52 protein-coding genes and 1 pseudogene (1 of these 53 running past the window's edge) are annotated in these 57671 nt (G+C 39.4%); 31 read left to right on the top strand and 22 right to left on the bottom strand.

The genetic code is table 11. From position 1 onward, the window contains the following. On the bottom strand, positions 1-399 hold the 5' portion of the coding sequence (locus H6G69_RS18760) for a hypothetical protein (RefSeq protein ID WP_190690573.1). Its footprint begins 93 nt before the window's first position; 399 of the gene's 492 nt are visible here — the first part of the coding sequence; it begins with the start codon at positions 397-399; its stop codon lies off the left edge, out of view. 439 nt (positions 400-838) lie between these two features. On the opposite strand from H6G69_RS18760, the gene H6G69_RS18755 reads away from it, so the two are divergent. Continuing rightward, positions 839-1924 (top strand): tyrosine-type recombinase/integrase, encoded by a 1086-nt coding sequence (locus tag H6G69_RS18755; RefSeq protein ID WP_242072107.1) that lies wholly within the window; start codon positions 839-841, stop codon positions 1922-1924. Between the two features lie 309 nt (positions 1925-2233). On the opposite strand, the gene arfB is transcribed toward H6G69_RS18755, so the two are convergent. Together arfB and H6G69_RS18745 are read right to left on the bottom strand one after the other, a co-directional pair. Further along, positions 2234-2647: an alternative ribosome rescue aminoacyl-tRNA hydrolase ArfB gene (gene arfB / locus H6G69_RS18750; protein ID WP_190690568.1), complete on the bottom strand. Its 414-nt coding sequence runs from the start codon at positions 2645-2647 to the stop codon at positions 2234-2236. Between the two features lie 271 nt (positions 2648-2918). Continuing rightward, the gene (locus H6G69_RS18745) at positions 2919-3191 is read right to left on the bottom strand and encodes a hypothetical protein (protein ID WP_190690565.1); all 273 of its coding nucleotides are present in this window, start codon (positions 3189-3191) and stop codon (positions 2919-2921) included. 284 nt (positions 3192-3475) lie between these two features. Between H6G69_RS18745 and H6G69_RS18740 the strand changes: the two genes are divergently transcribed. Then, positions 3476-4399, top strand: a complete 924-nt coding sequence (locus tag H6G69_RS18740; RefSeq protein ID WP_190690561.1) for a hypothetical protein — start codon at positions 3476-3478, stop codon at positions 4397-4399. Positions 4400-4437: 38 nt separating this feature from the next. Here H6G69_RS18740 and H6G69_RS18735 read toward each other — a convergent pair whose 3' ends face one another. After that, the gene (locus H6G69_RS18735; RefSeq protein ID WP_190690558.1) at positions 4438-4728 is read right to left on the bottom strand and encodes a hypothetical protein; all 291 of its coding nucleotides are present in this window, start codon (positions 4726-4728) and stop codon (positions 4438-4440) included. 106 nt (positions 4729-4834) lie between these two features. Between H6G69_RS18735 and H6G69_RS18730 the strand changes: the two genes are divergently transcribed. The 6 genes from H6G69_RS18730 (at position 4835) to H6G69_RS18705 (ending at position 9871) form a co-directional block, all read left to right on the top strand. Beyond that, the gene (locus H6G69_RS18730; RefSeq protein WP_190690539.1) at positions 4835-5518 is read left to right on the top strand and encodes an SDR family oxidoreductase; all 684 of its coding nucleotides are present in this window, start codon (positions 4835-4837) and stop codon (positions 5516-5518) included. Between the two features lie 119 nt (positions 5519-5637). Continuing rightward, positions 5638-5751 (top strand): hypothetical protein, encoded by a 114-nt coding sequence (locus H6G69_RS34825; RefSeq protein WP_397326949.1) that lies wholly within the window; start codon positions 5638-5640, stop codon positions 5749-5751. Between the two features lie 391 nt (positions 5752-6142). After that, positions 6143-7483, top strand: coding sequence for a transposase (locus H6G69_RS18720; protein WP_190690537.1), 1341 nt, complete (start codon positions 6143-6145; stop codon positions 7481-7483). A 117-nt stretch (positions 7484-7600) separates the two neighbouring features. Then, positions 7601-8233 (top strand): hypothetical protein, encoded by a 633-nt coding sequence (locus H6G69_RS18715; protein WP_242072106.1) that lies wholly within the window; start codon positions 7601-7603, stop codon positions 8231-8233. 240 nt (positions 8234-8473) lie between these two features. Continuing rightward, on the top strand, positions 8474-8935 hold the full coding sequence (locus H6G69_RS18710; RefSeq protein ID WP_190690535.1) for a globin domain-containing protein: 462 nt from the start codon (positions 8474-8476) through the stop codon (positions 8933-8935). Positions 8936-9175: 240 nt separating this feature from the next. Then, a complete protein-coding gene (locus tag H6G69_RS18705) occupies positions 9176-9871 on the top strand; it encodes a Crp/Fnr family transcriptional regulator (RefSeq protein ID WP_190690533.1) in 696 nt (231 codons plus the stop codon). Here H6G69_RS18705 and H6G69_RS18700 read toward each other — a convergent pair. After that, the gene (locus H6G69_RS18700) at positions 9868-10566 is read right to left on the bottom strand and encodes a DJ-1/PfpI family protein (RefSeq protein ID WP_190690532.1); all 699 of its coding nucleotides are present in this window, start codon (positions 10564-10566) and stop codon (positions 9868-9870) included. The two genes, H6G69_RS18705 and H6G69_RS18700, sit on opposite strands and share 4 nt — an antisense overlap. An 87-nt stretch (positions 10567-10653) precedes the next feature. Between H6G69_RS18700 and H6G69_RS18695 the strand changes: the two genes are divergently transcribed. From H6G69_RS18695 to H6G69_RS18685, 3 genes are all read left to right on the top strand, one after another. Then, complete coding sequence (locus H6G69_RS18695; protein WP_190690522.1) at positions 10654-11367, top strand: LuxR C-terminal-related transcriptional regulator; 714 nt, start codon at positions 10654-10656, stop codon at positions 11365-11367. Between the two features lie 495 nt (positions 11368-11862). Continuing rightward, positions 11863-12783: a tetratricopeptide repeat protein gene (locus tag H6G69_RS18690; RefSeq protein WP_190690516.1), complete on the top strand. Its 921-nt coding sequence runs from the start codon at positions 11863-11865 to the stop codon at positions 12781-12783. A 385-nt stretch (positions 12784-13168) separates the two neighbouring features. After that, positions 13169-13537, top strand: coding sequence for an S-layer homology domain-containing protein (locus H6G69_RS18685; protein ID WP_190690658.1), 369 nt, complete (start codon positions 13169-13171; stop codon positions 13535-13537). 329 nt (positions 13538-13866) lie between these two features. On the opposite strand, the gene H6G69_RS18680 is transcribed toward H6G69_RS18685, so the two are convergent. The 7 genes from H6G69_RS18680 to H6G69_RS18650 form a co-directional block, all read right to left on the bottom strand. Next, the gene (locus H6G69_RS18680; RefSeq protein WP_190690512.1) at positions 13867-14349 is read right to left on the bottom strand and encodes a DUF4174 domain-containing protein; all 483 of its coding nucleotides are present in this window, start codon (positions 14347-14349) and stop codon (positions 13867-13869) included. A gap of 450 nt (positions 14350-14799) precedes the next feature. Then, positions 14800-18285, bottom strand: a complete 3486-nt coding sequence (locus tag H6G69_RS18675) for a plasmid replication protein, CyRepA1 family (protein ID WP_190690510.1) — start codon at positions 18283-18285, stop codon at positions 14800-14802. A 644-nt stretch (positions 18286-18929) separates the two neighbouring features. Beyond that, positions 18930-19415, bottom strand: a complete 486-nt coding sequence (locus tag H6G69_RS18670; RefSeq protein ID WP_190690508.1) for a hypothetical protein — start codon at positions 19413-19415, stop codon at positions 18930-18932. Positions 19416-19625: 210 nt separating this feature from the next. Then, a complete protein-coding gene (locus H6G69_RS18665; protein ID WP_190690507.1) occupies positions 19626-19805 on the bottom strand; it encodes a hypothetical protein in 180 nt (59 codons plus the stop codon). Between the two features lie 33 nt (positions 19806-19838). Further along, a complete protein-coding gene (locus tag H6G69_RS18660; RefSeq protein ID WP_190690505.1) occupies positions 19839-20096 on the bottom strand; it encodes a hypothetical protein in 258 nt (85 codons plus the stop codon). 144 nt (positions 20097-20240) lie between these two features. Beyond that, entirely contained in the window at positions 20241-20564 is a 324-nt protein-coding gene (locus H6G69_RS18655) for a hypothetical protein (RefSeq protein WP_190690502.1), read from the bottom strand. 137 nt (positions 20565-20701) lie between these two features. Continuing rightward, positions 20702-20920 carry a ribbon-helix-helix domain-containing protein gene (locus H6G69_RS18650; RefSeq protein ID WP_199336106.1) on the bottom strand — a complete coding sequence of 73 codons (219 nt, stop codon included), beginning with the start codon at positions 20918-20920 and terminating at the stop codon, positions 20702-20704. Between the two features lie 214 nt (positions 20921-21134). Between H6G69_RS18650 and H6G69_RS18645 the strand changes: the two genes are divergently transcribed. From H6G69_RS18645 to H6G69_RS18605, 9 genes are all read left to right on the top strand, one after another. Further along, a complete protein-coding gene (locus H6G69_RS18645; RefSeq protein ID WP_190690499.1) occupies positions 21135-21395 on the top strand; it encodes a hypothetical protein in 261 nt (86 codons plus the stop codon). Next, positions 21396-21623 carry a hypothetical protein gene (locus H6G69_RS18640; RefSeq protein ID WP_190690496.1) on the top strand — a complete coding sequence of 76 codons (228 nt, stop codon included), beginning with the start codon at positions 21396-21398 and terminating at the stop codon, positions 21621-21623. It begins immediately after the preceding gene. A 317-nt stretch (positions 21624-21940) separates the two neighbouring features. After that, on the top strand, positions 21941-22138 hold the full coding sequence (locus tag H6G69_RS18635) for a hypothetical protein (RefSeq protein ID WP_190690495.1): 198 nt from the start codon (positions 21941-21943) through the stop codon (positions 22136-22138). After that, on the top strand, positions 22135-22401 hold the full coding sequence (locus H6G69_RS18630; protein WP_190690492.1) for a hypothetical protein: 267 nt from the start codon (positions 22135-22137) through the stop codon (positions 22399-22401). Before H6G69_RS18635 ends, H6G69_RS18630 begins: the two co-directional genes overlap by 4 nt. A 93-nt stretch (positions 22402-22494) precedes the next feature. After that, positions 22495-23301 carry a hypothetical protein gene (locus tag H6G69_RS18625; protein ID WP_190690490.1) on the top strand — a complete coding sequence of 269 codons (807 nt, stop codon included), beginning with the start codon at positions 22495-22497 and terminating at the stop codon, positions 23299-23301. Then, on the top strand, positions 23298-25574 hold the full coding sequence (locus H6G69_RS18620; RefSeq protein WP_190690482.1) for a hypothetical protein: 2277 nt from the start codon (positions 23298-23300) through the stop codon (positions 25572-25574). The genes H6G69_RS18625 and H6G69_RS18620 overlap by 4 nt, the downstream gene beginning before the upstream one ends. 489 nt (positions 25575-26063) lie before the next feature. Beyond that, the gene (locus tag H6G69_RS18615; RefSeq protein ID WP_190690478.1) at positions 26064-27098 is read left to right on the top strand and encodes a ParM/StbA family protein; all 1035 of its coding nucleotides are present in this window, start codon (positions 26064-26066) and stop codon (positions 27096-27098) included. Beyond that, positions 27095-27328, top strand: a complete 234-nt coding sequence (locus H6G69_RS18610) for a hypothetical protein (protein ID WP_190690476.1) — start codon at positions 27095-27097, stop codon at positions 27326-27328. The genes H6G69_RS18615 and H6G69_RS18610 overlap by 4 nt, the downstream gene beginning before the upstream one ends. Positions 27329-27663: 335 nt before the next feature. Beyond that, complete coding sequence (locus tag H6G69_RS18605) at positions 27664-29538, top strand: protelomerase family protein (RefSeq protein WP_190690461.1); 1875 nt, start codon at positions 27664-27666, stop codon at positions 29536-29538. 12 nt (positions 29539-29550) lie between these two features. On the opposite strand, the gene H6G69_RS18600 is transcribed toward H6G69_RS18605, so the two are convergent. The 4 genes from H6G69_RS18600 to H6G69_RS18585 form a co-directional block, all read right to left on the bottom strand. After that, positions 29551-32625 (bottom strand): S-layer family protein, encoded by a 3075-nt coding sequence (locus H6G69_RS18600; protein WP_190690456.1) that lies wholly within the window; start codon positions 32623-32625, stop codon positions 29551-29553. A 582-nt stretch (positions 32626-33207) separates the two neighbouring features. Then, on the bottom strand, positions 33208-35355 hold the full coding sequence (locus H6G69_RS34695) for a substrate-binding domain-containing protein (RefSeq protein ID WP_190690453.1): 2148 nt from the start codon (positions 35353-35355) through the stop codon (positions 33208-33210). A 26-nt stretch (positions 35356-35381) separates the two neighbouring features. Then, positions 35382-36284 carry a DUF1822 family protein gene (locus tag H6G69_RS18590; protein ID WP_190690450.1) on the bottom strand — a complete coding sequence of 301 codons (903 nt, stop codon included), beginning with the start codon at positions 36282-36284 and terminating at the stop codon, positions 35382-35384. Then, a complete protein-coding gene (locus tag H6G69_RS18585; RefSeq protein ID WP_190690449.1) occupies positions 36281-36958 on the bottom strand; it encodes a hypothetical protein in 678 nt (225 codons plus the stop codon). Before H6G69_RS18585 ends, H6G69_RS18590 begins: the two co-directional genes overlap by 4 nt. Positions 36959-37543: 585 nt before the next feature. On the opposite strand from H6G69_RS18585, the gene H6G69_RS18580 reads away from it, so the two are divergent. Continuing rightward, entirely contained in the window at positions 37544-38257 is a 714-nt protein-coding gene (locus H6G69_RS18580) for a PspA/IM30 family protein (protein WP_190690446.1), read from the top strand. 10 nt (positions 38258-38267) lie between these two features. Then, positions 38268-39149 carry a phosphate ABC transporter substrate-binding protein gene (locus H6G69_RS18575; RefSeq protein ID WP_190690443.1) on the top strand — a complete coding sequence of 294 codons (882 nt, stop codon included), beginning with the start codon at positions 38268-38270 and terminating at the stop codon, positions 39147-39149. A 233-nt stretch (positions 39150-39382) separates the two neighbouring features. Here H6G69_RS18575 and H6G69_RS18570 read toward each other — a convergent pair. From H6G69_RS18570 to H6G69_RS18550, 6 genes and pseudogenes are all read right to left on the bottom strand, one after another. Further along, a pseudogene (locus tag H6G69_RS18570) lies at positions 39383-39649 on the bottom strand (transposase family protein); the annotation flags it as partial. A 743-nt stretch (positions 39650-40392) separates the two neighbouring features. Continuing rightward, positions 40393-40521 carry a hypothetical protein gene (locus tag H6G69_RS34410; RefSeq protein ID WP_277883413.1) on the bottom strand — a complete coding sequence of 43 codons (129 nt, stop codon included), beginning with the start codon at positions 40519-40521 and terminating at the stop codon, positions 40393-40395. 249 nt (positions 40522-40770) lie between these two features. After that, entirely contained in the window at positions 40771-42345 is a 1575-nt protein-coding gene (locus H6G69_RS18565; protein WP_190690440.1) for a TniQ family protein, read from the bottom strand. Further along, on the bottom strand, positions 42335-43474 hold the full coding sequence (locus tag H6G69_RS18560; RefSeq protein WP_190690437.1) for an ATP-binding protein: 1140 nt from the start codon (positions 43472-43474) through the stop codon (positions 42335-42337). Before H6G69_RS18560 ends, H6G69_RS18565 begins: the two co-directional genes overlap by 11 nt. Further along, positions 43468-46050: a Mu transposase C-terminal domain-containing protein gene (locus H6G69_RS18555; protein WP_190690434.1), complete on the bottom strand. Its 2583-nt coding sequence runs from the start codon at positions 46048-46050 to the stop codon at positions 43468-43470. The genes H6G69_RS18560 and H6G69_RS18555 overlap by 7 nt, the downstream gene beginning before the upstream one ends. Positions 46051-46845: 795 nt before the next feature. After that, a complete protein-coding gene (locus H6G69_RS18550) occupies positions 46846-47031 on the bottom strand; it encodes a hypothetical protein (RefSeq protein WP_190690432.1) in 186 nt (61 codons plus the stop codon). A gap of 388 nt (positions 47032-47419) precedes the next feature. Here H6G69_RS18550 and H6G69_RS18545 point away from each other — a divergent pair, with 388 nt between their 5' ends. From H6G69_RS18545 to H6G69_RS18505, 9 genes are all read left to right on the top strand, one after another. Next, the gene (locus tag H6G69_RS18545) at positions 47420-48352 is read left to right on the top strand and encodes a transposase DNA-binding-containing protein (RefSeq protein WP_190690429.1); all 933 of its coding nucleotides are present in this window, start codon (positions 47420-47422) and stop codon (positions 48350-48352) included. Beyond that, positions 48333-48593, top strand: coding sequence for a transposase (locus H6G69_RS18540; RefSeq protein WP_190690426.1), 261 nt, complete (start codon positions 48333-48335; stop codon positions 48591-48593). Before H6G69_RS18545 ends, H6G69_RS18540 begins: the two co-directional genes overlap by 20 nt. Positions 48594-48766: 173 nt before the next feature. Then, complete coding sequence (locus H6G69_RS33540; RefSeq protein WP_199336104.1) at positions 48767-48934, top strand: hypothetical protein; 168 nt, start codon at positions 48767-48769, stop codon at positions 48932-48934. A 170-nt stretch (positions 48935-49104) separates the two neighbouring features. Further along, positions 49105-49350, top strand: coding sequence for a tyrosine-type recombinase/integrase (locus H6G69_RS18530; RefSeq protein WP_397326947.1), 246 nt, complete (start codon positions 49105-49107; stop codon positions 49348-49350). A gap of 197 nt (positions 49351-49547) precedes the next feature. Then, positions 49548-50342, top strand: a complete 795-nt coding sequence (locus H6G69_RS18525; RefSeq protein ID WP_190690408.1) for a hypothetical protein — start codon at positions 49548-49550, stop codon at positions 50340-50342. A 307-nt stretch (positions 50343-50649) separates the two neighbouring features. Then, on the top strand, positions 50650-52461 hold the full coding sequence (locus H6G69_RS18520; protein ID WP_190690405.1) for a hypothetical protein: 1812 nt from the start codon (positions 50650-50652) through the stop codon (positions 52459-52461). A 732-nt stretch (positions 52462-53193) separates the two neighbouring features. Next, positions 53194-54558, top strand: coding sequence for an IS4 family transposase (locus tag H6G69_RS18515; protein ID WP_190690403.1), 1365 nt, complete (start codon positions 53194-53196; stop codon positions 54556-54558). A 616-nt stretch (positions 54559-55174) separates the two neighbouring features. Further along, the gene (gene tnpC / locus H6G69_RS18510; RefSeq protein ID WP_190690399.1) at positions 55175-56647 is read left to right on the top strand and encodes an IS66 family transposase; all 1473 of its coding nucleotides are present in this window, start codon (positions 55175-55177) and stop codon (positions 56645-56647) included. Beyond that, the coding region (locus tag H6G69_RS18505; protein WP_313951444.1) for an IS4 family transposase at positions 56641-57671 on the top strand (1031 nt) is incomplete at its 3' end. The genes tnpC and H6G69_RS18505, both read left to right, overlap by 7 nt.

Below are 57671 nucleotides of genomic sequence, written 5' to 3'. Positions count from 1 at the left end.
AGCACTAAGCGCAGAGTAGTTATTGACAAATACTGCGTTAGTAAAAAATTTACATGAATTTTGAAAAAAGTTGAACATCTTAGTAGTAATTTCTTCTGCCTCTTCTATTGTCATAATTTTTGAAGAATAAGCTAAATCTTTGGTCAAGACAAATGCTGAAATTTTTTGGGCTGCTGCTTGATGAATTTCTTTCCAGTGAGTGCCAAGCCCTACATACCCAATTTGACTAACAAATAAATCCAGAAGTTCTGTTAAACCCTCAAATTCTTCAAGGGTCATATCAGAGATTATTTGTTTTATTTCAAACAAAATATTGCCTCTACTACGTTTTGATAGGATTTCCGCTTTAAATTCTTGAATTTCTGGAGAATCAACACTTTCTAATAGTTTGATGCTCATTTTATTTAAATAAATAATTACGACTTTTTGCCAGCTTCATCTAAAACATTACTCCTAAGTTGATAATTTCCCACAAGAATACTGAAAATGGGTATTCTGTGCGATCGCAGGCGTTGGGGGCGTTAGAAGCAATCGCGGTACTTAGCCTGGCCCAAATCCCAATACCGTTCGGATAAAGAATTTAGTCGTGAGGGCAAGCAAGGGTGCAGGGGAGATAAGGAGGTTGCACAAACTTCTCCCCATCCCCTCCGCTCCGATGCGCCTCTGCTGCCTTAACGAAAAGAACTCTTAACCGAAAGTATTGGCCCAACTCCTGGTCACTTCATCAAAGGAGCAAAAACTTTTGTAGTATATTTAAATACATAATTAAGTTGAAAGCATAACAGAAATTTTATTGTCCCAAAGTGGGACGAGGAGGACAAAAAGGGGGAGAATAGGTTTGATATCGAAAATTACCTTTTTCGCTCTCAATGCTATGGATGATACTTCCTATCCCCATAAGCGTGCATTCAATACAGCAAGCGATGATGCTGGATTTAATGACGCGGTGGAGGTATTAAAAAAATCGTTTGAAGCCCCAATTGAGCGTTATTTTGCGTCAACTCCTGACGAGCAGGATGTCATTGCCTTGATGCTCGCCAATATCCGCGCCGCCAGCACGCGGCGCGAATACCAAAAAGATTTGCGGAAATTTTTCGTGGCGATGACAGGCATTGAGCCAAATGTCGATAGCGTTTTGGAGTTTTTGCACCTGAACGAGAAGCGGGCGGTGGCGGTAGTATTGAAATATAGAGCAAAGCTATTTGCTGCTGGTTTAAAGGAAGCAACGGTTAACCGTCGCTTGAGCAGCATTAAATCTTTGGTGAAGTTTGCCCGTAAGCTAGGTGTATGTAGCTATTCGCTTGAAGATGTAGAGTTGGAGAAGGTAAAAGCCTACCGCGATACCACCGGGGTAGATGCCCAAACAATGAGTGCTGTTATCCAGCTTATTGACCGCTCAACAGTTCAAGGAAAAAGAGATTACGCACTGTTGCGGCTGTTGTGGGAAAATTTACTCCGGCGTAATGAAGTGAGTCAATTAAATATTAAAGACTTCGACCCACACTCTGGCAGATTGCGGATTTTGGGGAAAGGACAAGGCACGAACGATGAATGGGTGAAACTGTCCGCAGCAACAATCAATGCTATCTGTGATTGGTTGCAAGTCCGGGGTTATATTACCGTCTCCTCACCTCTATTTATCTCCCTTGACAATCGTAGTCGGGGGCATCGCCTCACTGGAGACGGCATCCGCAAAATCGTTGTCAATTATTTTGATGAAGCTGACGTGAAAAAACTCATGTCACCACACCGCATCCGCCATAGCAGCGTTACAACACTTTTGGAAGTAACTCAAGGGGACGTGAGAAAGACGCAAAAAGCCAGTCGTCATGCCAAGCTGGATGTATTAATCGTGTACGACGACAATCGCAAAAAAGGTCAAGAAGAGATGACAAATTTATTGGCAGATTTGATTGGTGATTAAGCTTTGAATATGACACTCAGAACATTAACCTTTAAAGGACATCCTATCGAAGCACAAAAATTGATAGTGCGATCACTCATATCGGCACTGCCTTACTATCTGGCTGCAACCGGGTGAGCTTCTACTTAACAGGGCTGGGCATTGAGTACTAGTTTGAAAAGGGCTTGTCAACTTCCCCAAATCAGCAGAAGTAGGATGAGTTAAATCAAGATGTCCAGTGGTGCAATTACTTCACTGCTGGGCATCTGCAATTTCTTAGAGGAAAAAGGAGCGATCGCCCTCAGCACTTTTCTTTGGCAGCATTAGATTTTAATCAATTATCTGCCTTCTCATTGACTTAATTTGACTACGCTTAGTTTTACTGTCAAGACGTTTTTTTTGAGAACTGCGAGTTGGTTTGGTGGGTTTGCGTATTTCGGGCAATACAACTGCGCTTAGTATGAGTTGTTTGAGTCGTTGCAAAGCTTCTTCCCGGTTTTGCTCCTGGCTACGGTGTTCTTGAGCCTTGATGACAACAACTCCCTCTTGGGTGATGCGTCGGTCGTTTAGCTTTAGAAGTTGCTGTTTATAGAAAGCGGGTAGTGATGAAGCTTCAATGTCGAAGCGCAAGTGAATAGCTGTAGCAACTTTATTGACGTTTTGACCCCCTGCTCCTTGAGAACGAATCGCGCTAATTTCGAGTTCGCTATCGGGGATGATGATTTTATTCTTAATTTGCAGCATAACTTATATATAGCTTACTCTGTGCGATCGCTCTAGCCTTAGCCCAACACCAACTGCTCCTCACCCAAAATCCCACAGCCGAACACACGAGTATCAAAAATAGCTCCTTACACTTTTTGCAGGAAAAGCGGCTGCGAATGTTGCTAGACAAGAAGAAAAACTGGTTACAAGTTTCTCAAATCCCAGTATAAGGCTAAAACAAATCAGTAGCATATTTTAGCTGACTACTGAAACGATGCGTTAAATATTGCAACTATCTCAAGATAGATTATTAATTACAGAAGTCGTCAACCCGCAAATCCCGCCAGATGTCAGAAACTTGCCAGCCAGTGTTGCCAACAGATTGTAGAACTGGATAGCTTTGCGCTGGAACGTAGTAAGTAGGATATTCTACGGTAGGATGAGCGACTTCTTGCGGTGGCTGCTGCTCAATAGGTACGTCCGCAACGGCGGGTTCTACTAGAATAACTTCTTCTGGAATTGGCTGTGAAGCAACAGACTTTTTGAGAGCGAGAAATTCAGGTTTTTTGATGATGGGTTTCATAATTATCCTGGTGGTAAAAGCTTGATATCGAAAAACTAGATGCTGCTAAAGTTGCTTGAATGCCTCATCTATGGTGAGTGATTGAGTGGTCTAGGACAAGTAGTGAAAACAAGGTTACACAGTTCGGTCTTTCAAGCTATGCAATTGACGACAACTGCAAAGATATAGGAAGCTAATGAAAAACCCCAGCCACATAAACAGGGTTGGAGAGTGGATAAGAAACTTATTAACATGATGCCACAATTCAATATCTGTAACAGGAACATTATCTTTGAGGTGGGAAGATGACTAAGACACCCCCTCGCAAAAAGACCGTCACTGCAACGAGCGCTACTCCAAAGCCAACAAAAAAGCAGCCCAAGCAGGAAGAACCAGAGGTAGTCATTGTTGAAGTGGCGGCGGTTGAAGTGCCAGAGTTAACACAGGAAGAACAGCACTTACGCACTGCTTTAGAACAGAAAGTGGAAACGGCTTTCTATGAAGCAGGGAAAGCATTAATAGAACTACGCGATCGCCGTCTTTATCGTTCAACGCACAAAACATTTGAGGAGTATTGCAAAGATAGGTTTGGTTATAGCCGTGATGCGGCTTACTTGAAGATGTCAGCTACATCAGTGTATGAAAATCTTCAGAAACATTTGCCGACCAATGGTCGGCAAATTCCTCTACCAAGTAGTGAGCGTCAATTACGTTCCGTTGCCAAAGCAGAGCTAGAACCTGCCCAACAAGCGACGGCTTGGCAACAAGCAGTAATAGAAGCAGGTAATAAAATTCCTTCTGGTCGCATAGTCCAAAGTGTTGTAGACAGAATTCGAGAACGCACTCCTGTCCCCAATCCCTACCGCGAAGGAGAAATCTGCATTCTTGTCCCGAAAGACAACCCAGATTTGCGGGGGAAAGGTGGTTACTGGGGTGTAATTATTCATGTTGGGGATTTTAGTTGCACAGTCCAAACCTGGGACGGAGACTACGCAGTGAAAATAGAACACCTGAAATCCTTAGAACTGCTAGATAACGATTGCAAGTTTATGCAACAGTTATGTATGCGCTTGCGGCGATTGCATCAAGTGTCCAGCCGTGATGAATCAGTAGATTGGCTGTTGCAGGGGTTGGGGAAACAGGGGAAGCCTTATTTGTCAGCTTTACAGGCGAAGCTGTTGGCAGCAGTGGAACGGGAGTATGGGCTGGATGGGAAGCCCAAGAAGTAATACTGAATAAGTTGCTGGAGTAAGCGCGATCGCTCCAGTCAAAATCCAAAAATTTCTTGACGCATCACTGAACCTTTAGACGTGAGAATCCAACAATTATTATCAGGCAAATATTCGGCTATGCCTAAGCTTTGGAATTTGTGAAGTATGCCAAGTACGTAGTCGTTAATTTCAGGATCATCTAAGTAATTTTCAAAGTGAGCGTCACAAAGAATTTGTTTGAGATTAGCTGGAAGAGAGCAAAAAACATCAGCCTCAGTAGTGTTAACGCTAAAGGGCTGACCGTTAACATCATGAACAGTTTCTACCAAATCAAATGGAAGATTCATGGTTAATTAAAAAATCAGTAGCCAAGATGATGACTATACTATTATCCTCACCAGTGAGAAAAGTAAACTCTAGCTACAAAAAAAACACAGAGTAGGGAAAATAATTATGGGCAAGCGGATCTTAATAACAGGTGTGAGCAAAGGTCTAGGCTACGCTATGACGGAGGGTTTTATACAGCAGGGGCATAGAGTCATTGGTTGCGCTCGTTCGGTGGCAGCGATTGAAAAAATGAAAGATAGCTTTGGTGCGCCCAATGACTTTACAAATATAGATGTAGCAGATGAACAACAAGTAAAAAATTGGGCGACAGAGATACTGGCTAAATATGAGCCACCAGATATATTGATTAATAACGCCGCCATCGTTAACCCACCAGCACCTTTGTGGGAGATACCATCCGAGGAATTTTCACAGTTAATAGATATCAATATTAAAGGGGTAGTAAATGTAATTCGCCATTTCGTGCCAGCAATGGTAGAAAAGCAACAAGGTATCATTGTCAACTTTAGTTCTGGTTGGGGACGTTCGACTTCACCGGACGTAGCACCATACTGTGCATCTAAATGGGCAATAGAAGGGCTAACGCGGTCTTTGGCACAAGAATTACCGGCAGGTATGGCAGCTATTCCACTGAATCCAGGGATAATTCATACAGATATGTTGAGTATTTGCTTTGGAGAATCAGCAGCCTCTTATACATCTGCGTCTAAATGGGCATTAAAAGCAGTTCCGTTTATTCTGAAATTGAAACCCAAAGATAATGGGACTCCCCTAACTGTTCCCGGATGATAACTATTGTTTTAGGTAAGGGATAGCGTAGCAAGATAGTGCTAATGTACTACAATGATGCAGAATTGAGGGATATTTATCTCAATCATGTATTTATTTGAAGAAGACCGCAAGTATAAATGTGTGATGCCTCAACAACTACAATGATGCGGAAAATTATCCATCTGGATATGGATGCGTTTTACGCATCAGTTGAGCAACGGGATAATCCGCAATACCGAGGTAAACTGTGACTTTTACAAGATTTTGGACAGGTTTTGAAGAAGAAATTGGACAAGTTGCAAGCTGGAATGCTTATAACTTCGTAAAGGCATAAATGGCGCGATCGCTCTTTTGGAAAAAGAAAATGGACACTAATAACAGAAATGGAAGAAGAAAATGGACAAAGATCCGCTTTGATGCTACTTTTGGGCGACTTTTCCTTTGAACCGCATTCTTCACAAACATTGCTCACGTGCTGCGATCGCCATTAACAAAACTTTCATTTTGCATATAGGGATAGGGTTTGAGCAATTTAGTTTTACTTTACAATACCTTAGCCAAAATCAGAGGGTGAAGAGAGAGGGCGCTCTGTAGTAGAGTTATTGTCTTCCCAAACGACAACTCAGAAGCCACAATCAACCCATGCCCGATATCTTATCACTCCTGCAATGCCTCCTGCCGCAGATAAACGCTACGACAATGCGTCAGTTGAACCAGATAATCATTGCGATGTTAGCAATGAGCGGGCGAGTCACGATGTTGGGAATTGCCCGTTGGGCAGGGGAACACGGTAGTTATCGGACAATGGGGAGATTTTTTTCTACAGTCATACCTTGGGCAACATTATTTTGGCTGTTTTTTCGTAAACATTTGTGGCGAAAAAATGATGTGTACTTGCTAGCAGGAGATGAAGTTGTAGTTAGTAAATCGGGGAAGCAAACTTACGGAGTAGATAGATTTTTTTCTAGCCTGGCTAGTAAACCAATTAATGGTTTATCTTTCTTCGTATTGTCATTAGTAAGTGTAGAAGGAAGGCAATCATTTCCAATAGGAATAGAACAGTTAATTAAAAGTGATGCCCAAATAAATAGCACCTTACCAATCAAAAAAGTAAAAGCTAAAGAGAAACGTGGACGGGGACGACCAAAAGGCAGTAAGAATAAAAACAAAACCGAAGTGATATTAACATCTGAACTATTGTTAATTAAAAAGATGATTAACTCACTATTCGAGCTAGTAGCTAACTTTATCCCTTTGACGTACTTGGTAGTAGATGGTCATTTTGGTAACAACAATGCCTTGCAGATGGCACGACAAGTTAACTTGCATATAATTTCTAAGTTACGCCATGATTCGGCATTATACATCCCTTATGAACATCCTGACTCAAGTAAACGCTCTCGTCGTAAATACGGTGACAAACTAGATTATCGTAATCTACCTGACAAATACTTATGTAAAAGCACAATTGATAAAAATATTCAAACTTATGTTTATCAAACTACTCTGCTTCACAAGGAATTTGCACAAGCTCTTAATGTAGTAATTTTGGTCAAAATCAATCTTGATACTCATGCTCATAGTCATGTAATTTTATTTTCCAGCGACCTAGACTTGGCATTTGAGAAAATTATCGATTATTACAAGCTACGTTGCCAAATCGAGTTTAATTTTCGGGATGCTAAACAATTTTGGGGGTTGGAATATTTTATGAATCTAAGTCAAACTGCTGTGACTAATGCTGTTAATCTAGCATTCTTTATGGTTAATTTATCCCATCATCTTCTCGCTGATTTCCATAAACATAATCCTGGTTCTGGCATTATTGATCTGAAAGCTTATTACCGTGGTTTTCGATATGTTCGTGAAATGTTAAAAATACTTCCTCAAAAGCCTGAGCCTATTTTATTAGCCCAAATTTTTGCCAAGCTTACTTCCCTGGGACGTATTCATACCGTTTCCACAGGTATTGAACCCTCGTAAATTGGCTAAGGTATTGACTTTAATGCTATTTTTTAAACGTTTTCAGAAGGTAAAGTTGGACATCCTTTTTGGAAGGTAAAGTTGGACAACCTGTCCAAAATCTTCTTCAAGTCACAGATGGCATCAGGACAGAACAAGCCCAACGGATTAACGGTGATTTTACCGGAGGATGCAATCGCTTTTGTGGAAGGGTTAGCGATTGAAAAGTTTCATGGCATCGGAGAAGTGACAGCAGCCAAGATGCACTCTTTGGGGATACATACTGGCGCAGATTTGAAGGGGCGATCACTTGCCGAGTTAACACGACATTTTGGGAAGGTGGGGCATCATTACTATAAGATAGCCAGGGCAGAAGATGACCGAATAGTTGAGCCGAACAGAGTCCGCAAGTCGGTCGGTGCAGAAACATCGTTTGCGGTTAATCTGAGTGATCGCCACCAAATGTTATATGAACTCGAACAAATTGCCCAAATTGTCCAACAACGGTTAGAACAAAACACCACAAGGGGACGGACGTTAACGCTAAAAATCAAGTTTTCTGATTATCAACAAATCACGCGCAGTAAGACTTTAACAGATTACACCCGTGATTTAGAAACTATCATTGCCACAGCGACAAAACTGTTTGAGGCAGTTGAGCTAGAAAACCGTAGTATCAGATTGTTAGGAATTGCATTGTCTAGTCTAGAAAACGCGAAACAAACACCCTTAATACAACTGCCACTGTTTGAATATATCGAAAAGTATTAAGTTTCAAAAGAAAAGTGATGTGACTCGAATTGCCTCAGCAGCAAGTATTGGCTTTATTTTCCAACAGATATTTGCTCTTGAACTAGCTAGTCGATTGGTTTGTCATACCTTGTGTCATAAGTTGAGCTTGGTTGCATCAGCTTTCGTAAATTCAACTTCTTCTTTGAGGTAGCTCATAGTTATTGATGAAAATACCTACTAAATTGAAGTTAAACAAAAGAAAGAAGCGGGTGAAAAGCTATGATTAGCCAACAAACAATTAACCTTGTTAAATCTACTGCACCTATCTTAAAAAAGAATGGTCAACAAATTACAACTAGGATGTATGAAATTATGTTTCAAAGTCATCCAGAAATTCAAAAGCAATTTGATATGTCGGCTCAAGCAAATGGTTCACAGCCGCTAAAATTAGCGACAGCAATTTATGGTTATGCCAGCCAAATTGATAATTTGCCAGCATTAACTTCAATGGTGGAAAAAATCGCCCAACGTCATGTACAAACATCAGTGCTACCGGAACAGTATTCGATTGTAGGAGAGAGTTTACTGCAAGCGATGAGCGAGGTATTGGGAGCAGCAGCGACAGAAGAGGTAATGGCAGCTTGGACAGAAGCTTATCAGGTATTATCAAAAGTATTCATTAATAAAGAACATGAGCTATACATAGAGAAACTCCACACAGGTATACCTCAGCTAGCTTAGAAATTGTTTCTATATGTGGCTGGAAAATAGCGATCGCGGGGAGCAAGTAACGAAGAATAACATTACACAGCTACTTGCTACCATTTATAAACATCGTTAAGTAAACATTTAATTACTATTTATTTAATTGTTTGACTGTAAAAAGCAATCAAGAGTCGCTCCAGTTCGTTGTTAATCAGACCTGCTCTCAAGGATGGTAAAACTTTAAGTTGAGAGAAGAGTCACCGGAGCGTTTTGAAAATGCAAGTTACAGTTGAGCAACTTAAGCAAATTCCACTGTTGTCAGGACTGGAACTGCAACAGCTTTTGGCATTGCAAGCTCATGCTAAAGTCAAGCAATATTTGCCAAGAGAAATAATTTTACATGAGGGCGACTCGTTAGCATCTCAACTGTTTGCTGTTCTAAGTGGCAGAATTGAAATCAAAAAAATAGCAGCCACAGGCAAAGAAACGATTTTGCGAACATTACCCGCCGGAGAAATATTTGCAGCAACTGCGCTGTTAGAGAATGGCATTGCCCCAGCCACTGTTGTCGCACAGCAGGACTGTCAAATTTTGATGGTGGAACGCGCGGCTTTACTGGCACTGATTCACGAAACTCCAGAAGTAGCTTTGCTCCTGATTGCAGTTTTAACGGAGCGTCTTCAGCAATTACATCAAACGGTGCATGGATTAGTTTCTGAACGAGCAATTGTGCGTTTAGCGCAATACCTGAAGTTGTCAGCACTCACGGAAGGAACAGACGTAACACAACAGGGAGAATTGTTGCGAGTGCGTCTACCTTATTATCAAATTGCTCGCAGCATTGGAATTACCTACGAAGAATGTGTCAGACTATTCAAGCAGATTCAGTCGAGTGTCTGTTACAGGCGCGGCGGTAAAATTTTGCTATTAGACCGAGCAAAGTTGGATGCCCTTGCTCAAGGTGAATCTTAAGAATCTAAAGCTAAAGCAGCTTGTTGACTAGCTGCCTTTGATGCTTCAATCAGAGGATTGGCAACTTGAAGAACAGCTTGTATCAAACTATGAGTTGCTTTTTCTGGAGAGCCAAAGCCAAAAGGAGGAGCCGGATTATATTCCAACATCAATTCCAGAAATTTGGCAGTATCCTCTCCAGACAACATAGCAGCAATAGTGAGAGCAAAATCAATCCCGGCTGTCACACCACCACCTGTAATGCGATTACGATCTACCACTACTCTGTGATGGCACACTTCTACACCCATAAGTGTCAGATGTTCTCGAAATGCCCAATGACAAGCAGCACGATATCCTTGAAGTAATCCCGCTGCCGCTAAGATTAAAGAACCAGTACACACAGCAGTCACATACTTAGTGGACTGTGCTTGCTTTTGCAAAAAAGCTAACATTTGGGTATCCTGCATCATTTCTACAGCCCCAAAAACACCCCCAGGAACACACAATACATCGAGTTGCGGACACTCATCAAAGGTAGTAGTCGGGAAAATCGTAAGTCCGCCATTACTCACAACTGGTTGGAGTGTTTTCCACAATAGCAAAACTTGAGTATTGGGCATGGATGCAAACACTTGATGAGGCCCAGTAATATCTAGTTGAGTCATATCAGGATAAATGACTAAACCAATTATATGTTGAGGCTGACTATACATACTTAAATCTAGAGGCTGTAATGATTACAGTTATCCTAGAATGGAATATATTGGCTGCCAATTACCCAGTTGAGTACATTTTGGCTCATGTCTCATACGTTACTAACATTGATTCAAAAAGTCACTAATGCTTCATCAGTGAACCAACTGTGTGGACATTATATGGATGCAGCAGGGGAGTTGTTTGGCAGTCAACACTGGGGGATTTATATACATGGTCAAGCAGGACAACAAAGCACTATTTATCTTAAAGGTTTACCAGATAGTTTTATTGATTACTACTCTAAGGTTGGTGCAGCTTTAGATAAAGTGATGGAGTATGTTGTTTCCCATCATGCACCCGCCCACGAACAAATTATTTTCACGGAAGCCGCTTGGAAGCAAAGTGAACTATATCAAATTGGTTGTGGCAAAATATATGACCACGAACATATCATGACTGGGCCGATTGTTGGAGAAGGAAGGTTAATAGGTACAGTTCAATTTGCCCGCACCAGTGGAAATCCAGCTTATAATACGCAAGAATTGTGGCAATTGAGTGCTATTTGCGCCCATATTTCTGCTAAATTAGCACTTTTACGCTCCCAACACGAGTTATTTCTCCCCAAACAGGAAATTTCTTTAACAGCACGAGAATTACAAATAGCTACTTTGGTAGCTGAAGGTCTGACAAATGCAGAAATTGCAGCAGAGTTATGGATTAGTCAAAATACAGTCAAGCAAACCTTGAAACGTATTTTTCGGAAGCTAGATGTCTCTGCAAGAGCAGAAATGGTTGCACGTCTGCAATTCAGGAAATAGACGTAGAAACTTAAATTAAGCTTTGTAGCTAAGAAGTAAATTTGCTTAGTCCGCCCCAAAAAGCTAACCTTTAGCAGCGATCGCCACACCCAGACCCAATACCTTTCGGTTAAGATATCTCTTCGTTGAGGCAGCAGGGGGGCGGAGGAGCTTCAGGGGCAGGGGAGAGAGTACTTCGTTCCCCCTTGCACCCCTGCACCAAGAGCTTGCCTACACGAGTAAGTTTCTTATCCGAACCGTATTGCTAGCAGGACAATCAAGAGCAATAGCATTTTCTAATTGGCTTTGCTGAATGTCAAAGGTGATAGCACAATAAATTGACAGTATGCACATTATTCGGGATACTTGAAAATCGTCGCTATCCGGGATAGGTGCTAATCTTATATCTTGCCAAAATTGTCTAAGTGCATATACGTTGAGATTTCACTTTTTGACGGATATAACGACAACGTTGGGAATTGTTGATTGAAAAGTAAAATTTGCACTGCTTAAATAATGACCGAAAAAACCAGATTAAACAGCTTAGATAACCTTGAATCTATTGAATTGTATCAGCAGTGCTTAAAAATAGCTTCAGAAGCAGGAGATGACACAGAAAAAGCCAAACTTTTAGCGAAGTTAGGCAATATTTATCAATGTATAGGGGAACAAGAGAAAGCCCTCCAGGTTTATCAGCAATGGTGGGAAACAGCCATCAAAGTTGGAGATAGTGATGCACAAGCTAAGGCATTATCAGGATTAGGCAATGCTTATCAATGCCTGGAACAACCTCAAAAAGCCCTTTGGTATTACCAGCAATGGTTGAGTATTACCAGAAAAATAGGTGATTCAATTGGAGAAGGTATTGCATTAGGTAGCTTAGGCAGTAATTATGAATTGCTGGGAGACTATCAACAAGCGATTCATTGTTACGAGCAGTGGCTAGAGGTTGCAAGAGCAATAGGCGATCGCCGTTGGTCAGCTATGGCGTTAGGTTGTCTAGGTAAAAGCTATGAGTTGTTAAGCCAGTACCCAAAAGCAATCCAGTTTTACCAAATGTGGCTAGAGAGCGCAAGATTAATTGGTGATTGGAAGAGTGAAGGTATCTGTTTATCTGGAATAGCAAATGTGTATGAGTGCTTGGGGCAATATCAAACAGCAATTGAATGCTATCAACAATCTCTAAAGGTAAGAAGAAAAATAGGTGATGATTGTGGAGAAGCAAACACTTGGTTTCACTTAGCTGTAGTTTTAGAAGAAATTAATCAGGAAAGTTCAGCACTAAAAGCTTATGAAAATGCCCGAAAGCTGTATCAAAAAATAGGATTTGATCAGGGGATACAGCATTGTAATGATGCGATGGAATTATTAATACCTAGCTTTGTATTCTGGCGAGGTATAAGCAAGATGTGGCAAGCACTCAAAAGTTGGTTTTAGCAATTGCTCAATTGCGTTGTATAGCGCAGTTTTGTCTTAAACGGTAGAGCCTCATAACAAAAATCCCCTGATACTTCAGGGGCTAAAAAATCAGAAAATAATATCGAAAGCTGATGCAATGTTATCGCTGCCATCTTGTGCAAAAACCTTTCACTATTTGTAATGATGTTAAAGGGCCCCGTTGGGTGAATGGTACAGGCTATGTGGGGGTTATGGGCATAGAGGAGACAGCAAACACACTCTGGAAGTTTTGGCATAATACCAGTTATACTACTTTTTCCTCTAAGAATATTGAAACTGCATTACTGACCACAAACACACAATAATTAGTAGGGGTTGTTAAGGTGAAGGAATAAATAGCTTGGGGCTGCGACCAATGTTGAAGATGTCATCAATTGCTGGCTTGCTTCCATTCGCCACTGTTACAACTACCTTGGCAATGGCAACAATTATTTTCTATCCATCAAAAACTCTGTCACAAATACCAAACAACGAACGCAACACAGTACCCCACACAGGCTGCATATCTGGGTATCCTGATAATACATATCGAGGTTCGCGCCCGGTTACACGTAATGAATTTGCTTTTGGTTTGAATACGTGCCTAAACCAGCTAAATCAAGTTATTCCCGTTAACAGGGCAGATTTAGCAACGAAAGAAGATTTAGAGATTTTGATTAAACGACAAACCCAGTTAAACCAACAACTTCGAGAACTTAACGAGCGAGTTGACACCCCAACATCTACAAAATAAAAAAGGATTTGATATATGCGATAGCGGAAGCACCAGCCGTAGGCATCGCTTGAATTTTTTTAGCAGATACTCCATGCGATCTCACTTAGCAGCACCCCAATTTTCGGATTACTCTTGTACGAGAATTATTAAATGCTGTTGGCGTAGCCGTATTTGCCTCCACGTTCAAGGACGCGTTTGTAGGCAGGTCGCGTATGGATGCGTTTGATAAAATCTTTAATCTTCGGTCGGCTTGAGATAAGTTCGGCTTGTATAGCAACCAATTCCAGAGGAAAGCTCATAATTCTTCAATTAGCCAACGCAAAGTTTCCTTGGCAGACTACTAGTTTCTACCTCGAATAACGCATTTCTTGCTGCCGCATGGGCATAGCGTCAATTTGCTCAAAAATCGCCTTCACTTCAACTGGTGTAGTGTCAGTGCGCTTAACACTACCATCTTTGCCTACCAAAATAACGCAAAAATTTTGTTTATCCACCCCAAAGCGACTTCGCAAATTAGCAGCAGAAGATTCATCTATTAACTGTCCGTTGGCATAGCTTTTTTCTGTTGCCAAAACCTGAACGAGAACTAAATCCCGATCTGTAAAACCGTTTTGGTGCTGGTTAAATAACTGCATCTGTTGCTGATAGGTACGGTTATTAACAGACGGTGCAAAAACTAGTAGCACACGATTTTGCCATTTTTGGGAACTGAGGTTAAATGAAGACATTTTGATGGTGTGGGTTGAGCCTTGGACAGTATCAGCAATGCTGACTGGCGATAGAACTATAGATGCGGTGAAGGTCAGGGCAATTAATACTGAGTTATTCACTTCGGCGGTTGATATGAGCGTTCCATCATTTCAAACTATCATTAGTTTCCCTGCAAGGACTCTATCTGATGATTGAATAAGTGTGATGCTTACCCTCAAGAGCATAGACGGCATCGCTGCTAGGGTGTTTATCCTCGCTTGAATTTCAGGAGACAGGCACTCGCATAGCCAATCTTAAGTAGACTTCTGGAAGAATAAGTAGGTCGGTGTAAATAATTATTGTTGGAATAAGGCAGGGGGCAGGGAGAGAAAGCGTTTGGGCCTTATTTACTTCTCTTCACATAGTTTGGTTTTATTGCATCGACTTACTTAGCGTTGAGTCAAGGGCTAACAGATCGTGAAGAAGGTGTGCCTTCTTAAAAGTTTCAAAAACGTTGTTTTTTTGAGAACTGCGTTTAGATATGGTATTTCAGTAGGATAGCGATCGCAGTTGATGAGTTGACTGCATTTTTAGCCTGTGGCAGTAACTAACCAATCGCAGACCACAGATTTACATCCGTTGGCAAAGTTAACAGCCACCATGAACTGCCCCAAGTATCCATTCCAAAACGGCTCACCGTCAGCCACGCCAACACTCTCACCGATTTTGTCCACTAGCTGTTGATAAAACTTCCCGGCATTTTCCCTTCCTTGCTGCAATTTCAGCTTTAACCCAGTCCACAGCTTTGATTGATTGCCTGTCTGTATTTCGACATTATGAAGCGACTCATGATTGTCAGGCTTGATTGGATGTTCCATACCCAAGTGATTTTTATATATATAAGAAATACTCTGAGGGTGTGGAACGCTATCAAATGCCGATAGTGACACATTTGAGAGAATTTCTGGAGTTGGTGCTGCTGCTGTTTGCATTGGTGTCAGACATTGTTGATCTGAATCACTGTTTTGAATTGCTGCTATTTGTGCTTTTTCTATGACTCCTGCCAAAGTTGGCGTTGGGGCCTGCTTGTCTATGTGAGCCATGATTGCTTGTAGCATTTCCCAATGCTGGCGATTTAGCTGATAAATATTGCCTTTTTTGCGAGTTTTTGTACTTTCGCGCTCAATACACAGGGTATCCAGAATTGACCCAAGTATTGCACTATTGCTGACTTTAAACGCGCCATTCTCGCTTTTGACCAACGAAACTGTAAAACCTAGTAGACGTTTAATCCTGGCTCGATTCTCGCGTGCTAGGTCTGCCACTGCCACAACTTCTGAAGAATTATTGGTGTACCTCCATCCTTGTACTAGTTTCTCGATGATTTCAGGAATACCTAACTCACAAAGTAACTGCCGCTTTGCTGCATAAAAACTCTGGTCGCCGATATCTGGGTTATATTGGCGATCTGTCAGGTCGTAAGCTACAGATGTAGGTTTGTCACCAAGCAAAATTTTCAGCATTTTTGCGCCGTGTGTCAGGTTCTTAGTGCGTTGCAACTTGACAATATCTTCTGTAATCAAGAGACCAGTGTCCCAGTACAGTCGTGTTTTTTCCAGTCGGTCACGTTCTGCGCGGTTGAGGTTGCCACTGTTAATCATGGCTTTCATAAATTCTGCCTCGCTCATCAGTTGGGACTGAGCGATCGCCTGATCTTTGGCTGATTTAATTTGTTTTTTTTGTTCTAGATAAAAGTTGCCCTCATCAGTAGTCAAAGGTTTGTCATTATCGTTTGACTCAATTTTCAAAGTAAAACCAGCATCAACCAATAAATCATGTAGCGTAGAGGAGGGATTTGCAATACTAGCATTTGCACGCGCAATAATGCCTAGCTTATGTTGAATCCAGGGCAAATCGTCAGGGCTAATGTCACCTTGAGCAGTCGGTAAAATTCCCTGTTCTATTAAGGGGCCTATTTGGTCAATTGATGCAATTAATTTATCAGTATCTTGCACATTTTTCAATAAATCAGAAAGTAAAATATCTTGGTCAATTTCTAATCTTCTACATTTGGGATTTATCCAAACTGCTATTTCACATTCAAGACGATAACGAAAAAGCATTTGCGCTTGATCTGAAGCACTTAAAACATCACCAGAATAGAAAGCATAACATTTTTCAAAGTGGGACTTTTCAAAACTTAATGCTGTTCCCATTGTCATGGTGTAACCTAGTATTTGATAATCTGTATAGATTTCATCAGCTTTTTGAATTAATTCCTTAATTCCCGGCTCATTACTGTTATCACCATGAGCGAAAAACATTGATTTATCAGGTATCCCCGCTAATAATAATTGCTGTTCAATGGCTAATAAATCTGTTTTATTTTCACAAGGGATGATGATGTTATGACCAGCTTTAGCAGCATTGATTAATTTGGTTAGTACCTCATCCTTATTTTTATTACAGTTAAATAATATTGGTTGACGATTAATACCTTTTTTCCCTTTATGGTGAATCAGAAAAGCTGGATGATTATCACGGCGTACTTGTTCAAGGTAGTTTAAAGTTCTATCACACAAATCACGGTCGCTACCAATGACATAAACAGCATTTTTTATCAGCCATTCTAGCTTGACTCGTGCTTTTACTCTTAGTGTACCTTTCAGGTTGGTATTAGTTTGAATTGACCTTAAAACCTGCTCTATTTCATCAAGAATTAAGATAAATGGTTCGGATTTAGTCCATTTTTCGGGGTCAAACATGGCAGCTAAAGAGATATCTGTAATAGCTAACCTAGAAGCAGATGTTACACCTAATTGTAAATCTTTTAATTCGTGATGATGGAAACAATCAAACTTAGGCGCAGTGTTAGAAAGTAAGGCATTTAAATGAGCAACTTGGATAATTTTATATGGCCACTGCCGACACCAAGCACTTAGTAAAAAGCTCTTACCTATACCCCAATCACCTTTTATCCCAATGATTCCCGGTGGTATACTTTGAAGTTGAATTGAAGGGAGAAACCCACTTTCAATGCTTATTTGGGCAGTCCGCGTCAAGTTAAATTTAGCAATATGCTGACGCTGAATTTCGTATTGGCCTTTTGGGTCTTTTTGAAAAAATTCTTCTGTTTCTTGAGCAACTTCACTTGTAACTACTACCGCATCCTTAGAAAGTGCTATTTCAGTGTTGAGTGCTTGAAGTAACTCATTATTCGGTATTACTTTTGCTGCAACCCAATCAGCAATGTCACCACCAGGAGGACACTGCGGCCATAATCTCAAGGGGTCAATGACAACAAAAGGAAGCCCAATCTTAGCTGCGGCAATTGCCAACTTTTGCGCCTTTTTCCGACCTGGTTCGTCATTGTCGGGGAAATACACAACACCAACAACGCCACAATCTTTAATTTCTTGCAGTCCCAGCAAAAGCAATTCATCAGACCAGCTACCACCTTGGAAAGTGAAACTCACTAATTGAAGAACCGAGCGAGTCATGTCAACGCACTTCTCACCCTCATTTCCTAATACCCATTTGCCTGCGCCAAAGGAGCGTATTTCATCAATGCGGTAAGGATACCAAGTTTGATCTCCCTTGCCCTTTGCTACTTCACCATCAGCAGTTCGGTGGTAAGGAATCGTTATTTTACTGCGGTCTGACTTTTCAATTCTCAGCACCCACTGATTAGGAGAGTATGGGTAGGTGATTTCAAAATTTCTACCTCTGGCAATTTTGGCAGGTGGGCTAACTGGGTGCGGTAACGTGGAGAGCGCGATCTCACCTTTTGGTATTGGTGCAGCATCTGGTAATTTTGGCGTTTGTTCTACACGCTGAAGTTTCTTATTGATATAAGGGGGCGTTAGAACAGCTCCACCTATGACTTCTGCCCAAGGGCGAATAGCTTCTCTGATCTGAGAACTAGCGCATTCCTGCCCCCAACAGTGATACTTGCCGCTTTTGGGGTCAATTGTCAAGCTGCCTTCGCACACCGGACACACATAACGGTGCTTACCTTTTTTGGGGGTCAGCTGATCTATAAAATTTCTAATGTCGAACTGCTCTAAGGAGGTCATAGTTTGACCCCCTTTGTTGCGAGCGCTCTAACTTCTAAGCAATCGTACTCTTTGCCATGAATTTGAATTGTTTTTTCTTGTAGCACTTTTGTAAACTCCGATAATGTTTGCGTTCATCGGAGCTACCCACTTTTATCGGGTATTAGGTCTAAACCAATTCGCAATTCGCAATTCGCAATTCGCAATTACGAAAGTCTAACAGCATCTAGGTTTTTAGCCTTGAATCTGTTGCCCAATTTTAGAGAATTAGTATAATTCGTAACTGGCAATTAAGAAAATTAGGTATTACAAGAGTTTCAGCCTTGTAAAAGTCACATTCTTTTCGTGAATTGGGATGACAACTTATTCCTATTCTCCAAAACTAAGCAACAGATGGAAGCTCTTAAAGTCTTGCTAAATCTAAGTTTTCCAATTGCGAATTGGGTTAGCGACGTTCGTGTAGCGTCTCCCTTTGGGAGAAGGAGCGTCATTGCGCGCTTGGTATTACTCCCATTACCCGGATGTGGGGCGAAACTAGCTCTTGCTAAAACCAATGAGGTTTTAACTATGCTAATTTGCCCACGTTATGCAGACATTGTTACACTCAAATTGGTATAATATGCGGTTTGCTACTTTTTGAGCAGATGATGTCTGCTGATGGGTAGCTAACCGATTTCCTCTTTGCTATTTTGATTTTCAAAATGCAACTGACCGTCTGAAATATTTGTAGATGATGGCAGTTTGGCTGTGTTATTAATTCCTAACAGTTGTTGGAAGAATTCCCATACTTGAGTTTGTGTAGTTCCGATAGACTTCTGATACCCAGCATGAGTTAAAGGGGCAGGGGAGTAGGGGAGAATTTTCTGCAAGTTATTTTCCCTTTGCACCTTTGCATCTTGGTGTTCTTCTGCTCTGTTGCTTCTAGGGTGAATAGAAGGAAATGTTAACTTATCTTTATAAATTAAGCCACTATCTTTAAATTTACTTATGAAGATAGTTGTGTTTGTGAAATTTAGCATTGGTAAATGACCACATTGAGGGAATTTTGTAACAAAATGATGCACTTTTTTTTGTGTTTTCCAAAAAAAAAGAGCGTAGTTGACCGCCCCTTGTGGTAACATTGCCTCAAGGGTGGAGTCATGGTGGAGCATGGTGGAGTCCAGTAAAGTCCTCTAGATTCGTAAGCCTTTATTAGTCATCAAGATTAGGTTTATTGACCCTCAGAAAGTCCGCCTATCTTTTTGTCTAACGGCCCCCTTAAATTTGATTGCCTGAATATAACTGTTTGCCTAGCTCATCCTCCGTTTGATATAGGTTGGTATCAGCTTGGTGAAAAACCGATGTAAATAGGTTATCACTCTTCATATCTCTGTCAAAGAAAAATTTTTGATACTTTGTAGCTTATTTTCTCCATTCTTCACTCTTGGCAATGAAATCAGCTTATAGGCGAGTAGCCTTTGGGTGATGAAGTTGGATTGTGTATTTTTTTCATCACAACCCAATGCCACCGTTGTGATCGCACCAAGATTGAGGATTTCCATTTTTGGTTAGCTTGCTGAGGCTTTTAAGCATTTTTACTTACCAGCCTCCAACATCTTAGCGACTGTCTCTGAGTCAAATTGATTTAGGGCTTCCACTAATTCCTGAAACCGTCGATATTTGTCCTCTGCCCATTGGTCAGGGATATACCCCAACACCTCGCAGAATTTGAGGTAATCTGTACGCCAATGAAAATTGCCTAAAAAGGTCTTAAAAGCTTCAGCAATGCCTAATGATTCTAAACTAGGGTTGGGTTGCTGCTCGGTAGCGTTGCTCTGTAGATTTTCCGACATATTAAGAATTGCGATCGAGTCGTTTGACAAAGGTTGACCGAATCAAGAAAAAGTAAGAAATGAGATGCGTAGCAATCTGTTAAAGGGTTTGGTGGTAAGGGTTGTTGTCGCCAATACTGCGAAAGAGCATTGCGCGGTCGTGGCTTATTCAAACCTTCTAATTATCTGCAAAATCATAGACTCAAGCCTGTTTAATGCCGCTTCAATTGACCTTTGGTTATTCTCAAAATTCTGTTGATGACGCTCAAAGTTCTGCTGGTGACGTTCGGTTGATTCGTGTAATTCCAACAAAACATCATCCATCACAGCATTTCTAGCTAGAACGTTTTGTGCTGTGCTGATGTAATCGTTTAACTGTTGCTGTGTATTAGCTTGGCTATTGCTCAAAGTTATTTGATTTATTGCAACACGTTCTAACAATGCCTCAATTCGGTCAAGTCGGCTTTGTTGTTCTGGTGTATCAGTCATTTTCCTGCCTCAATCATTTTGGCGATCGCCACTTAGCTTGTGCTAGTAGCCCCTTTTAAAGCCTTGAGACTGGCAACTTCCTGAGAGAGTGTGCCAAGTCGTTGGTAAATATCTTACATTTGGGTTTAAGTCGTGACTTAAGCTCCTGTTGAGCGTTTGTAGGGATTAGGAAACTCTTCTGGATAACATTCCCTTATGTATTGTTCGACTACAAAGGCGGCAAGGTTAGCTGTAGCTCTCCCTTCCATATCTGCTCTTTGTTCTAGCAGTTCATAAACCCTAGCTGGCAGCACAATAGTAGTTCTTTTAGTGGCAGGTAACTGTTTATCGGGCATTTCAATAATCTGTGCTTGCATATCTTGTCACCTTATTATGTGCTGTCAGCGATAGTTATTTTAGGTTTAACATAACATCCTATGTTTTAAGCATAATAGACTATGTACATAACTTATAGTCTTATTGCTCAACTATAAGTAACATACATAGATATTGTGCTTTTAGCATAGAATATTATGTTATCCTATGAAAGTGAGTGAAAAGCTGTGAAATACACCTCACCTGTTAACAGCAATGAGAGTAAGCATTAAACCCCACTTACAGCCGTATTTCCGAGCTTTACAAGAGCAAATGGAATGTTCTAACCCAACAGAGGCATTAAATCACCTGTTGATGGATTTAAAACGCCAGGGGTACGCCTTTTTAGAAGGTTATCAGTACAAACCTGAAATAATTCTTCAGCAACCAAAACAGCCACTACCGCAAGATGACATTCCACAGAACGAAGATCCGTTTATCCAAAGATTGCTTGAAATTGGAATAGAGGAATTTTGAATGACTCAGATCCTCAGTGTGGAAGAAATTCTGCTCCTTCTCAAAGGCACAGATGTAGTCCTAAGGATGCTACAAGCTCAATCAGAATACAGGAATATAGAAACTACCGAAGAGTTCAATAGCTCAAACGACTTTAATCTGCTTGATGTGATTAATACGTTGGGTGAAGTTGTAGAAGCTATTGAAAGATTTCAATCTGCTCAAAATCCTGAAGGTAATGGATTGTAAACACGAAGTTCCTTGTTGCTATTTGCTGAAATTGTCCGAGCCTCTAGGAACAGAAAAGCATTCAGCTAAATACTATTTAGGCTCTTGCGGCAATTTGAATAAACGTTTAGTTCAACATAAACAAAGTACAGCCGTAACTTTTACTCGTGCAGCCAGAAATAGAGGGATTGGTTTTGAAGTTGTCCAAATGTAGGTAAGTTCAACCTTACAAGCGGCCCGACAACTAGAAAACAAACTTAAAAAGTATAAAAACCATGCGAAATTACTACATTCCAAGAAGTTCTCTAAAACTCAAAACAATTTCAAAAGAATTGAAAATGGCTAATAGCGTTTTCCATAAAACTACATTCAGACAAGATTTAACACAGATTGTTGAAGCAATACAGCATCTGAAAAAGACTTATCCGACTCGCTGGCAAGAAACTTGTCAGCAAGCACTTGATGACGGAGAGCTAACACTCTCAGATGCTTTATCAGGCTTAGTTACAGCACAAATGCTTGTGGAGGATTCATGAATAATTTACACTTGCTCGAATGCTCTACTCTACTTAGTTATAGACAGACTTATCAGATAAAAGGTGTCTTATATCGTTTTGTCAGTAAAGATGGTTCAATCCAGCATCCTCAGTATATTTTTCGTCCTTTAGCAGGGCAAAAGAAGAAGGCAGACTTAAGACTCAATCATCAAAAACTTCTTACTCAATGCTATGTAGTTCCTGGAATATCTGCAAAAGCTGAAGTTACAAGTATGAAAGTGGTTCAAATGACTCTTTTCTAAAAGGAGAGCGAACGCAAAGATATCTATCAATGCGTTCGCTCCTGTGCCTAAGTAAAATCCCGCCAGAGATAATACAAAAAGGATTCTAACATTATGCCGCCAAAGAAAAATCCAATCACAGACCCTACAGGAGAAAAAGCATCTGCTAAAACTGCCCAAGAAGCTGACAAGAGAACAAGGCAAAGATTGAAATCTAAGGGTGATAACCAAGCTACTACTCTACAGAAAGCTGCTCAAAAAATTGCTGATACAACTAAAAATGTTGAAGCTTCTCCTAAAAATGTAACTACAGTTATCGGAACAGTCACAAATTCTTTTGGCAATGTAGTTGAATCTATCCTAATTGCCCCTTCTAAAACTGCTACAACTATTAAGTCTCATGATGCTTATGGCGGGTTATCTTTACCAACATTTGAGCCGCAAAGTTTTTTAGCAGGTGATTTATTTGTTGATAGCTCTACATTACCTAGAACCTCAAAGTTAGAGGCAGATGCAATTGTTGAAAGCATCGAAGAGAAGCGACAAACATTAAGAGTAGTAGGAGCAAATTTAGACCTAAATACTGATGTTCTTAAGACTGGTGTGAAATCCGAGAAAATGACTCAAGCTGCCATTGATTATGGTATAGCCAAGGTGAATACAGATACTAAATTGACTCAGTTTGAAACGGCTGAAGTTCAATATGAAATAGGTTTGACCAAGTTAGACCAAACCCGTGAAAAACTAGTTCATGAGCAAGTAACTCTAGAAGGTTTGAGAAATGAAACTGACCAGCGTAAACGTTTCTGGCAAGAAAAATATGCGCTTGGTGAATCAAGAATTAAGCAAGTACAACTAGCTAAATATCAATTAGATGCCAAAATTGGAGCTATTGAAGTTGAGGGAGAAACAGCAGAATGAGCGACTTTAAAGATTTAAAAAACCGTGTAATTATTTCTTCTTTAGGTACAGCCTCTCTAGGTGTATTTTTATGGTTTACACCTGCCAAGCCTTTGACAAACTGGATAATTGCTGCCTCTATAGGTGGATTAGTTTCAGCCGAATTAATTACCCATAAAGCTGAGAAGTGCTGCAAGAGAAAAATACTAAATCTTGAGAATGAAGCTGATAATTTAAAGATAAATTTAAAAGCTGAACGAGATTTAAACCTTTGCCAACAAGCAGAGTTAACAAATAAAGAAAGTCTTTTGGCTAACTCTGCTTTAGCATACAAAATCTTGTCTCAAGGGAAAGAAAAATTAGAAGTTAGTCTGGCAACTCTGGCAAAAGAACTAGAAAATTATCGGCTTCAAATTAAATCTTTGCAAGTTGCTAATGGAGAAACAGCGACAGAAATAATGCAAGATAGTTTTCAAGAGTTTCAGTCAGGGTTGAATGCTCTAATTAGCTCTCTCAACAGACGATATCCTAATCTAAATAAGGATTGGTCAGCATTGAGCAACCAATTTGATGTAATCATCAAATTATTTGCTGCCAAAGTTAGCACAATAATTAGCCAAACAAACGCCAAAGACTTAATAGAAATGTCTTTGGCTATGCAGCATGAGATTATTTCTACTGGCTCAATGTTAAAAGTCAAAGCTTATAAATCTGTCATAACTTATTTGACAAGAGAATTTGATGAAGTAGTTTTCAAAAATGAACATGAAGAAATCATCCAAGAATTAAACGCTTCATGGCAAGCTAAAAATCAGGAAATCGTCAGAACTTACCAGAATAACTTTGAAGCAATCAAACAAGAATTTAACCTTGTAGCTGAAACTGTGATAACTGGCTACCAAGAAGATTTTAAGAGCATTGTTGATGAAGGCATGAGTCAAGCCGAACAGATAGAAGAATTACAAAAACATATTTTAGGGTTACAGAAAAAGCTAGAACAATCGAGTAAGCCTCATCGCTTTCCCGCCGCAGTAGAGCAATCGAGAGTCGGCAATGCAATTATTGATTATTACTATCGTGCTGGCATTACCTTAGACGCTATCGATTGGGATGATAACGAAACTGGATATAAACTCATGTTCCATGTCGGGCGTAACGGTTCGAGATTTATTAGTGTTGATATTCTGAATACTAACGATGCGCCGCAGAAACTTAAGGAAGTATCGGGAGCGATTAACACGCCTGAATTCAAGCTTAATACTAGGGGCGGCCATGCGGTTTTGGACATCCAAACACGACATCCTAAAAAGAAAGATGTATCACGAGAGGAAATCGACGCTTTATGGATAGGAGCCAAAAAGTTTGAAAGCTATGTTCGGCGTTGGGAACGGGTAAGAATTACGGCTGGCAGCACCGGGGGTAAATCACCGACAGCCAAAAATCTGGCGTTGGCAATCATAAAATCTCGCCAGGGTAAAGGTGAAATTCGCCTCTATGATCCTCAGCATGGCTCTAAGAAAGATTTTTGGGATATGCCCAAGGCTGGCACGAGCCACGAGGATAATGTAGAGGGCATGAAAGAACTATGTCAGCTATTGGACGACCGCACCAAAGCCAAGAAGGGGAATAATCAATTTATCCTTTACATTTTTGATGAGATTGATTCAACTATTGCCAAGTACAGGAGTGATGGTTACGCAGTTAAGGACTTGGTGGTTTATTCGTTATCGCAAGGTTCACACCAAGATTTAGGCGTGATTTACATTGGTCAGGCTGCTGATGCCAACACAATACCAGGGATGTCTCACTCTCAATGGAATAACGCTGTACAACTACATATCGGTTCAAATGCTGGTATCTGGTTGGACAAAGCAACCACCATCACTACAGAAGATAAAAATCGTCTACGGGAGAAGTACCGCAAGATTCAAGAATTTTGCGATCGCATGAATGAAGAGTTGGGGTTGGATGTTTATACGGATGCTGCTGCTTATAGATTCGCTTTAGCAGTACCTCTAACAGGAATACCTCAATTCATCCAGTTACCTGCTTTTGATAGCTATGACTATCACGAGGTAATGAGTACAAATACTTACAATGGCTTAAATATTAATATTAATCAATCGCCTTCTTTAACAACCACAGAGCAAGTTTTATCAACTAAAATCCAGTGTCCAGAATGCGGTTCTGAGAACTTTAAATTGAATGGAAAAACCCAAAGCCGTCAGCCTATTCAAAAGTATCAATGTAAAGACTGTAAGCATAACTATAAAGCCTCAGACTTAATTAACTAATAGTAATTACCTAAAGATTGGAGGTTGCTGTAAAGAATGCTAATTGTGTGTCAGCAACAGAGCGAACCTGAAAAGCTTAATTTAGCATAGTTTATAGCACCTGTTGTTTTACATAAGTAGGGGGTAGGTTGCTGCTGTTGTTAGCACAGTTTTTTATTAGTTAAATTAACAAGGCTTGATTAGAGCTTTTCTATTTTAGAGTTTATTGATGTTAATATACTTTTACTATCTTGACTGAAAAAAATTAATAAATCCTGTTTATTTTATTAAGTGAATTCTCATGAAAACAACTAGTAAATGTTCGATATCTTTTTATGTAGATAAGTTGTTAATGTCTAGCTCAACATTTTTAACTTAATGTCCCAAGCAGGGACACATCAACTCAAATCGGGTCAAAGATGCCTAGCTATCAATACCACCAATCAGCCCTAGACAGAGACGCTCTGACCCAGATTGGCACAAGAAGGACAAGGTTTAACAGAGGTGAAAATGAATAAGCAAGTATTTCCTTATAATGTCGGGCTTGACTGCGGTAATGGTGCATTCAAGCTAAAAATATCTGGTCATGGACAAGACTTTGATTACATCCGTTTTCCTTCTTACTATGTGGATGTTACCAAGTGCCACAATGACCATCAAGGTAAAACTCGTGTTACTTATCAGCAAGCACCACTAGCTAATAAGTATGCCAAAACACTAGAAGGTCAGATTTGGGTGTGTGGTGATGATGCGGCTGTGTTGGATATTCGTAATCAAGTATTTGATAACCGTAGTGATGGCAAGGCTAAACTAGCTCTACCTCTATTTCTATCCGCCATAGCTTATCTCCCAATTCAGCGCAAACGTTGGGATTTTAGAGTAGTGGCATCGATTCATGATGCACAAGTGTTTGGCCAACAGATGAAAGCAAATTTAGAAGGCATTCATCAAGCCATTATTAAAGGACAAGAAACAACAATAGCCATTCACGTTATCAGAATTTTTGACGAAGGCTACATCTTTAAGCCAACAGGTAATAGCAACACAACACTACTAGATATTGGCAATGGCACAAGTATTGTTACCCGCTTTGATAGCGAGGGGAATGTAATTTATCGTTCAGTTCCTTATAAATTTGGTGTTCAGCATCTTTATAAAAAGATTTACGAACATCCCACCATCAGAGTGTTAGGGCTAGATAGAGAAATTGATTTGATTCGCAGAGGAATTGAGAATCCACAAGAAGGCAAGATTTTTTATGGCTTGGGCAATGGAGCTACCAACATCACTACAGCTTACAAAGAATGTCTCAAAGATTGGTCAACACAATATCTCAAGGAGCCGATTGCAGAAGTAGATCGGTTTCAACTAGCGGGAGATCGGATTGTAGTTATTGGTGGAGGTGTATTACTTCCTTATCTTGATCAGAATTTCCACAAAAAAGGCTACGTTTTCAACCAATCTGCTCCTTTCATGAATGTGAAAAAGTTACATGAATACGCTTGCAATACACTTTCTCCTGAAGTTTTTGAGGTAATCATATGAGCAAAGAAAGACTACGTATTGATTTATGGGCAAGTATTAAACCCATTATCGAAGCCCAAATGCAGCATTCTGGTTTGACTGCTCAAGAAGTTGTAAATATTGCTTTAGTTGATTATTTCGGGCTTTCGCCAAAAGGTAAGGGCAGAAATACTGAATCACCGTTACCAGTACAAATGCAGCAAGTGGCTAGTAACACTCTTCATGTTAGTGAAGACGAAGACTACATTTAATACCAATTCGCAATTAAAAAACGCAAGATGCAACAAAGCTTTGGCAGGTTTACATCTATTCCTGCTATTCCAAAACCGATCGCTGATCATCGATCCGCTTTCAAAAGTAACCAGCAAGCTGTAAAACCAACCATAAAACTAGGAATTCTGAGTTAAAAAATCATTTGCGGTAAGCAAAGCTCTTGTAGATTAATAGCCAGCAATTTGTTTTAGCTATCCTTATTAGTTTGGCTTATTTGTTCAGATTATGTTTTAGTGATAAGTTTTTAACTAGTTTTTGTATAAATGAACAGGTTAAGTTAAATTAGTAATAACAAGTTAGATAGTAAGCAACCATGTCTAAATTAGTGCAAGATAAGGTAAATGAGCTATTTGAGGCAACCAAGAATCTGCAAAGTCTAGAAGAAATTAGACCATATTGCGAACAGTTTAATCAGTGGTTAAATCAGAATACTAGCTACAACATTAATAGCTTGGGTACGGTATTGAGCAAGGTTGGTTTTTACAAAAAGTTTAAGTTAATCCCTCTAGAACAGGGAAAAAATGCTACATCTGTACCTAAGCATGATGGTCAAGGCAATGTCACAGGTTATCAATTAAAGCACTACGCTTTACTGCTATGTGGACTTGACGATAAAGATTGGGATGAGCGTAACCAGACCACAAGAGTGAGCGATCGCCTCAAAAGCCAAGGGCGAGAAATTGACCCAGATACTTATTTTGGGGTGGCAGGAGAACTTTTAGACAGCCAAGACATTCATAAAGTGGCCGTAGGCTTAATTGCGGCGACAGGACGTAGGCCACATGAAATTGTCGCCCGTGCTAAGTTTGCAGCAATTAAGGGCGAAACTTACCAAGTCATGTTTACTGGCCAGGGCAAAAAACGAGGTGAAAATCCAGTTTTCCCGATTGCAACACTTTATGAAGCCAGTTATGTGATTAAGAAATTGAATTGGTTACGGCAGCAGCCATCAACTAAGAAATTATTGGCAGAGGTGATACAAGAATATCCCAAGGATATCGAGGCGCAAAATCGGGCGATTGATAGCCGCCGTAATGGTTCACTCAATCGGGTAGTCCGAGATTATTTTGGCGGGGAAAATCCAGTATTACCTATACGCTCAGGTGAAGAACAGCCCAATTGTAAAGCACTCAGAGCCGCATATTTAGCGTTAGCAACAGGGCGTGATTGCTCTGGCTCAATCGGTTCTAAAATGCTTCATGCTGCAAGGTTAGCTGGTCACTTTGTCAAAGAAAATCCTAATGACGGAGATTTACAACACCTGGTGACAACTTTAGGCTATGCCGATTACTACACCACTAAGCCAGTAACATTCCCAAGTTTAGCCACACGAGAAAAACCTAACATGGAAAATGAAAAACTCTCCTCTATTCGGGTACTGCCAACGGATTTAGAAGCTATCCGCAAAATTCAAGAGGAATGGGAAGCCCCAAATCAGCAATCAGTTATTACTAAATTAATTCAGTCCTATAAAGACAGTTTGTCTGTCAGCAATAACCTTCAACAGACTCAGCAACAAGTAACTCAACTGCAAGCTCAAGTTAAACAGTTAGAAACAACTAATAACTCCCTACAGCAACACAATCAACAATTAGAAACAACCAATAACCAATTACAACAACAACTAGCCGCAATGGAAACCACCCAAAAGCAACCATCTATGGTCACACTCAATGCCACAGAATTGGAGTCCTGGCTAGAAAAGAAAATTATTGAGATGCTTCATAAGGTAGGCATAGGTGAAACCATGCCATCGGCCATTAACCCTGTGGCCTTAAATGCAGTTGCGCCACCTCCACCCAAGGAAGAAATTGACTGGACAACTAAAACTGATGCTGAAGTTTGGGGTAGCAAGGTACAAGGGGCAGCAGTCGAAAAAATTCGCAGGTCTTATTTGGCAATCTGTCAATATAACGATACTGTTGCCACTGGAGATGGCGATCGCCTCGCCGTGACCAACCAAGCATTGAGAGATTTATCCAGATGCAACGGTTTGTTTGTCCGTGATTGGATTGAAGAACATAAAGATGAAATAATTTCTCATAACGCGAAATTCGGTATGGAAAACAAGAAAGATCCTCGAAACCCTGCCAGTTATGCCAATAAGGGCAAAGATGTCGATAAAATTTTGTCCTTAATTAATGATGAATTTCTCAGTGGTGAAGGTTATCGCAAAGTCAGAATCTAGTAGTTCACCAACTCAAAATTGCTGTGTAGACCTAGCTCTTGTGCAGGGGGTAGGGCGCAAGGGTGAGACATTAGGGTTTTGAGCAATCAGAGTAACTTTGCCAAAGCGATCGCTCACCCAACCAGTAGCAGGTACAATCGGCACATTATCAGTAGTACTTGGCAGTGTGCGAGTAGCTTGAGTTTTAGAATTGTGTTGTGGCTTGGCAGCAACGCTTAAGCGAGTATCTGACCACACTACCTCACTATTTAAGCTTTCATTAGGACTAACAGGTAAACCCCCGCGTCCACTAACAATAAATTGACTACCAGTTTTACCATTAAAAGCAGAACAGTTTTGCTCCACTATTCTTGATAAATCAACTACGTTTGTCGGTAACTCCACTAATCCTTGAGTAGGGTCAACATCTGGTGTATTAAGTGCTACTTCCCCATTCAAAGAAGGGTTTGTTTGCGAAAAAACCACAATGTCATTTGTTGGTAATTGATCAGCACTGAATACATTAGCGTTATTTAGTAATTTTTCTATTTCTGCACGGTTGAGAACTTGCAAGCCAAAAATTCCCTGAGCATTAACCTCAACTTTACCCCCATTCCCAGAGAAAGCATTGGCAACTATGTCAGTATTTTCGCCTGCGCCAGCAATGAGAAACGGCGTATTAATTGTAATATTACCGCCATTACCACCATCACCGACAAGCCCTGCTTGAGCAACAATACTACTGCCGCGACGCAGCAATAAATAGTCTTGTGCTTGCAAGCCAATATCTCCACCATTACCAGAGGTGGTTATTGTTGATAGAAAGCTACGGCGATCAAGTTTAATAGTCCGAGCAGAGATATCTATCTTGCCTGCTGCCCCTACATTAGAACTGATATTATTTAAAACACTCTCATCAATACCAGATGTACCGAATTTGTTGAGGATATCACCTAATGCAACTACACCTGTAATTACCCCACTAGAATTATCAAAAAATACGTCATTGTTAGCGTTGATAGTTACATTTCCAGCATCGCCACTTCCTAAAGTGAAAGTACCGATCACACCAGTGTTAGTGGCTGTAAATGAATCAGTAGCTTGAATATTAACATCTCCGGCTTTTCCTCTTCCAATGGTGGCAGTATTAATTTGACCATTGTTAAGAAATAAAGAGCCAGTAGTGATTTGAACATCGCCTCCCTTATTAGCAACGTTAAAGCCGACGACGCTACCAATTGTACTCTGGTTATTGATAGTAACTGCATTGCGGGCATTAATAGTTATACTTCCCCCATCTCCTTGTCCCAAAGTTGAAGTATCGATTTGGCCGCCATTAATGACATTGAATGAACCAGTTGTAATTTTGACATTGCCACCATTACCTTCTGTTCCTAGCTCTTTTGGGCCGACAAAGCTGATAATCCTAGAAGGATTCGATTCATTTCCCTGACCATCAATATTAACTGTATTGCGGGCGTTAATAGTTACGTTTCCAGCATTTCCTCGGCCAAAAGTTGAGGTATTGATTAAGCCACCATTGGTGAGAGTGAGCAAACCAGTTGTAATTTCCACATTACCGCCGTTACCTTGCGAACCTACTAGCACTGGTGGTGCAACAAAGCTACCGATACCGCTATCAGCACCATCAAATATCACATTATCTCTTGCTTGGACAATTATGCTTCCAGAATTGCCTGAGCCAAGGGTAGTAGTATTCAGTTGTGCGCCATTACTAACATTTAAAGAACCTGTTGTAATCCTGATGTCGCCGCCTTGACCAACAGCCCCAGGTAACAAGTTTACAAATATACCACTGATCACTGAATCATCTGTACCAGATACGCCATTTAGAGAAATGGGATCGCTAGCTTGAATATCTACATCACCAAGATTACCCTGTCCAGAGCTAAAAATACCTATACCTGAATTTTGAACATTTAAAGAACCTGTTGCAATCCTAATGCCACCACCTTGATTAAAAGTATCTCCGAGTATGACATGACCAATAAAACTCTCATTTTGAAGATTGACTGAGTTTGTGGCATTGATGTTTATCTCTCCAGCACCTGGATTTAATCTGTTAAAAGGTTGTCCAGAAAAGAAAGAGAATAAAGTAGATAATTCCGATGATAAAGCTGTATCAATTTCACTAGCTCCCGAAAGATTCAAGTTTCGGGCGTTGATAGCTATATCGCCACCGTTAGGAAATGTATAAATTGTAGATTCATTACTTAAAGAAACATCTGCGCGTGGGATTCCTTGAGGAAATTGCAAACTGAAGTTACCACCATCAATATTTAACCCAACTGTTCCAGGTGCTGACAGTCCACCAATCTCAACTCTTCCTCCAAAAGTCCCAACCTCGCCGTGTTCTAAGTTGACATCACCACCAAGTAAAATCAAACTCTGTCCCTCAGGCACACTCAAGCCGCCAGGTATTTTATCTATCAGGTCATTTGTCAGTTCTGCTATATCTAGAAAGTTTGATAATTCTGAGCCAAATGCTCTATTGGCAATCACACCTTGAGGAACTTGATTAAATAAAAATGCCGTAGGATTAATTGTGAGTAATGGTGAAGGAATATTACTTTGCGAAGCACTGAACAATCCTTGATTGCCAAATCCAATTGCATTAGCAGTAGTACCAATAAAAGAACCACCTACATCTAAACGAGCATTTTCACCAAAAATAATCCCATTAGGATTGATTAAAAACAAGTTGGCATTGCTACCAAAAACTCCCAATGTACCTAAAATTTGTGAAACATTGTTGCCAGTGACACGGGCTAGGATATTTTGAATACCGCTATCAGTTAAAAAATAAGCTCCTCGTCCTGCACTGACATTGAATTGTTGAAAGCTGTGAAAAAGATTTTGACCTCGTTGCGCTTCACCAATAATCGCATCTACAGGTAAATTATTAATACTACCAGCATCAGGGATAAAAATAGAACTTTCAGTACCTAAGGTATTATCAACTTGAATAGTGCTTGTTTGGGCAACAGCAGCTTTGGTAAAGATACTATTTTGTATGCCTAATAGCATTAACGCCCAGCCTACAGCTAAAGATGTTAAATGCTGTGAGCGTTTTTTTTGTTGCCTCATGGAAGTTGCCCGAAGTTTGGTTAAAATTTTTCAGTGTTTATACTAACATTAATGACAACATTACCCATGAAGTTAAGTAACAAAAGTAAATTTTCAATTAATAGAACTGTTATTAGCTGTATGCCTTGCTAATGTTATCAAACTTATCTTGTAGCTAATCTAGCTATTTGCTGGTTGTATTGTTAGAATGTCCGTGTTTATATTGATAATCATTTAAAGGTTGAGTCTGCTAATTAACTATTTTTGTTTTCTAGTTTGTAAAGATAAGGATTTTAAAAAGTATTCAAAAAAATTATAAATGCTTGCGTAGCAAGACTAAAAAACCAAAGGTTTAGGTAAGGTGTATAGGGATGTAGGATGTAAGTGTACAGTGACAAATTAAATGGCGTTAAGACAAATTCTTGCCATTAAATTAAGCCTTACCCACTTTAGTCCTGCAACTATTACTGTTGATATAGCTTGTAACTTTCCCTGTTACTTTTAGGCTTAAGCTCCTTGAGTACAAACCTTACAGTTTCAATGACAGCAATTTTGCATTACGTCAAATAAAAAGTCACTGTACATCAGGTTACGAATTATAAATCAATGAATACGCACAAATCCAGCGTTGCTAATCAGTTCTTGTCCCCTATTTGTTAATAACATGTTGGCGTAGGCTTCACCGGCTTGTTGTTCTAAACTGTTGTTATCTTGTTTGACTATCACAAACATGGGGCGCGTAATTGGATATTGACCTGTTTTAAAAGCTGCGATATTCAACTTGTTCCGCTGCTGTGGACATTGTTCGGCTTTTATCAACGGTTCTTTATAAGGAGCAACAAAACTGTTTCCTTGTTTAGCAATCGCTAGTGGCTTAATCTTACATTGGGGAACGACTTCTGGCGCGGAAGCGTAGTAAATACCACCGTGATCTTTAGCTAATTTTTTTAGAGCGTCTGTGGTATCGTGAACGTATACTACATTACTTCCCAATTTTTCTTGACCGAGAACATTGTCAACTAGAAACTCTACAGTGCCTCCGTCTTCAAAATGACGGGAATAGGGAGTAATTTTTAAGTCTGGCCCACCAAGCTGATTCCAGTTAGTTATTTTACCAGTATAAATATCCTTGATTTGTGCCACGGTGAGTCCGGGAATTTGCAAATCGGGGTGAACAGCGATGGCTAATCCGTCCAAAGCTACCGGAATCTGTTTGAGTGTCATTCCCTGTTGTTGGGATTGTTTATACTCTCGGTCGGCGATCGGGCGAGAGGATTGGGAAAATGTCAGTTGTCCTTTCAATAACATCCGAATTCCTGCGCCAGAACCTGGCGTACCATTAATAGGTTCGGTGTAGAGCAACTCGAATTTCGGATGGACTTTGTTGATTTCTGGGTCTATATCTTTGCGAATTGGTGCCCAAGATGTGCTGCCACCATATCGCCACGTTCCTTCAGGAGTGGTAACTGAACTGAAATCGGAATAAACTTTTTTTTGCGCGAAGTATAAAACACCAACAGCTACACCAACGACTACGCCAACAAATACACCCACTAAGCCTGTTAATACCCACGGCTGGATATTTTTCTTGGGTTGATGAATTGGATTTTCTGGCTTTTGAGGAATTGGTTCTTTTAAAGGACTATGACGCAGTTTTTGCCAAGTTAGAGGTTCTACATTTGGTTGAATGCAAATTGTAGGCAACCAAATTGCGCCAGGGTAATCATAATTAAAATGTTCCAAACGTTTACGGGCTTTTTGCACAGACGTAAACAGTGGATTATTGTGGGTGAATTCTTGGAAAAAATATTTCAAAAACTCCACAGCTACCGGGTCTGGCACTGGTTCCCGCATGACAATCATCTGTGGTAAATGTAGTTGTGCAAGTTGACTAGCTAATCCCAAACCATCACAAGAATTAAAAATCGCTAATTGCAATCCTTTGTGAATAGCTTGCTTCAAAGCTTCTTTAAACTCTTCAATACTCAAGCTATCTTGGTCGTTGAGTTCAATCCAACCTATCTGCCCATCTTCTTGACTCCCACTGTGCCCTGTAAACACAAAAATATGAAAGCCTTGTTCATCCCACAGCGCATCACACAATTCCTTTCGATTAGGTTGCATGAGACAGAGTATTTCTACACCATCTTGCTCTAACTCCTGAATTAGTTTTAAATCTTCTTTTGTATTAATACCGTCACTTCTACCAACGGTAACTAATATTCTGATATTTGTACTTTGAGGAACTAGCTGATTTATTTGTTTATTTAAATTTTTGGGCGCACTGAGGGCAATTTCGGTTTGGGGATAATGTTCTTCAAATAAATTCCATTCTTGCCAAGGGAGACGGCGCAAATCAATATCTTTGGCATCAATGATGACACGAATTTCAGTATTGGAAGAATGCAATTGTTGTGCGATCGCTATTAATCTATCCCGAATCGGTTGCCAGCCAATATCACCAGAGTTGAGCCATTGATTTAGGTAGTCTTTTACTGCTAAAGTATTCTCTGCGTTAGAATAGTTAGTTACTGTTTTGGGAGTGAGACGTAACCCAGGCGCAGGCGCAATATAAGACCGCACACCTTCAATTTGACGATAGGCTGACTGCCATTGACGAAAAGATGATGCTAATTCTGGCGGTAAGGGAGGCAAAAACCCTTCTATTTCTTCATCCAATTCTTTCACCGTCAGAGTCACTGAGAACCCCTCTGGTGAATTGCGTCTGAGTTTCAATTTGACGATCGCCATAGTTGTCTTCCTTGTGTTTAATGCTCTTAAACAACAAACTCTTCAACCAGACTTGTTTCCTCTAATACTATTTTCACACTGAATTTTTCTTCGTGTTGGCAAATAAATTCTAGTTGCATCCAGTCATCGGCATTTCTAGCTTGGGCTGACATACCAACATTTCCCGCTGCATCCAGGACAACTAGTTGTAAATTAGGTGGCAGATGCACAGCATCATCACCTGGATAAACTCGCAGACGAATATCAAAAATTTCACTATTTGTCGGAGTCAACTGTACCAATAACAGTACTTGCCTTGGCAAATTAATCACTTTCGCCCGGCTGATAGAATTAGCACTACGGGTGACAGTACTTGTGCCTCTAAAATTGTTAGTAAGTACGAACTCTGAAGGCTTCCAATCTGGATGGAAGACACCCGTCACCCATTGCCGTAGATTAACTAATATTGAACGTCGATGAATAGTGTCTATAAGCACATCTAGTGATTGTAGTTGGTCGATTGGGAGTATTTGCGTTGATGCCGTCGCCTCGGTAATGGGGGCAAATCCCAACAACTCTACATCATCCAATTCCTGACGGAATTGCACCGCCACATAACCAATCCTGTCTGATGAAGGAGTTGGAGGTAAAGTGATCGCTTCTTCACCAGGTAGCACCGGGCGACATTCAAGTTTGCCAACACCAGGTAAAACCAAGTCAGCAACATCAAAAATGGCCCTCAAACCCCGGTGCCAACTGTCACCTTGATTCAGTGCTGTCTCCACGTTCAACCATTTGAGATAACTGTGAACGGCATAAACAGCAAGAGTATTTAAGTAAACTTGTTTGCCCTTGTGGGGAGTTTCTTGTTCAGCGGCAAATTCCTCAGCCCAGCGATGAGCATTTTGGGGAAGTGGGACGTGTAAAATTTGTGGTTGGGTGCTGCTCATTGGTTGTATCCAAAATTCATAGCAATTTCTTTTAATATAGGAAGGCAATGACTCTTCCAGTGAGAATAAAGAGTTTGATTGTTGATATTTAACTCTCTGGCAATATCAGCGATTTTATGAGGCGGTTCTTGTAGAAGTAACTGCATAGCCAATAACTGACAATGGCATTCGGGACGTTTGCGCGGATGAGAGGCTGTTAATTTACCGTCTTCATCTTGCTCAATATATTGCCTAATCAGGTTCCCAAGACGCCGATGTTCCATTTCTTGGATTTGGGCAATCTTGATCTCCAGCAAATCCAAAGTCATAGTAGGTAAGCGATCCTTGAGCGTTGTTTCGTCACCTTCATCATTTTGGATCGGGGTGTCTAAGCTAATGGTGTATCTACTGTCTGGCGTATACAAATCTTTAATGCGCCACTTGAGATAACCGTTAATCCAATTTATTAAGCTGTTTTGATAAGAAAGCGATCGCGCCTCAAATGTACAAATTTTCCTGCTAACCCATTCCCAAGTTTGATTCAAGGCCTCCAAATAATCTTGGTGAGAAGATTTAAAAATTCCCGGTAGTTGCTGAATTACCATCAGCAGCTTATTTAATGCTTTCTGCCTCTCTGGACTAGGGTCACGATAGCAGCATACCTCGTCAATTAGTTTTTTTAATTGTTCATCCACAACGGTTTTACTCCCAAGCTGCCGACCTGAAAGACAACAAAGCTTTTGCAGCTTGAGTTTAACTGATTTTTATAGGACTTACGCAACTGGCATATTTTTTTCTAGAACGGCAAAATAAACTAGAGTAGGTTTGTAATGATTGAAACAGGCGTAAATAAGTAAATCAAAATTTTCAACAACAACGAATTTACTAGGTTTGAATATTTTGCTCTAGTAAGTTTACCACACCAAATTTTTTTGTAGGGTGTGTGGCACTGTGATGATTTTGAACGTAGTAATAAGATTTATAGCGTCACGCACCACCAATTGAAAATAGGGATTAGGGAAAGAAATTTTCATAGTTCTTTGTGAGCGTTCGTTCATGGAGTAAGAATGCAAAAGTCCTAATTTTTGCGGTCTTGTTTGCGTCTTTGCACACCAGTTGCTACAACTTTGGGAACCAAAGCAACGGACTGGCTCGCCTTTGCGCGACACAAAAAAATATTTATGCAATAAGTCTAGTGATTTCATAAAGATAAAAATACCGGGTGTAAATCTAATAAGAGTGGAAAGCATAAACCATTCTTAGTTAGATGGGTATTTGATATGAGAAAAGCTATTTACTGGTTAATGGGCGAAAAAGCTGGGCGAACCATAGTTAGTACCTGGAATTGGTTATGGGGAATGCCGATGGAATCTGGCGGTAAAGTTGCGGTAGCCGTAGCGGAAGAATCGCTGCAATCAATGCAGGAATCAGTGCAAAAGCTAGCTCAAGCCGTCGCTATGCAAGAAGGTTCTTATAAAACTGCCAAGAATAAATACGAAACAAAAGTCAAAGAATTACGAACTTTAGAGCAGCAAGCAAAGATTGCCCAACAAAGTGGAAACCCCGAAGCTGCGCGGATGGCGATAACTAAAGCAATTCAGACAGAGGAGATTTTGCCCAAACTGGAGGAAATGGTCAAGCAAGCAGAAATATCTGTAAATGCTTCTAAAGAAAAGCTAAATCGGGAACGTATGAAGCTAGAAGCCTATAAAGCTGATATGCAAAATATGAAAGATATGTCAGAAGTGAACGAGGCTTTAGCAATGATTGCCAAAGTCAATAATGAATTTGATATTGGTTCAGCGAAAAGTGATTTTGAAAAAGCTAAAAGTGCAGTTGAAAGACGAAATCTGCGGACAAACGCTTTAGCAGAAATGTCAGAAAACCCCGCCGAAAAACTCCAAGCTGAAATAGAAAGCATGACCCTAGATGACGAAGTTTCTCGGCGCTTGCAGATGCTAAATGAATCAACAATCAACGAACTACCAAAATAAGTAAACAGTTATGAGTCACAAAAATAGTCCACCTCCAATTGTTTTTATCGTTTTATTTCTAGCTTTATTTGTTGGCGGTTACTGGTTTTTTTTCAAACGGGAGCCAGCATCCATATTACCAGTCACCACAATCTCTGCGGGTAATTCTGCTTTTCCAATACCAAGTTCAGTACCTAGCGGTACCACCGTCAAGATAGACGGTTCTACCAGTATGGTGACAATTAACCAAAATCTCAAAAAAGCTTTCGAGAAGCAGTTTCCTGGTACTAATGTTGTAGCCACTGCTAATGGTTCTCAAAATGGGATAACAGATTTGGTAGCAGGTAAAGTGGATATTGCAGCAGTATCTCGACCTTTAACTACACAAGAACAAAGTCAGGGCTTAGTCGCAATTCCCGTAACAACAGATGCGATAGCTCTTGTTGTTGGCAAAGCTAGTCCTTTCAATCAAGGATTAACCAGCGCTCAAGTAGCAGATATTTTTCAGGGCAAAACTAACAATTGGTCAGCAGTGGGTGGTAACAATAGCACTATCCGCGTTATTAATCGCCCAGCAATTAGTGGTACTCATCAAGCTTTTCAAGAAATTGTGCTTAAAGGAGCTAATTTTGGCACATCACCAAACATCACCACACTATCAAGAGATGCCACAACTCCCCTACTCCAAGCCTTGGGAACTGATGGGATCGGTTATGCTACCTTTGCACAAATCGCCAATCAACAAACAGTGCGATTTCTCCCCATTGATGGGTTAACGCCAAATGCTAACGGTTATCCCTATCAACGACAATTATTTTATGTATATAAAAACCCTCCCAACCCTGGAGTTAAAGCATTCTTGGGTTATACAACTTCACCGCAAGGGCAACAAGCTATGATTCTAGAAAATTGATTTACTTGAATTATGTGGAGATGCATAACATTGCGTCTCTACATATTTTTTCATTTACGACTTTGCTCTCTCCCACTTCCGAAAAGTCCTAGAGCATATTGCAAGTTGGTGAGCTACAGATTATCGTAAGGACACAGCATTGTCGTGTTCCTACTTTTGTACCTCATTTACCTGAAAAACGCTGTATAGTTCAAAGCTATAAATGGAGTTCAAAAAACTCAAAACTTAATTACATCAATTTTATATACTGTTCGACATACTGCGGATTCTGAAAGTCCCCAATCTAATCCAATATGATAATAAGTGCGGTATTCTATCCAATATTGAATTACTATTAAAACTTGGTCTTCAATTATTAATTTAGGACGACGACCAGATTTCTTTTTCTTTTTTTCATCAGCTTTAACTACATCAACCATAAAATCAAAGGTTTTACGGCTTACTCCAGTCATACGCTCAAATTTTCTCGCAGTAAGCTGTTTAGCTTTCTCTATTTTCACTGCTCTTCAAATTCTTAATCGAAAATTTCCAAACTCCACATCATACCACAAAACACTTTTGGAAGAGTTCTCATATTCTTCGGATTTGTCACTAATTGAAAACTGTTTGTCAAAAATTGAAAATTTACTACGTTTTATTGGAGCTAAAACTTATTCAGATTTAGCAAAAGCAACTAAAAGTGCTTTTAATCAAGTTTCGTTAAATGATATTTATAATTGGTTCACCCATTCTTGTTACTGTATTTCACCAGATTGACAAACGCTATAGAGGATTTTACCTTGGTGATAACTATACTTCAACGACCTAAGTTTGCATGGATAAAATTTGCATTCCTCACTATTATTCTTTGTTATTGTGCATCAGAAAAGCACCAACTCTTACTTAAACAACAAAATAAATTAGATAATTACAAAATTAAATTAACAGAAACTCATACTTCTTACAAAACCAAAATAATTAATGATAGATGCCTTCAACAAGAATTTCCAAAACGTGTGTCAAATTTAGGAGTTCGTTGACCAGAGAAATAGAAATGTATTTCGACACTTACTCATTTTTTTGGTTGTTTAGGTGGTTTTATGGTAAACATTAAATTTGGACGAATTTGGTATTGAGCCGAGATACGGATACCGTTGGCGAATTCCCCAAACAGCTAAACTGAACCGATTAGTTCAGCAATGAAACGATTGAGAACCTTCTGAGCAGTTTTATACCCAGTAGCTTGCTTACCTAACTTCAGTTCCTATGCTTTAGTCGCATCTTTCTTAACAAAAGAGCGGAAAGCCAGGAATGAGATACAGCAATAATTACAGCGATAGAGACTAAAAGGAGACCGAGGAGCGATCGCCGCAAAAGCAATGATAATTAACATCAAATTTGAAGAGAAGTAACGAAAAGCGGCTGCCAGATTGAAGAATTGCAGTTAGAGGAAGCAGAACGGATTGAAAGGGCCTTAGCAACGTATGCGATCGTGGCATGGCGATTATTATGGTTAACCTATGTGTGACTTAAAGGAAAAGATTGCCGGAAATTAAAGGATAAGCTTGCCGAACTGTGACTTAAAGGAAAAGATTGCCGGAAATTAAAGGATAAGCTTGCCGAACCCTGATTCAGACTGGCTTTAAGCATTTTCAACTGAACGGCGAGCTTCCCAGAAAGCATCGACAACTTCCTTTTTCCATAAAGCAGAGGGTTTAGCCATAAACTGACGAATATTTTTAAGTGTAGGATTAATACCCTGAGCATAAAGTTGTGGAACAATTTGTTGAACTTCTAAACAACCTTGTTGAATCACTTCCAAGCGACGTAATAAATGGTAATGTTTGTACCGCTCAACAATAATTTGGCAAAGGTCTGGGCAATAGAGGTAGAAAGTAGCTAAACCAATATGATGACATCTGGCTACTTCGCTGAGGGACGGTGGAGGAGAAATGTTATTGTCAATAACGCCCTGCAAAAGCTCTCGGATATGCTGCTGACGCTTTAAAGTTGCATAATCAGTAGCTCTCTTCTTAATAACAGTGGCTAAAGATTTTGAAATATGAGTTAAAGGGCTGTAACTTTTATATCCAAGACGATAAGCTAACTGGGTAAGAGTTGGGGGAGGTTCTTCAAATAATGCTTGTTGCATTGCTGCTCTTGTAGCTTCAATGTCTGGTTTACTGCTATAAGTAACAGAAGATTTTCTTCGGCGTTGGCTAGTCTTGGAAGCTAAAATAGCTAGTTTATCAAGAGTTACGGGATTAACCTTGGCTTGGAGAAAATCAGCAACAGAAGTAGAGAGTATGTAACAGATTTTCAGCAATTCATAAACAATAGGAATTGTGGAACCTTGATGCCAATGAAGAAATTTACAACGATTGACTCCCAAGAAACGACCTAAAGCTGAAATATTACCATTGGTTAATTGATTAGCATAAAGCTTGATAGCTTTATTAATACTATCTCTTTGAGGTATAGAGTTAAATAAAACAGCTTTTGAAAGCAATTCTCCTAAAGCACTAGCAACCCAAATATCCCATTCAAGAGATTGAGATATATCTGGACAATGCTGTAGAACAGAAGGATAATGTTCGCCCAACCAAGCATCACATTTTAAGCAAAACCCTGGACGAGTCGTCTGCCAAAGAGGTACAAATTTTTGATGACACTGAGGACAAATAGATTGCAAAGGTCGATGATGCTCCAAACAAATGTTGACAGATTGAAGCGCCCATAATAAAGGAGAGTAAATCACTTTTGAGCTATCACGCCATTCTTGATAACATTGAGGACACCATGCAAAATCAGGTCTAAGTAACTCTTGAGATGGCAAAACTTCTGCCCAAGTCAGCAGTGTTAAAAACTCCAAATCATCGCGCAGAGTAAGTTGATTCAAGGCGGCTACGAATTGCTTGGCTTTTACAGAAGTTCCATTTAAAGATTTAATATAATATTGTCCATATACTTTCACTAAACTAGGGTAATACTGTTGTATATCATCTGATTTAGAGAATTTTTTTTGAATTTCAGCAGCGATTAAAGTTCCGACAGCCACACTATGAGCTTCGGCTAAACGAGCAACATAGCTAGTTATACTCTCCACATAAGGCGTTCCGATTCCTATCGGTTCAAGATGGAATAAAGAACTACGCGGTGGAATCTTAGGGCGTTCTAAGTTCCATAATTCATCAGTTTGGTTAACATCAACTTTCATTATCTTGTGTCCCTACAGGATCTCGTTTTGGTTTTCGTTTCCCAACACGTCCTTTCTTAAGAGAAGCTCCCTGTACTACATCAGGAGTAACAGAAGTAGTTAAATTTCCTATGAAGTAATAACTAGACTCTTGCTTGAGGCGTAATTGACCCTGCTCTGATTCTTGAAAAATCTGGTTAATTCGTCCTTGGCTGAAAGCTCCTTGCTCCAAATGTTTAATAGTTAATGTTGCTGCATCTTCTTCATAAGCAAATCGCAATGAACGAGTCAACCAATTTTTAAGAATTCCTACACAACCGACTGAACCAGAAAATAGATATTCGTAATAATTTTCTAAATAAGGTTCTTCTTCTAAGGGAAGATGCTTCTCCAATGTTCTAATAACTCTAATAAATTCAGTAACATCTTCAGCCTCATCAAGTTGGTAAGGAGTTAAATGAATATCTTCACTACGTCTTCCTACTTGTCCATTGAGAGTTGAACAATTAAGAAGCTCATAAGTTCCAAATAAGATATGTACTGTTCCCGTCAGATTCGCAATAGATTTAATCCAATTCATTTGATGCAGCATTTGGTGTCCACCGGACATCATTAACAAATGTTGAGCTTCATCTACTAGGAAACATCTTAACTGGCGATACCGAAACACCTTTTCCATTGCTCGTCGCAAAGTAGGTACGTCTTTACGATTGGATTGATTAATCAATCCTAAATCTTTGTTATCAGTCCAAGAGAGTTTATAATTAGACTTATATTCGATTAAAACTTCATTGAGAGATTCTAAAGCCCGAATATAGTAATCCTTATGACTAAAATTTCCTCGTTCGGCTGGAATAGCTTCAACGCTAGCGACAGCAATTTTACCAGGGTTTACTTGTAATTCCTGGAGAAATCGTTCCAATAAGAGTTTCTCTAGGCGCAGTCGCAAGGTAGTTTTACCCACGCCAGTTACACCAAAAACTAAAAATACTAGGGTATCCGCAGGTTCAAGAATATTAATTAATAGCCTGTCCAAAGCTTCTTTAAGTTTGCGGTGAGGAACTGTAATACTTTTGAAATAACAAGTCTTATCTTCACTAGATTTATTTAGGAGTTCTTGCGTAAATGCTCGTGCATTAGTATTTACCATAACTCATCATTCGTATATGGATTAATTGTATTAAAATCTATTTTTGGTTCTAAACTTTTTTCTGACTTCAGATTGCTTTTAGCAACTTTCTTAACTTTTTGTGATTTATTTCTTTTCTGGTATTCACCTGTTGGCTGAGTTATTCTGCCTTCAATAATCGAGCGAACGTCAATACCTGCTAAATCATGTAATCGTTGTTCTAATATTGCTTCTTTTGCTTCTGCTTCTTCAAGGTAAGCTGCTCTTTCCTTAGCTGTTAAATTGATTCTTTTACTAGATTTCTGTCGAGTGCGACGTAATTCAACTGTGGCTAATTTAACTTCTCGCTCTGAACGATTCTGGAAAGATTTATAATATTGGGAGATACACCGAATCCACTGCCCTTTGACATAAGCATAAGCTGTTCCCATGTCAAAGGGGTCATAACGCACTGGGACATCTGTCCCTTCTATTTCTGGTTGGATAAACGAATCATCTATTGACCAATAGTAAAGGTAATTGATTTTGATTCCACGGGATGGTTGCACCTTAGCTGTTCCTTTAGGAGTAGATGGTAGAGTAAATATTTTAAAGTTCTCGTCATAAATAATTTCTTGCATCTTTCTTTGTCCGCTTTTCTCTATTCCTTCTGTGAAGGCTTGATGCGGACTTTTACCTAGAGTTGGATGTTCTTTATTATCGTAAAATTCATAACTGTAAATGCAAAAGAAAGCATACAGTTCATCTAATGTCCAAACTGCTTGTTTTTTCGGATTATTTGATTTAGTTACTAAACGAACTTGTTTGGTTATTTGCGTGTTTCCTTGAAGATTATGAAAAAATTCTGTATTGGTTGTCCCAAAAAGACGTTCAATCACTGACCCAAATCGAGCTTTGGCTGGCGGACGTTGTTTTTTAGTGCAGCCAAAGGCAGCTAAAAGTGTTTCAAAATAGATGCTACTGAACTCAGCCCCGCCATCGACAACAATCGTCTCAGGTAGGCGTGAATATCTCTGCACACAAATTCGCAGCACCATCATAATTGAGCGGTAGCTTGGTTCGTCAAAGGTTAAATAGACCGCTAAAATTCTTCTACTGTAAGCATCCATCAGCAAAGTAGCCCAAGGTCTGCCTAGATTACGCCCTGTACGGGAGCAGACTAATTCCACATCTACCTGTGTATGGTCAATGTGAGCGATTTCCCAGGGCCGATCTCCATGAGGCGGAGTGGTTAAGTCTAATTCCCAGTAGAAGGCTGATTGCTGATAAGCTGCACGAGAACCAAGCCGTTTTTTAGTTTGTTCATAACCGGAACGTTGCTTGATTCTGTTGCAGAAAGTCACATAGCTTGGTAGTTCCTCTGGATTTTTGGTTTTTTCCCATTCGTGGCTCAAAACTCCGTAAACTGCCATTCTCCCTTTTTGTTTGAGCGTTTCGTAGTGGTCAGCAATAATTTTGTCAATGAAGTCCTGCGTCTGTTGTGATATTTTTGGTTTTCTATTACCTTTGCTTGCATGATTATCGAGCAGCCCAATATATCCCCAGTTATATTTCTTTTGAGCCAGGATAAATTTAGCTTTCCAATAACGAATAGTACGCTCAGATATAGTAGCGTTATCTATTGGTTTACCTGCTGCTTGTTGAGTAATAATTTGATAGCGATGGTTTGCTTGTGCTAAATCACATGGGCTGGCTTTTAAATAGCGTTCTATTGCTTCTGGGTGGATAGAAGATGTAAAATTTGTGGATGTTTGGTTAGTAATCGCTGCAAAAAGCGAGTTCTCTTCGGTGATTTTTTGCTCTAATAACCAGCGATTGTAAGCATCAGCTGCTGCTTGATCAACAAATAAATGTACTCTCTCTGGTTCAGTTAAAGAAGCAACACTCAAGTCAGTATAAATTTCCCCATTAGCTATTAAGGCATTCACCTCATCTGATGTCGCCGTTAAGGTTTGAATCAGGTCAGAGTAGGTTATTCCTGGTGTCAGGGCAACCTGCTCTCTAATGCGGTTCGCAACTTCCACATTTATTTGATAAGTCTTGATAGTGTAGGCTTTGAGAAATTGACGATTTCTGTACTTAACCCAATTGATTTCCTTATCAGTACGGAGGCGGTAATACAGACCTAATTGTTCAACGACTTCCGCTACTGGTGGACTTACCCATCCCACATCTATTGAAAAAACATAGCGTTCTGGTTGCTTGGTTGCTAGTTTTTCTAATCGAACAGAGGACTTCCATTCTTCAAAACCTGCACTCGATTTTCGCATGACAAAAAAATCTGGAACATGAGTCACTGTTACCGTTCTGCCATTTTTGGCTTTGACTTTTAGGCACAGACGGTAGGGTTGATCATAGTATTCCAAAACATCATTGTCTTGTTCATATTCTTCGCTTGCTGGTAATTCCACTTTATGGGACTCGAACTGAATTGTTCTGCCCATTTTCATACTGGAGTAACTGCCAACAACGTTGATTCCATTGCTTCTGACTCGCCGCACAGGTTCTGATGACCGAATTTGTTCAATCACAGAACGCGCTTGTCCTGATATTTTGAGGCGGTGACACCAATTCTCAAACTCTTGTGCGTTGAGCATTTTTACTTAAAAAAGTGGCTTGGACTCACGGCAGGCTTTGACTTAAATTCTTTGGACTGGTGGCAACTTTATCATTTAACTGGAGTCCAACACTTACTTGGCACAAATCGTAATAATCAAGCTTTCAGGCTTTGATGCGGCAAGCTTATCCTTTAATTTTCGGCAATCTTTTCCTTTAAGTCACAATAGAAGCCAAAATGTAACAAAAGATGTGACTAAAGGACAAAGAGAAATGCAGTTAAAAATGTTTACAAATAAAGTTACAAAACTAAATTAATTAAACTGATAAAAAAAATAATTATTGCATTCAAAAATGATGATTTTTAGTGAATTAACCTGTGAGAAAAAGTTAGTAATTACTGAAAATCTAACAAGTTATGATGTGCAAAATAAATTATAAAAAAAGATTGCATAAGCTTGACATAATCTCCATTAAACTCATCTAATTTAATAGCTCAGATTAGTTTAACTTGTTATTAATAATATAACAGGTTAAAAAGTCTAAATGGGATGAGATTGGTTATGGTAGATATAACAGAATAAAGAACTAGATGATAGCAGCAACGTTAGACCTTACCTGCCTTTGAGGATGGCACAAAGCACCTGCCGTTGACTATTAGAAGATTTGAGTATTTGAAACCAAGAAAAGCCTTATCAACACCCCTAAAGTAGCCGACTGGATTGCAATCGAGCGATCGCTACTGTTTTGTACTAAGACTAGCTATGCTGTCAAGTCCGCTCAAATTTGCAGTAGATAAGAAACAGCTTTTGTAGAAATGCTTATTTATTCTAGCGTTAAATATCAAATATTTTTATCCATTCCACAGTTAAAAATACTAAAACAATTTGTGTTACTAGATAGCTGCTAAACGTTTCTTTCCACGTTACAGTTCTAACATCTAAAGTTAACAATTCTGGCATGATTTGTAGTGCTGTAGGATGGCATAATCGGCAGAGCAATCTGTATCTAATTTCTTTCATTGAATGGCTAGATAAAAACAAATTTAGAGCTTCATATGCAATTTTACAATGCAGTGTCCAAAATGCAGCAAAGCTTTAGTGGTTTTACATCTGTTTTGATCGGCACGAGTAATTTGTTTAACGAGCGCAAAGCTCAAAAACCTGTTATAAAACTCCTAACAGGTTACGATTAATCACGAGATAAAGCATTGTTGAACAATATAGTTTTGCAAGTGCGATCGCTTTCTAATTGCCCCAAAAAATTTTAACTGAGGTACAAACCTGAGTGATACGCCTGACTTTTCACGGGATGTGGAAAAGGGAAGGTGGTTCGCGTAAGATTTATGCGAATCAATTCCCGATAATTAACTTGTGATTTTAGATATTGTCGTGGTAGGTGTGTCAATGAGTGGAAATAAAAATCTTAGAGAATAATCTGTATGAAGAGTGTAACTTTGGAGACAAGCGTTTAACCCAAAGAGCAGCATTTATAGGTGAACTTTTATCAGTAAAATATGGTCAGCCTTTATCAAAAATATTTAAAACAGCTAGTGACCTCAAAGGTGGTTACGAATTTTTCTCGAATCCAAAAACCAATTTTGACTCGTTGACTCAACCTTACTTTAAACAAACAGCCCAAGAAATAAACGGCACTCCTGTGGTTTTAGCTGTAGGAGATACAACTTTTTTAGATTACAAAAAAATATTAGATAAAAGAGAAGAATACGGCCCAATAGGTAATGGTGGAAATGGATTAATTTTACATAGTTGTTTAGCTTTAGAACCTGATTTGGGGCAGCCCTTGGGGTTATTGTGGGAGAAGCTTTGGCATAGAGAGCATAAAGCATCACAGCCGAGTAATGAAACCCAAGAAGTTAAAGAAGAGCGTCTAAAACAAGAGCGAAAAGCTAAAAGAAATAAAGAATTTAAAGAAAAAGAATCTTATAGATGGGTTGAAGCTTTCTCAAAGATAGAAAAACAATTTTCTACTTTAGAAATTCCAGTAGGGGGATTACCGTCGAAGATAATTCATGTCTTTGACCGAGAAGGCGATATTGCAGAAGTTTTCGCTCAAATCAGTCAAACTAAAAACGCGGGTGTAGTAGTCAGGGCGGCACACAACCGAAGTCTTGAAGCAGAGAATGGCCATTTATGGTCATACGTAACTTCCACTACTCTCAAGTTTGTAAAAGACGTTGAACTAGCCGAAACCAAAAAGCGTAATGCCAGAACTGCCACCTTAGAAGTCAGGTATTGTCCAGTATCAATTAGTCCGCCAACCCGCTTGAAAAATCAAAGTAGTTTCAATATTTACGCAGTCTATGCAAAGGAAATTAATTAACACACCAGAAAATTGTGAATCAGTAGAGTGGATGCTATTAACTACTGAGCTAGTTGATTCGGAGCAATCAGCAACTCAAATTCTCCGTTGGTATACGTACCGTTGGCGGGTTGAAGAGTATCATAAAATTCTCAAGTCAGGTTGCCAAGCCGAAAGCTACCGATTAGCAGGTGAAAGTATGTCAACGATGTTGGGATTTTTAACTGTGATTGCCGCACAGCTATTGCGAATAGCAAAATAGCAAAATGCAAGGAGCGCCTTGAGCAAGAAATTCATTCGATACTCGCTCAAGGTAAGGTTGCTCCTGCTTCATGTTGGATTGTTCGTTACCAAGCGAAGGGGCGGACTGATAATTATTGGTATTATAAACTACAGGCATCTTCACCAATATTTCCTACAAAGACTGATGGTAAATTGTCTCGATATCAGCATTTGGGTAAAGCTGGTAGTCCAGCATACTTAAATGCTCTTGAACAAATTACCCGCCGTGCCAAAATCGAAGCTTTAGATCGATCCATTGAGTCCCTCAACCTTGGGCTAAAAGATTTAATCGAAGAAACTTCTAAATATCGCCAACCATAAAAATTAGTTCGCGTAAATCCTCCGCGAACCAATTCTCCTTTTCCACATCCCGTGAAAAGTCAGATTGGTATCCAGGTACTTTGGCGCGGTTGGTTAAAGTTACACGACCTCTGTGAGGGTTGGCACCCTAGCTATCTAATACTAATTAGATAGCTAGGGGTATTGAGCCGTTGAACTTGTCAAAGTTCACAACGCGATCGCAGCTTCGACGAGCGCCCTTATATCAGACTACCCACAGTTTTCGGAGGACTGCGTTAACCAGGATGAGTGATGCCGGGATACCGTTGCGCCACATTCAGGAGATATCGGGACATCGAACTTTGGCAGCTTTGGAGCGCTATCTGGGTGTAACTGAGAAGCAGAAGCAAAACGCGATCTTGGCAGTATTATTACTGAAATTACTTATTTTTCAGTAATAATACTGCTTTCTTAAGCAAGTCACTAGGTTTAAGGTAGTTGCTTGACAGCTAAGGATGATGCCAACCCAGTTGAATTAGTACTAACTACCGATATATGCATAAATTCCCTATACCTAAATTTAGACTTCAGAATTAAGTTAAAAGTTAAGGTTTTTATTTAGTTTGACTGCCGTCTCAAATAAAGGTGATTTTATATGCGGTTTCGCCACTTCATTGGTGTATTTTTAGGCTTATTTTTGATATTTGCAATGCCTGAGCTTATACAAGCAGACGCGGCGATTGCAGACATTGATATTCAGCCTGAAATAACACAACTTACAAAACTTATAAAACTTACAATTGAAAAAGTGGATCTAATAGATAAAGAAACGAATTGTAGAATCCATAAAAACGCGTCTTTGGAAATAGAAATTGGCGAACAAAAAACCAAAAAGGATGATATTGAAAGTAAGATCAATTATCTTAAACAAACAATTGGTAGTTATACAAACAAATTACAAGAGCTAGAATCAAGAAAATCAGAAGCTCAAAGTAAGTATGATAAGGCCAGAGCAGAATATGATAGAATACCTGCCGAATTAATGTTCAATAATCCTTGGTGGGCGAACCATACTTATGAATTATCACAAGAAGTGGGCAGGTATAGCTCGGAGATTTCTCAAATAAAAAAGGAATTGGATGATAAAAAAAATAGACTAGCTCAAGAAGAAAGTCAATACAAGCCAATATCAGAAGAATTTGAGAAGTTAAAAATAACTTACAGTGATTTGGAAAGTCAAATAAAACTTGGAAAAAAAATTTTAAGTGAATTAAATTTTTTTCATAAGAAACTAAAGGAGGCTAATGACCACAATAAAGAACAATTAAGAGAAAGTCAGAAAAGTAAGTCAAAAATAGAAAAATTAAATATAGAACAATTAAATAAAGAAGCGCAAAATATACTAGAAATAGTTGATAATTTTTTGTTAAAAAAATCATGCTTAGGTTAAGTTGAATAAGAATTCATACCTCAGAATTACCGAATAGAAGGATTCAGACCACCACTAATTTTAGACCACGATTGGCGGAGATTGAGCAGGGGTATTAAACCCATAAAATCATCCACCAGTCGTACAGAATTCATGCGCTCATTCTAACTCATGATTCCTGAGTTCTGTTTGATAAAAATGTCACCAATATATAAGGTTTTGTTACACGATTCTACATTTCTGTCTTTTGTTAATCACAATAGATAGTTAAGTTTATCACTAATAACCCACTCAAAGAAATAAACTACCACAACAAGGAGATTTGAAAATGGCTAACACAGTTACTCGTCTTGAAACAAGCAATTATTCATTAAATAAAAAAATAAAAGACGCTATAGAGTCATACAGTAATAAGCAGGAAATGCCTGAACCTAACTCTGATATAGTAAGGCTTTATCAAGAAAAGATTACCAAAAACTACGATGTCAGTCGTTCAAAAAATGAAATTGAAAATGCCGTCGAGTTATTATCAATTGCGTACAACGCGACACCTATTAAAGCAGGAGAAATAAGAGTAAAAATAGCCAAAATACACCAGGACGTAATCAGATCTCAAGAAGATGCTGAACTAATGATGAATAAGGTGGTAAGAGAGGCAGGGAGAATTTCAAAGGAGCTAACAAGTATATTTTCGATCCTAAAAAAATCTAACGAAGATCAAAAAAAAGACTTTATTCTCAATGAATTCTCTGATGTTATCGAAAACATAAAAACGAAAGCATCTGACATCCATGATGGACTAATAGAGGTCGCTCAGTCATTTGGAAAAATTTCAGAAGAAACGTTAAATGCGACCTCTAGCAGTGAATTAGTGCTAAGCAGTGAAGTTAAAGAACGCGAAAAAGCACAACAAGCCATCGCTGAATATGAAGCAAAGCAAGCATCCATTGAAAACTTATTAGAGTCTCTTCGTGAATCAATAAAGAAATATAATAAATTCGCGGAAGAGATGAGCCAAAAAGCTGACACAGCAGAGAAAAGAGCTTTTATTACACAACTAGTACAAATTGGCGCACAAACTGTCGCTGCTGTTGCAGGAGTTGTTTCTATGTCAATGGGAGGCTCAGCGGGTATGGCTACTCGAGTAAGTACCAGTACCATTCGCAACGTAACAAACCAAGGGAAAACAGGTGATGAAAGCGATGATAGTGAATCAGACGAGAATCCAGCAGAGATCGAAACAAGTAAAGCTAATGCTCAACTAGATAAAGCCAAAGCCCAAGATAAAGTAGGCGAATTAGAAAAACATATTATAGACATAAACGATAAAATTGAAAAAAATAAACAGGAACAGCAATCGACAACAAAAAAGGCCGAACTAGAACAACTAAAAAATAACTTGAAACAAAAGCAAAAAGAGCTTGACAATGCAAAAGAAAATCTCGAAGAATTAAGTAATAAATTGGAGAATCTGCAAAAACGATTAGACAAAATTTCAAAATATGCAAGCGAGGTTAGCAAACAACAAATAGAGTCTGGAAACTCTTTTCGTAATCTTCAACTGGATTTCTTAAATAAAGCTGAAGCATATGAAAAAGAAAAAATGAAGAATGATGCTGAGTTAATTCAAATCAAAGCGCTATTAGTTAGTAAGGCTAGTGTCCATGAAAGTATTGAGCTTACGGTAAAAACGCTCATTCTTAGCATTAAATCTCTAAAACAGGTAAAAAACATTCTTGAGGAAGTTGCTGCCTTTTTTAAAAATTTCGCGGCCTTTTTGGAAGAAGTATCTAAAGATGCTGAGGAACAATCAAAGCTTATCAATAAGGCTGCTACTAGTAAGACGGGACGTGACTCTTTCGCTATGCAACGAGCTGTCGAAGGGATTAATGAATTCACTATTTCGCAGTGTGCTGAGTGGTATGCTACTGAAGATTTGGCTAAACAATTTGTTGACGTATTCAATAGTGGCTGGAGAATGATGAATGGTATGTCTGGTAAATATCTGGGTGAGCAAGAACTCAAAAGTTACATAGTCACTGCTGCCAATCGAATTGAAGAAATCGCAAAATCGAGAGAACAAGCTGCCAATGCTAAGGTTTTTCATATAAAAGAATACCGCGAGAAACTAAATGCATAAGCAAAAGATGAAGAGCGTGCCATTTGGGGTATGGGTAGCATTCGCGCAGAAAACCGGGTTAACAGACATTACATAAGTAATACAAGGATTTTTAGAAGCTGAAACCCTTATTTTATCGTTGAGTAGTTACTCGATAAGCTATGCTTTAGTCGCATCTTTCTTAACAAAAAAGTGGAAAGCCAGGAATGAGACATAGTAATAGTTTCAGCGATAGTGGCTAAGAAGTAAGAGAGGTGCGATCGCCCCAAAAGCCTATGCTTTAGTCGCATCTTTCTTAACAAAAGAGTGAAAAGCTAGAAACTAGATAGAGTAATAGTTTCAGCGATAGTTCCTAAGAGGAAGTCGAGATGTGATCGCGCCAAAAGCAATGATAATTAACATCAAATTTGAAGAGAAGTAACGAAAAGTTGTTAAGAGTGAAGTTGAATAACAAGAAAGAGACAAAAGAGTTTTAAGAGTGAGAAAAGGCTATAAAGTAGTCACAGTAAGAATTTGAAGCGAAAAAAGAGCAATTGAGTAAAATATAACTTAACAAAGTAAGAATTGCCCAGTTAGATAAAATAAATAACAGGTTGTAGAAGAAATAGACTGAAGTGAGCAATTTTGCAGTTGTTAATTATAGTTAACGATAAGAGAATTGCCAAAGAAAGTATTGAATTTAGGCTGAAAATAAAGGCTTTGCCGGATAATTTCACAAGTGTAGATGGTTGTGAAAGTAGAGGAGAAAAGCCTATGAGTTGGGCAGCAGATGAACTAGAAGGCGCAGAATTAGGAGATAAAAGGCGAAACAGACGTTTAATAAAAGTAGTAGAAGATTTAGCAATGCAGCCGAACGAGAGCGTTCCACAGGCAAGTAGGGATGCAGCAGCAATGCAAGGAATATACGAATTTTGGGCAAATCCACGAATTAAAGCCGCAGAAATACTGTCAGCGCATACATCAAGCACAGTAGAAAGGATAAAAGGACATTCAATCGTATTGGCGATACAAGATACAACAGAATTAGATTTTAGTGACCACCGCAGTAAACGGGGAATGGGTGCGATTAGCAAGTCAACAGCGAAAGGATTGAAAGTCCATACAAATTTAGCGGCGAGTGTAGAAGGAGTGCCGTTGGGGATATTAGGTCAAAAGACCTGGGCAAGGGACAAGAGTAAGGCACAGGGCGACCGAAGGCGAGCGATCGAGAGCAAAGAAAGCCAACGCTGGTTGGAAAGTTTGAAAATAACTCAAGATTTAATGCCGGCGGGTACTCGTGTGATTACAGTAGCGGATCGCGAAGCAGACATTTATGAATTATTTGCGCTAGCAGCAAAGGAGAAAAGCGAGTTTTTAATCAGAGCAGCACAAAACCGAAATACTTCATCAGCAAGAGTGAGCGCGGAAGTAAAACCTTTGTTTGAGGCAATTCGGCAGACAGCGGAGATTGGTCAACTGAAGTTAGAGTTACAACGCACGCCCAGAAGAATGGCTCGAAGTGCAACTTTAAGTGTGCGAGTGACGAAACTATGGCTGCAACCACCAGTAGCAAAGCAATCACAGCTAGATGAAGCGGTGGAAGTATATGTAATTTTGGCAGAAGAAATGCAACCACCAGCAGGAGAGAAAGCTATCTGTTGGTTACTGCTAACGACATTGGTTGTGAATGATTTTGAACAAGCGAGTAAATACTTGAAGTGGTACAGCTATCGTTGGTTAATAGAGCGTTATCACTATTGTTTAAAAAGTGGCTGCCAGATTGAAGAATTGCAGTTAGAAGAAGCAGAAAGGATTGAAAGGGCCTTAGCAACGTATGCGATCGTGGCATGGCGGTTATTATGGTTAACCTATGAAGCGCGAAGTAATCCAGAACAGCCAGTAGAAGGAATACTAGAGAGACATGAGTGGCAAAGCTTGTATTGTATGGTTCAGAAAACGAATCAGCTGCCAAATGAAGTGCCAACATTAGAGCAATGTATACGTTGGATAGCGAGTTTGGGAGGATTTTTAGGGCGAAAAGGGGACGGAGATCCTGGGGTAAAGACTTTATGGCGCGGACTGCAACGATTACATGATATTGCAGCAACGTGGCAATTATTAAAGCAATTAAACTGTTAAATAGATGAGATGAAATTCAAGTTAATTGAAGCCAAAATGTAACAAAAGATGTGACTAAAGGACAAAGAGAAATGCACTTAAAAATGTTTACAAATAAAGTTACAAAACTAAATTAATTAAATTGAGAAAAAATTAATTGTTGCATTCAAAAATGATGATTTTCAGTGAATTAACCTGTGAGAAAAAGTTAGTAATTGCTGAAAATCTAACAAGTTATTATGTACAGAATAAATTATAAAAAACTATTGCATAAGCTTGACATAATCTCCATTAAACTCATCTAATTTAATAGCTAACTATTATCTATAACCTGTTATAAAACAGTAACAGGTTCAAATACTGAGGAAGATGAGAGCAGCCATGACTGAGATAGCGATCGCCAAGTAATACCAAAAGATATTATTATAAAGTGGTCTTCACTGTTTGATAGAAAGATTTAATTTTAAAACAAAAGAAGTTTATAGCTCATCAAGCCCAACATATCCAGTTGGATTCATCAGGTGATAATGATAAAGATTGATTGCACAAACACTGCCAGCATTGGCTTAGATTTATAGTAAGGATTCAGGTGGCAGAGTATTGACAAAGGGGATACTAGAGTAGGAGTATCACAAATATGAACCAAAACCTGCCTCAAGAATTAGACCGAGAAAGCTTGAACCAGTTATCAAAAGAACAACTGGTAGAGATAATTCTTGAGCAGAATAAGGTAATACGTGAATTACAGAAAACAATCTTACAACTACAGCAAGAAGTAGAACGTTTAAAAGTTAGCCGAGATTTAGATAGCTCGAATTCGTCGAAACCACCATCTGGAGATATTCACAAAAAGAGTGAAAACAAAAAAGCTCCTCCACAAGAGGAATCAAATCAGCCCAAAAAGAAGCCAGGCGGTCAGCCAGGACATCAGGGAAAAACCCGTAAAGGCTTTGGCAGAGTAGACCGTTATGAAATCTTACGCCCTCTTAATTGTGATTACTGCGGTCAAAAAGCATTTGCACCCCTAGCAGTAAAAGTAGAAAAACACGCGGTAGCGCAATTAGTGGAACAACCCATAGAAATAGTTGAGTATCAACGCCAAACTTGCGTGTGTAAGTGTTGTGGAAATTTACAAACAGCCGCCTGGCCACAAGACATGATCCCAGGACAAGATTTAGGAACGTCATTACAGGCATTTTTAGGATGGGTAAATAATTATGCACATATGCCCTACGAAAAACAGCAGGAAATGTTGTGGGAACTGGGGCAAATCGATATTGGGCTGGGGACGTTAGTTGCAACCAATGAACGAATAGAACAAGCAATTGAACCGAGCATCACTGAGTTAAGTAGTTGGCTAAAACAGACACAACCTAATATCCATGTGGATGAAACGCCTTGGTCAGTCAAAGGAGTCAAAGAATGGTTGTGGGTAGTTGCTAATTCTGAATTCTGTCTGTTTACTGCGGCTGACACTCGTTCACGAGCAGAATTAGAAGCAATTTTAGGTACTCAATATCAAGGTGTAATCTCTTCCGACGATTTTAGTGTCTACAATGGCTATCCAGTTTTTGCCCAACAGAAATGTTTGGCTCATCTACGTCGTCACTTTAAAAAATTAATTCAACTTCCAGGTCTTCACAACCAGGCTATTGGGGAAGGTTTTGTTGATTTAATTGATGAAGCCTTTAAAAATTACGCTCACTGGTTTGAAACTCTTGACCAGAACAGTTACAACGACTGGGTAAATCAATTCAAATCTAAGTTACAATCTTCGCTCAATCAGTGGATTGACAAAGCAGGAGCAAAAGCCGCCCAGGTTTTACGTTCTTTACGGGATAAAGCTTCTCAATGGTGGTATTTTCTTGAAAATCCTGAAGTTCCCCCTGATAATAATCAGGCTGAACGATCGCTGCGTTTAGCTGTGACAAAACGTAAGGTCAGTGGTGGTTCACGCTCGATGGAGCGGTTTCAACATACTGCCAATTTGTTGACGGTAGTGCAGACTTGTCGCCGTCAAGGTCGGTCTGTAATTGATTTTTTTGCACAAGCACTAATGGCTGACTCTAATAATAGTCTGTCTCGTCCTTCTTTGCTTCCACAATATTAGACCTGAATCCTTACCCTCTACCTATACAACAAAATAGTCGTAGACGGCATATACAAAGGTTTTTAACACTAAATTCTTTAAGTGTAGTATTGCTGTGGTTTCCTATCATTGAAGCAATAATTGATCAACATTTTAAACAGGGGTCACAATTAACCATTGCAATGGATAGAACACAGTGGAAAGAAAACAATGTGTTAATGGTGAGTGTGATTTATCAAAAAAGAGCTTGGCCAATATATTGGTGTTTGTTAGGGAAAGATGGTTGCAGTAACCTAGAAGAACAGCAAAAAGTATTACGCCCAGTAATTCGCTTATTAAAAAAATACAAACTAGTAATTATTGGGGATAGAGAATTTCACAGTGTAGAACTAGCACATTGGCTCCACAAGCAGAACCTGAGTTTTGTATTCCGTCAAAAAAAGGATACTACTTTTCGGAAAAAAAGACAGAAATTTCAGCCTTTAAGTAGCATTGAGATTTATCCTGGTATTCGCTCCTTTTATACCGATGTTAAAGTTACTCAAAAACAAGGTTTTGGTTGGTTCAACTTAGCTGTTTATTGGAAAAGAAAGTACAGAGGGAAACAAGACAAAGAAGCTTGGTATTTATTAACTAATTTGCCTGACTTAAACACTGCTCTCAAAATATATTCTCAACGTTTTGGGATTGAAGCTATGTTCAAAGATTGCAAAACAGGTGGTTACAATTTAGAAAGTTCTCAAGCTAACCCTGATAGACTTGTACGCTTAATTCTCTTGATTGCTTTAGCAATGACCAGTGCTTGGTTACATGGACAAAGAACTAAATTTCAAAAACTTGATTCTTATATTTGTCGCCAAGAAGAAAAAAATAGAAATGAGAAGCGTCACAGTAATTTCTGGATAGGTTTATATGGTTTCAATTGGATAGTTGCTTTGTATGGGTGTCAAGCATGGGTCGAGGAACTGGTCGCTTTCAGTCGCAATAAGCAAGCATATTATCAGCGAGGCTTAAGGGCTATGAAGCTTATACAACAAGCACTTTA

Origin of the sequence: Nostoc sp. FACHB-110 (assembly GCF_014697425.1) — a bacterium.
Taxonomy (GTDB): Bacteria; Cyanobacteriota; Cyanobacteriia; order Cyanobacteriales; family Nostocaceae; genus Nostoc_B.
This window is presented reverse-complemented; position numbering and strand designations above follow the sequence as displayed.

Excerpts from the sequence above, each read along its gene's own strand:
- arfB (WP_190690568.1), bottom strand. The coding sequence starts at position 2,647 with ATGCTGCAAATTAAGAATAAAATCATCATCCCCGATAGCGAACTCGAA.
- H6G69_RS18745 (WP_190690565.1), bottom strand. The coding sequence starts at position 3,191 with ATGAAACCCATCATCAAAAAACCTGAATTTCTCGCTCTCAAAAAGTCT.
- H6G69_RS18740 (WP_190690561.1), top strand. The coding sequence starts at position 3,476 with ATGACTAAGACACCCCCTCGCAAAAAGACCGTCACTGCAACGAGCGCT.
- H6G69_RS18735 (WP_190690558.1), bottom strand. The coding sequence starts at position 4,728 with ATGAATCTTCCATTTGATTTGGTAGAAACTGTTCATGATGTTAACGGT.
- H6G69_RS18730 (WP_190690539.1), top strand. The coding sequence starts at position 4,835 with ATGGGCAAGCGGATCTTAATAACAGGTGTGAGCAAAGGTCTAGGCTAC.
- H6G69_RS34825 (WP_397326949.1), top strand. The coding sequence starts at position 5,638 with ATGTGTGATGCCTCAACAACTACAATGATGCGGAAAATTATCCATCTG.
- H6G69_RS18720 (WP_190690537.1), top strand. The coding sequence starts at position 6,143 with ATGCCCGATATCTTATCACTCCTGCAATGCCTCCTGCCGCAGATAAAC.
- H6G69_RS18715 (WP_242072106.1), top strand. The coding sequence starts at position 7,601 with ATGGCATCAGGACAGAACAAGCCCAACGGATTAACGGTGATTTTACCG.
- H6G69_RS18710 (WP_190690535.1), top strand. The coding sequence starts at position 8,474 with ATGATTAGCCAACAAACAATTAACCTTGTTAAATCTACTGCACCTATC.
- H6G69_RS18705 (WP_190690533.1), top strand. The coding sequence starts at position 9,176 with ATGCAAGTTACAGTTGAGCAACTTAAGCAAATTCCACTGTTGTCAGGA.
- H6G69_RS18700 (WP_190690532.1), bottom strand. The coding sequence starts at position 10,566 with ATGTATAGTCAGCCTCAACATATAATTGGTTTAGTCATTTATCCTGAT.
- H6G69_RS18695 (WP_190690522.1), top strand. The coding sequence starts at position 10,654 with ATGTCTCATACGTTACTAACATTGATTCAAAAAGTCACTAATGCTTCA.
- H6G69_RS18690 (WP_190690516.1), top strand. The coding sequence starts at position 11,863 with ATGACCGAAAAAACCAGATTAAACAGCTTAGATAACCTTGAATCTATT.
- H6G69_RS18685 (WP_190690658.1), top strand. The coding sequence starts at position 13,169 with ATGTCATCAATTGCTGGCTTGCTTCCATTCGCCACTGTTACAACTACC.
- H6G69_RS18675 (WP_190690510.1), bottom strand. The coding sequence starts at position 18,285 with ATGACCTCCTTAGAGCAGTTCGACATTAGAAATTTTATAGATCAGCTG.
- H6G69_RS18670 (WP_190690508.1), bottom strand. The coding sequence starts at position 19,415 with ATGCTCCACCATGACTCCACCCTTGAGGCAATGTTACCACAAGGGGCG.
- H6G69_RS18665 (WP_190690507.1), bottom strand. The coding sequence starts at position 19,805 with ATGGAAATCCTCAATCTTGGTGCGATCACAACGGTGGCATTGGGTTGT.
- H6G69_RS18660 (WP_190690505.1), bottom strand. The coding sequence starts at position 20,096 with ATGTCGGAAAATCTACAGAGCAACGCTACCGAGCAGCAACCCAACCCT.
- H6G69_RS18655 (WP_190690502.1), bottom strand. The coding sequence starts at position 20,564 with ATGACTGATACACCAGAACAACAAAGCCGACTTGACCGAATTGAGGCA.
- H6G69_RS18650 (WP_199336106.1), bottom strand. The coding sequence starts at position 20,920 with ATGCAAGCACAGATTATTGAAATGCCCGATAAACAGTTACCTGCCACT.
- H6G69_RS18645 (WP_190690499.1), top strand. The coding sequence starts at position 21,135 with ATGAGAGTAAGCATTAAACCCCACTTACAGCCGTATTTCCGAGCTTTA.
- H6G69_RS18640 (WP_190690496.1), top strand. The coding sequence starts at position 21,396 with ATGACTCAGATCCTCAGTGTGGAAGAAATTCTGCTCCTTCTCAAAGGC.
- H6G69_RS18635 (WP_190690495.1), top strand. The coding sequence starts at position 21,941 with ATGGCTAATAGCGTTTTCCATAAAACTACATTCAGACAAGATTTAACA.
- H6G69_RS18630 (WP_190690492.1), top strand. The coding sequence starts at position 22,135 with ATGAATAATTTACACTTGCTCGAATGCTCTACTCTACTTAGTTATAGA.
- H6G69_RS18625 (WP_190690490.1), top strand. The coding sequence starts at position 22,495 with ATGCCGCCAAAGAAAAATCCAATCACAGACCCTACAGGAGAAAAAGCA.
- H6G69_RS18620 (WP_190690482.1), top strand. The coding sequence starts at position 23,298 with ATGAGCGACTTTAAAGATTTAAAAAACCGTGTAATTATTTCTTCTTTA.
- H6G69_RS18615 (WP_190690478.1), top strand. The coding sequence starts at position 26,064 with ATGAATAAGCAAGTATTTCCTTATAATGTCGGGCTTGACTGCGGTAAT.
- H6G69_RS18610 (WP_190690476.1), top strand. The coding sequence starts at position 27,095 with ATGAGCAAAGAAAGACTACGTATTGATTTATGGGCAAGTATTAAACCC.
- H6G69_RS18605 (WP_190690461.1), top strand. The coding sequence starts at position 27,664 with ATGTCTAAATTAGTGCAAGATAAGGTAAATGAGCTATTTGAGGCAACC.
- H6G69_RS18600 (WP_190690456.1), bottom strand. The coding sequence starts at position 32,625 with ATGAGGCAACAAAAAAAACGCTCACAGCATTTAACATCTTTAGCTGTA.
- H6G69_RS34695 (WP_190690453.1), bottom strand. The coding sequence starts at position 35,355 with ATGGCGATCGTCAAATTGAAACTCAGACGCAATTCACCAGAGGGGTTC.
- H6G69_RS18590 (WP_190690450.1), bottom strand. The coding sequence starts at position 36,284 with ATGAGCAGCACCCAACCACAAATTTTACACGTCCCACTTCCCCAAAAT.
- H6G69_RS18580 (WP_190690446.1), top strand. The coding sequence starts at position 37,544 with ATGAGAAAAGCTATTTACTGGTTAATGGGCGAAAAAGCTGGGCGAACC.
- H6G69_RS18575 (WP_190690443.1), top strand. The coding sequence starts at position 38,268 with ATGAGTCACAAAAATAGTCCACCTCCAATTGTTTTTATCGTTTTATTT.
- H6G69_RS34410 (WP_277883413.1), bottom strand. The coding sequence starts at position 40,521 with ATGTTAATTATCATTGCTTTTGCGGCGATCGCTCCTCGGTCTCCTTTT.
- H6G69_RS18565 (WP_190690440.1), bottom strand. The coding sequence starts at position 42,345 with ATGAAAGTTGATGTTAACCAAACTGATGAATTATGGAACTTAGAACGC.
- H6G69_RS18560 (WP_190690437.1), bottom strand. The coding sequence starts at position 43,474 with ATGGTAAATACTAATGCACGAGCATTTACGCAAGAACTCCTAAATAAA.
- H6G69_RS18555 (WP_190690434.1), bottom strand. The coding sequence starts at position 46,050 with ATGCTCAACGCACAAGAGTTTGAGAATTGGTGTCACCGCCTCAAAATA.
- H6G69_RS18550 (WP_190690432.1), bottom strand. The coding sequence starts at position 47,031 with ATGAAAGAAATTAGATACAGATTGCTCTGCCGATTATGCCATCCTACA.
- H6G69_RS18540 (WP_190690426.1), top strand. The coding sequence starts at position 48,333 with ATGCAAAGGAAATTAATTAACACACCAGAAAATTGTGAATCAGTAGAG.
- H6G69_RS18525 (WP_190690408.1), top strand. The coding sequence starts at position 49,548 with ATGCGGTTTCGCCACTTCATTGGTGTATTTTTAGGCTTATTTTTGATA.
- H6G69_RS18520 (WP_190690405.1), top strand. The coding sequence starts at position 50,650 with ATGGCTAACACAGTTACTCGTCTTGAAACAAGCAATTATTCATTAAAT.
- H6G69_RS18515 (WP_190690403.1), top strand. The coding sequence starts at position 53,194 with ATGAGTTGGGCAGCAGATGAACTAGAAGGCGCAGAATTAGGAGATAAA.
- tnpC (WP_190690399.1), top strand. The coding sequence starts at position 55,175 with ATGAACCAAAACCTGCCTCAAGAATTAGACCGAGAAAGCTTGAACCAG.